Consider the following 57,671-nt stretch of genomic DNA (forward strand, 5'->3'; position numbering starts at 1 on the left):
CAGCAGCTAAACGCAAGGCATTATATCTGTTCCTTGATTATATAAAAGCGCTCTAAAATACTGTACCTTAAAATTTTTAATACCTAATTAAACCAAGTTAGTTTAAGCCAATCAAAACGATACCATTAATAAAATGGTTTACAATTGATTATGGCAAACAGGTTAAGAAGATATAGCACCAGCTTTAAGGTTATTATGATCTTAATAACGCTGATTTTTACCGGCTATATCTTCAAATTAACTACCGGTACCAAACAGGTTATACTTCCTGCCGTTGATAGTACCGCGGCAATCCATCCTCCTAAAAAGCGTAAAAGAAAACACCGGGTAAAAAATCGAACCGTAGCGATTGCCGTTGTAAAGCCGGTAACTGATTCAACTAAGATCATTCCTGTTAAAAAAATCGCCGCCGTTAAAGTAGTACCCCAAAAATCAGAACAGGCAGTGACCATGCCGCTGACAAAGCCTGTGCCGGCAAAACACCTGCCCGGGGTTGACAGTACAGCAAAAAGTTTTCTATACACAACATCTGTGCAGCCCAATGTAACCGGTATTGTAAAACTGCGCCAGCAGGCAAACTTTTATTCAGACGTCATAACAAACATCCCCGCTAACGCAAAAGTACAGGTGCTTGAAAAAGGGCCAACTTATTATCGTATTGCCTACAACAATAATATTGGCTTTGTGCCCAGGTGGGCGTTGCAGAACAAATAAGCCGGTTTATTTTAAGGGTATCCTAATGCCAGTTTTTTGTAGCTTTTTAAGGCCAAATTTGTGTAAAGGGCCTGTTACAATGCAAATAAGGCATTTTTTTGGCGATTTCAGGATTAGCATATTGTACAAAATACACTAAGTAATTTAAAATATTTTTAATTTAGTAGTTTATATCACCATTAATTATGAAATATTTATAAAAATTGAGATTTATTATAATTAATTGCAAATCGACCGTACTTTTGTTAATAATATTAAAAAACAAATACCATGAAAAAATTAATCTTTACCGCAGCAATCGCTACTATGCTTAGCGTAACTGCCTTTGCCGATGGTGGCAAAAAAGCTACTACCGAAACTGGTGAACAAAATGTATCATATGCCGTACTTACTCAATTTAAATCTGATTTTGAAAATGTAAGCAACGTTATCTGGACGGTTACAACCGGTTCACAAAAAGTAAGCTTTACTAAAAACAACGTTAACTATACAGCTTATTATGATTCGTTTAATGAATACTTCGGTTTAGCACAGGAAGTTTCATTCGCAACGGTAACCAATGCTATCAAAACAACTATAGCAAAAGATTACAGCAGCTATGCTATTAAAAGCGTAACCAGGTTTGAAGCACAGGATGGCGAAGAACCGGTTGTGTACTTTATTAACGTTAAAAATACTGCAAACAATGTTATTTTAACCATATCACCTAATGACGGTGAGGTAAAAAACATTGAGAAAATTAAGTAATTAACACCCTGATTATAAAGCCCTGTCAGCTAACCGCGGACGGGGCTTTTTTTATCGTCATGAATTATAATATGTAATGTCTATGTAAATAGTAGTTTATTTTTTATTTCGCTATTGATATTTAAAACAAAGCCAGTAACTTTAAAAAATAATTCTATTTAAAACATAAATATCATGAGTTTAAGATTAGGCGATAAAGCCCCGGATTTCACAGCACAAACCTCGATAGGAGAGATCAACCTTTATGAATACCTTGGCGACGGCTGGGGAGTATTGTTTTCGCACCCTGCAGATTATACACCGGTATGTACCACTGAGCTGGGCCGTACAGCAGCTTTAAAAGATGAGTTTGCCAAACGCAATGTTAAGGTGCTGGCGCTAAGTGTTGACTCGGCCGAGTCGCATAGAAGCTGGATCAAAGATATTAACGAAACGCAAGGCGTAGAGGTAGAGTTCCCGATCATTGCCGACGAGGACCGTAAAATTTCAGAAGCCTACGACATGATCCATCCAAACGCTTCTGTTAACGCAACGGTACGTTCATTATTTATTATCGGCCCGGATAAAACGATTAAGCTGATCATTACTTACCCGGCCTCAACCGGCAGGAATTTCGCCGAGATCTTACGGGTGATTGATTCACTGCAACTTACTGCCTATTACAGCGTTGCCACGCCTGCCGACTGGAAAGACGGTGAAGACGTAGTGGTTGTTCCTGCTATTAAAACAGAGGACATCCCGGCAAAATTTCCGAAGGGCTTCAGAGAGGTTAAACCATACTTACGGTTAACGCCACAACCTAATAAATAATTTATTTTGATATTAAATAATTTTATATATTTGGAAAAGGGAGTGTATTATTCCACTGATTATTAATACCATTTGTACTCAGGTCGGCGTAGCTCTATATTCTTAATAACAAATTATTAATACTATTATATTATTATGAAAACTGGAAAAGTAAAATGGTTTAACACACAAAAAGGTTACGGCTTTATTGTTACCGAAGACGGGAAAGATCTTTTTGTACACTTTAAGGATGTGCAAGGCGGCGTAAACGCTATTAAAGATAACGATAGCGTTGAGTATGATGTAGAGGATGGTAGAAAAGGATTACAGGCAGTAAATGTAAAGAAGATATAATTTACTTACCCCGGACTAAAAGGACCTCTGTAAACCCAGAGGTTTTTTTTTGGCAAAAAATTTAAAAAGCTGCTTAATTCGCTTACTTTAGGCCAACCAATTATTTTTCGATTATGACTGATGCCGTATCGGCCAAAGCCTCCAGGAATGTTGTTTTTTTAGTGCTTGTTGCCTCATTGGGCTATTTTGTTGATATCTATGACCTGGTAATTTTCTCTATCGTGCGGGTAAAAAGCCTGCAGGATATCGGGATACCGGCTGATAAAATAGCGGCCGAAGGTGTGTATGTGATCAATATGCAAATGTTTGGCCTTTTACTGGGCGGTATCATATGGGGCGTAATCGGCGACAAGCTGGGCCGCATAAAAGTATTGTTCGGATCAATATTTCTATACTCGGTCGCCAACTTTGTAAATGGTATGATCCATGATATTGACAGCTATGCCTTGATCCGCCTCGTGGCGGGTATCGGGCTGGCAGGCGAGCTTGGCGCCGGCATAACCCTGGTAAGTGAAACCCTGAGTAAAGAGCGTCGCGGTTATGGCACAACCATTGTCGCCATGATAGGCCTGTTAGGCGCCGTGGCCGCTGCTTATGTGGGTAAATATGACTGGCGCACGGCCTACTATGTAGGTGGCGGCCTGGGCATTGTTTTGTTGTTAATGCGGATGGGCACGTTTGAATCAGGCATGTTTAAAAACATCCATGATAAAGACGTATCCAAGGGCAATATTTTAATGTTGTTTAACAATCGTAAACGTTTCCTGAAATATCTGTACTGCATCTTGATTGGCGCGCCGCTTTGGTACGTGGTAGGGGTGCTGGTTACCCAGGCGCCCGAATTTGGCAAAGCGCTTGGCGCACCGGTGCCATTGAGCGCCGGCGACGGGATTATGTACACCTATGTGGGTATTTCTGTAGGCGGTATTTTTGCGGGTTTACTGGCCCAATACACCCGGTCGCGCAAAAACACCATGTTTATATTCTTACTGCTGTCGGTAATAAGCGTTATGTTTTACCTGAGTGCCAAAGGCATCACCACTTCGCAATTTAGATGGTTATGCTTTTTTATGGGATTTGCGGTTGGTTATTGGGCAACATTTGTTACCATAGCGTCCGAGCAGTTTGGCACCAATATCCGCTCGACCGTGACTACCACGGTACCCAACTTTGTTCGTGGCTCATTGATCCCCATCAACTTCGCCTTTAATGCCCTGATGCTGCATTTCGGCCGGATCTCCAGCGGCTATATTGTAATGATTGTGCTTACGCTAATTGCACTATTTGCTACCAGCCAGCTAAAAGAAACTTTTGATAAGGATCTGGATTATATTGAGGATGAAGGCGCTAATATGACGACTTAATTTATCGCGGTAATATTTGGAGGAGCTGATGCTTACGGCAAAACACTGAGCATTAATTGTGCTTGTTTAGATGTGGACGACAAGAAGTATAAATCTAAATGCCTGCTAATAACTGCCGTATAAGATTTCTCACTCGTACCTCGTATCGAAATGACAAGACGGTTATATGCCAAATCAACTAAAAATTGCATTTTTGCCCCGATGATTAGCAAAGAACAAATAGCCGCCGATTACCAGACCATCCAGGACGAGATCTGCCGGGCCCTGGAAGCCGTTGACGGTAAAGCCACGTTTGAAGAAGAAAAATGGGAGCGCGAAGGCGGCGGCGGTGGCCGTACCCGGGTTATACAAGACGGTAATATCTTTGAAAAAGGCGGCGTAAACTTCTCGGCTGTTGAGGGTGAATTGCCGGAGGTGATGAAAAAAGCCCTGAAGGTTGACAGCAATGATTTTTTTGCTACCGGGGTATCTATCGTTATCCATCCTAATCATCCGCTGGTGCCGATCATCCACATGAATATCCGGTATTTTGAGTTGCCGTCATCATTCGGAGACGGGCAGGAGCCCGTCCGCTGGTTTGGCGGGGGCATAGATTTGACACCGCATTATATTGATGATGAGGATGCCAGATTTTTCCACGGCAGCCTAAAGGCGGTCTGTGATCAATTTAATGCTGATTTTTATACCCGGTTTAAAAAGTGGGCCGATGATTACTTTTTCATCAAACACCGTAATGAAACCCGCGGAATTGGCGGCATATTTTACGACCGGATCACCGCCTCTGAAGATATGAGCTGGGATGATATATTCGGGTTCTCTAAAGCCCTGGGCCGGTCGTTTATCCCCATCTATACCGAACTGGTTAATTGCCATAAGCGGGAGAGTTTTACTGCAGATCAGCAACAATGGCAATACCAACGCCGCAGCCGGTATGCCGAGTTTAACCTGGTTTATGACGCGGGCACCAAATTCGGACTGGAAACCAACGGCCGCATCGAGTCGATCCTGATGAGCCTGCCGCCAACCGCCAGGTGGCTTTACAATTACCAGCCGCAGCCGGGCAGCGAAGAAGAAAGAACATTGTCTTTATTGAAAAAAGATATTAACTGGGTTTAGTATGAAGAAGCTGTTGGCACTGTTTATTGTTACTATCATTTTGTCTTTTAAAAGCGATGCCTCTTTACAAGGCACCTGGCAATATTGTGGCGGCAAATTCAATAACAAGTTATCGCCACCACCGGCAGGCTACCAACAACTGAGAAAATACACCGATAAAACGTTTGAAGCTTTTTTACTGGAAGACGGTGAAAAAGATGTAAAATATGAAAGCGGCACTTATGCCTTAACCGCAGATAGCTGTACAGAAACCCAAACTTACAGCCTGCAGGAGTCTAAACTATTGAACGTGCCCATGCATTACCGGTACACCATGCAGAACGATACGCTTATTTTGAAAGGTACATTACCGGGCGGCGCGTTAATTGAAGATTATTGGAAGAAGGTGAAATAAGGCTTATAAATAATTCATTTGGTGATCCGGATTATTGATCCAAAATCTCATTTTTCAATCAGCTGATAATCAACAATTAAGGCGTCAGTTACACCTAAAGTTACCGACTTAAAATGGTGATCCAAAGTGATCCGCTCAATTTATTAAATAGCTTATTATCAATTAGATAAGTCGTTTTGATGATCCGGATGATCCAACTGATCCACATTTATCCGGATCACCTGTGTTTAATTTGTGCCGCTAAGAATCAGCGTTAATCAATGCCGTAATCCATTAAAAAAAACACCTTAATGTGGAGTACCGGCGATATGTGGAAAAAAAGCCCAATAGCTGTACTTTTGGAACCAATTTGTTAGTAAAAAAGGACTATTAAATCAACTAAATTCTTAACTTCGCAGGTCGTATAAAAAATCTGTTTTTTACGATCAATTATAAAGCAAAATATCTACAAATAAATAAAAATGGCTGAAGGTACAGAGAACGATAACCCGAACAAAGAAGACAGAATTATTTCAATAAATATTGATGAAGAAATGCGATCGGCTTACATTGATTATTCAATGTCTGTTATTGTATCGCGTGCATTGCCTGACGTACGCGACGGCTTAAAACCCGTTCACAGGCGCGTGCTTTTTGGGATGCTTGACTTAGGTTTAAATAATAATAAGCCTTATAAAAAATCTGCCCGTATTGTGGGTGAGGTAATGGGTAAATATCACCCGCATGGTGATGCTTCTGTATACGATACCATGGTACGTATGGCGCAGGAGTGGAGCTTGCGTTATCCGTTGGTTGAAGGCCAGGGTAACTACGGCTCAATTGATGGTGATAACCCGGCGGCAATGCGTTATACTGAGGCAAGACTTGAAAAGATTGCTGAAGAGATGCTGGCCGATATCAATAAAGACACTATCGACTACCAGTTAAACTTTGACGACTCGTTACAGGAGCCAACAGTATTGCCGGCCAAGTTTCCTAATCTGCTGGTTAACGGTGCGTCGGGTATTGCGGTAGGTATGGCTACCAATATGGCGCCACACAACCTGTCGGAAGTTATTGATGCCACTATAGCATTAATTGATAACCGTGATATTGAGGTTGCCGAATTGATGAAACACGTTAAGGGGCCTGATTTCCCTACAGGCGGTATCATCTATGGCTTTGAAGGCCCGCGCGAAGCGTTAGAAACCGGTCGTGGCCGGGTAGTACTACGGGCCCGTGCGGAGATTGAAATGCATGGTAATGACCGCGAGCGCATCATTGTATCCGAAATACCATACCAGGTAAATAAAGGTTTAATGATTGAGCGTACCGCTGACCTGGTTAATGATAAAAAACTGGAGGGCATTTCGGCTATCAGGGACGAGTCAAACCGCGAGGGTATCCGTATCGTTTATGAGATAAAGCGCGAAGCCAATGCAGCGATCGTACTAAATAACCTTTTCAAATACACCGCATTACAAACTTCGTTCAGTGTAAATAACATTGCGCTGGTTCACGGTCGCCCGATGATGTTGAATCTTAGGGACCTGATCCATCATTTTGTTGAACACAGACATGAAGTTGTTGTACGCCGTACCAAATTTGAATTATCCGAAGCCCAAAAACGCGCGCACGTTTTAGAAGGGTTGTTAATTGCCCTGGATCACCTTGACGAAGTAATTAAACTGATCCGCGGATCACAAACCCCTGAAGAGGCCCGCGAAGGTTTAATCAGTCAGTTTGGTTTAAGTGACATACAGGCACGCGCTATTTTGGATATGACCCTGAGAAGGTTAACCGGATTGGAGCGCGACAAGATCAAAGACGAATACGAAGGTTTGATGAAGCTGATAGATTACTTAAACAGCATCCTGGCGGATGAAGGTTTAAGAATGCAGATCATCAAAGACGAGTTGTTAGAGATAAAAGAAAAATACGGCGATGAGCGTAAAACCGAAATGGTTCATTCATCAGCAGAAATGCAAACCGAAGACTTTATTGAGGATGAAGATGTGGTAATTACCATATCACGCGAAGGATATATCAAACGTACACCACTTACTGAGTACCGCAGACAGGGCAGAGGCGGTAAAGGATCAATCGGAAGCAATAGTCGCGATGAAGACTTTATTGAGCACCTGCTGATCGCGTCAAACCACAACTATATGTTGTTCTTTACAGAATCAGGTCAATGTTTCTGGTTAAGGGTGTTTGAAATTCCGGAAGGGTCACGTACCTCTAAAGGCCGGGCTATCCAGAATATCATCAATATCCCTAAAGAAGAAAATATAAAGGCATACATTAAGGTTATAAATTTAAAAGACCAGGATTACCTGGAGAATAACTTTATCATCATGTGTACCAAAAAAGGCGTGATCAAGAAAACTTCGTTAGAAGCTTATTCCCGTCCGCGTGCAAACGGTATCAATGCTATTAATGTTAATGAGGGGGATTCATTACTTGAAGCAAGCTTAACCAGCGGTACCAGCGAAATTGTAATGGCTTTAAAATCAGGCCGTGCTATCAGGTTCAATGAGGCAACGGTAAGGCCGATGGGGCGTACTGCCACAGGTGTAAGGGGTATTAGTTTAGCTGATGATAAAGATGAGGTTGTTGGTATGATAAGTATTGATAACCCTGAGACCACTGTACTGGTAGTATCAGAAAAAGGTTACGGTAAACGTACTGATATTGATGATTACCGCGTTACTAACAGAGGTGGGAAAGGTGTTAAAACACTTAATATAACTGAAAAAACCGGAAAACTTGTTGCTATAAAAGGTGTTACTGATAATGAAGACCTGATGATTATTAATAAATCAGGGGTAATTATACGGATTGCTGTCAGCGAATTAAGAGTAATGGGCCGTGCAACGCAAGGAGTGAGGCTGATTACTTTAAAGGGTAATGACGAGATAGCATCAGTAGCTAAAATTGAACACGACGATGAAGAGGAGGAAACTGAAACTGAAGGCGGAGATACACAATCAACATCTGATGCAGCTACAGATACCGAACCAACATCAGGCGAGATAACTGAATAAACTATGAATGTCCGTAAAATAATTTTGTCGGTTTTACTGGTACTGTTTACTTCACCGTTTGCATTCTGCCAGTCAGAATTGCTAAAGGGTGTAGTGAACAGTTTGGCCTTCTATAAGCAGAAAAAAGAGCTTAGGTTTTTGGTCAATGCAAAAAAATCGATTGACAGTCTGCTAAAATTAGCACCGGACACGAATGATCTGGAAAAAAATGTATATCGGGCCGTTGTCAACTCGGCTATTTTATATATAGATTCAACCAACACTACCGGCCAGCCCGAAAATTATTTCAGGAAAACGGTTGAACAGGTAGATATCTTAAATACCCGTAAAAAGATATATAAATACCAGCCTGAAATGGATTTTACCAGGGAGTGCCTTGCAAATGTTTATATACGTAAAGCATTTGCCTATGCACGCATTTCTGACTATCAGAACGCCGGTGTTATGTTTATGAAAGCGCATAAGTATGTACCTTCTTTTAAACCGCTTAACGCTTATATTGCTTACACCAATAATAAATTGGGCAATGTTACAACCGCAGAAAAATATTATGATAGCCTGGTAAAAACAGATAGTACCCGGACGGATTATATAGAAGCCGCCGCAAACGTCTACAAAGCCGTAGGGGATACCGCGAAAGCGCTCGAAATGCTAAAAAGAGGGCGGAAGCTGTTGCCTGCCGATAAATTCCTGCTGTTGGATGAGGCTAATATTTACAATAACAATAAAGATTATAAATCATTAGAACCATTATTGCCACAATTGCTTGACTTTAATGCAAATAACCCCGATATTGTATTTGTAGCTGCAAATTGTTATGATCATCTTTATCAATATGATAAAGCAGAGTCACTTTATTTGCAGGTGATAGATTTAAACAGTTCGGCATTTGAACCGATCTTTAATCTGGGGTTGCTTTATTTGAAGAAGAGCGCATTGAAACAGGGGAGTGAGGCGGACAAAAACCTGGCTTACGCCCAGAAATGGATGGAAAAAGCAAGCGAGATATCGCCAAATGATACAAATTGTTTAGAAGTTTTGCAGCTGATATACAAAAAGACAGGTAACAAAGACCAAACAGAAAAAATAAACAATAAACTAAAACAGTTAACCAATCAATAAAACTATGAGAGTTAAATTTTTGATAGCGGGCTTAATGGCCGTAGCCACTACTACTGCGTTTGCTCAAAAATACGAATTAAACAATGCTAAAGAAACGTATGATAAATACGTTACTTTAAACAAAGTAGCCGCAACTTATACCGAAGCCGATAAAAATCTTATCGCCTCAAAAGAATCTATTGATAAAGCTGCCGCTAATGCAAAAACAGCCAATTTGCCTTTAACTTATGCGGTAAAGGCGGCTGTATACGCTACCTATGCTTTACGTGATACTTCAAAAGCAAAAACTATCGGTTTTTTTAATACGGCTGATGAAGCGTTAAAAAAAGCTAAAGAGCTGGATGCAACCGGCGAAAACAAAGCTTTGATATTAGAGGCCGCCAACAACCTGGCACAATACCAGTTAAACAAAGGGGTAGCCGACTTCAAAGACAAGAACTTTGACCTGGCCTATAAAGATTTTGATTATTTCCACAATCTTTTTCCAGAAGATACCACAGCCTTATATTATTCAGGCCTGGCAGCAGTTGCGGGATCAAATTATCCGGCGGCGCTAACTGCTTATTCAAAGCTCTTGCCACTTAAATTCTCTAAAAAAGAAACCATTTATATGGATATGTCAAGTATCTATTTAACTACAAAGGACACTGTAAATGCGCTAAAGATTGCTAGTGAAGGAGTAGAGAAGTTTCCGAATAGTTCTGACCTGAGAAGAAGAGAAATTGAGGTGAGCCTGCAAGCGGGTAAAGCACATGAGATTCTGGGTAAAATTCAGGCTGCTATTGCAAATGATCCGAAGAACAAAAACCTATATTATTATGCTGGCTTAACTTATACTTCCTTCGGATCAAACACGGGGTCTGATATAGATAAGCTTAAAAAAGGTTCAAAAGATGCAGCTGCAATAGCGGCCCTTCAGGCAAAAAAAGATAATTATTTTGCTCAAGCTGTCGAAATGTATAAAAAAGCGCTCGAAATTGATCCGGATTATTATGAAGCTAATTTAAATATTGGCTATGCTTACCTTGCGCCGGCAATCGATTTATATAATGCCGCAAACCAGTTGCCGCCAAGCAAACAAAAGGAATATACAGCAGCCATCGCAAAGTCAACGGCACAATTTGAATTAGCTAAACCATATTTAATTAAAGCAACAGAATTAAATCCAAAATCAAAAGATGCCCTGATAAACTTAAAAAATTATTACCTGGGTACAAAAGACACCGCTAATGCTACCGCTATCCAAAAAAGGATAGAAGCCTTATAAGCTGCACGAGGAGTGACATAAATAAAGCCCGCCGGGAAGCGGGCTTTAAATTAAATACACTACTTAACATAATGTTAATTATGAGATAATAATAAAGGAACTAATTAGCAGTTGGTCATTGGTTCATTAAACATTCATTAATTACATTTTAGACGCCGACTTACCGGTATCATGCAATTGTGTTGGAATTACCGATTTACTTTCGGAATTATAGCCGATAAAGATTTGCGGTCATTGCCACGGCCAAGCGCAAAACGTAAACTGATAGAGAAATAAATATATTCATAAAGAAAATTTAACGAGTCATTAAATTCCGGTATCAGTTGTGGTTTTTAATTTTTATTACTGATATTTAGGCGCCATGGTAGTATCAGAAAGATTATCAAAATGGGGAATGCGCATCTACCCTCCTCTTTTTTTCCAGCGTATTTGGGTGGTTAAAATTGATAAGGGATTTAGAGGAGTCACCGTAAATATCAACAAGAGTATTTTAAATAGAAATTATAACAACTCTATTTTTGGCGGTACCATTTTTTCGGCCGCCGACCCGTTTTATCCATTGTTGTTTCACCAGCTATTTACGCATAAGGGCTACAACGTTATCGCGTGGTCAAAATCATCTGAGATTCAGTTTTTAAAGCCCGGGTTAACTAAACTACAGTTTAAGATCAGGATCAGTGATGAAGAAATTGCGGAAGCCGAGCACGTTTTAAACACCGGCGGCAAGTATATCAAAGCCCATCCGATTGATATATATAATACCAGCGGTGAAATTTGCGTGACGTTGATGAACGAGGTTTATTTACGTAATATTAACTTTATTGAAAACGTACAATGAAGATATTTATAAATGATAATGTATTTTTAGAGAAAGGATTTCTGATCTCGACAGATAAAAGCCTGCTTGATTTTGACGTGATCCATAACTACCTTAATCAGGATTCTTATTGGGCAAAAGGTATACCGCCTGAAAGGTTGAGATCTGCTATCAACAACTCTATTTGTTTTGGTATCTATCATCACCGGAAACAGGCGGGTTTTGCCCGCGTCATTACAGATAAAGCTACTTTTGCCTATATTGCAGATGTATTTGTTCTGCCTGAATTTAGAAACAAAGGTTTGTCGAAATGGCTGATGCAAACTATTATGACGCAACCGGACCTGCAGGGATTAAGGCGATGGTCATTAGCTACCGCCGATGCACACGGATTATACAGCCAGTTTGGTTTTACACAGATAACCCGTCCTGAACGATGGATGGAAATATTTACGCCCTATCAAGCGCTTAATAATAAAGAAGATGAACGTAAAGAAGCAAATTTTTGAGGGCGAAGGTGTTACACTTGATTTTAAAAAAACAATAACCAGTTGCGAGAAAATAGCGCGCACCATGGTATCATTCGCCAATAATAAGGGCGGGCGCCTGTTGATTGGGGTAGCTGATGATGGTACTATAAAAGGCGTTAAGTCTGAAGACGAAGAGCGTTATATGATAACAAAAGCCGCTCACCTTTTTTCAAAACCGGCGTTAGAGCCCAAATTTGAAGAAGTTTATGTTGATGACAAGCTGGTACTGGTAGTTGATACGCCCGAGAGTACCTTAAAACCGCATTATGCCCTGGCAGAAGACGGCAAATGGTGGGCATATGTACGTGTGAAGGATAAAAGCGTTTTGGCCAGCAAGGTCGTGGTTGATGTATTAAAAAGATCGGCAGAAAATACAGGTGTGCTGATTGAATATTCTTCAAAAGAAAAATCATTACTGGAGTACCTGGAGAAAGCCGCCCGTATAACGGTTAAAGAATATTGCGATTTAATAAAAGTAGGCCGTCGTGCTGCCCAGCGTATCCTGGTTAACATGATACTTTCGGGCCTTATACGCGTGCATACTACCGAAAAAGAAGAATACTATACGGCGGCTTAATAATATCTTGTAATGCCTTCTATCTTTAGCAAATACCGGTCGCATTACGGCGATAACCTTAAACTGGCCATCCCGGTTGTAATATCGCAATTAGGTCACACGCTGGTTCAAACATCTGATACAATAATAGTGGGCCACTTTGCCGGCACGGTTAGTTTAGCTGCCGTTGCACTGGCTTCAAGCATCTTTGTAGTCCCGCTTATTATTGGTATCGGCATATCCTATGGCTCTACCCCTTTAATTGCCCAGCATAACGGCCGTAAGGAATACAGGGAATGCGGGCAATTACTATCAAACAGCTTGCTGATTAATGTATTAACCGGTATCATCCTGTTTGCGATCGTTTGTTTAGGCTCAATATATCTCCTGGATCACTTGCATCAATCGCCGCCCGTATTGAAACAAGCCCGGCCTTTTTTAATGTTATTGGCTTTATCGGTTATCCCCATGTTGGTGTTTAATACATTTAAACAGTTTGCAGAGGGCCTGGGATTTACTAAACAGGCCATGATGATATCGATATGGGGTAATATCCTTAATATTTGCCTGGGGATAACCTTCGTGAAAGGATTGTTCGGGATCCATCCGATGGGTATTATGGGTGTTGGTTACAGTACATTGATAGACCGCTGCTTGATGGCGCTTATTATGGGTATATATGTGTTCAGATCTAAAAATTTTAAACAATACCTGAAGGGATTTGCGTTGAAAAATATCGATCGCGTCCGTTGTTTAAGGATTTTGAAAATTGGCGCCCCGGTAGCGTTGCAATATACTTTTGAAATCAGCGCGTTTAGCGCGGCTGCGGTTATGATCGGCACCATCGGTTTGGTGCAGCTGGCAGCACATCAAATAGCAATTAATTTAGCGTCCATGACCTATATGATGTCGAGCGGTTTATCAGCCGCTGCCGCCATCAAATCAGGAAACTATTTTGGCGCAAAAGATCACGGAGGGCTTCGGTTATCGGCAAATGCCAGTTATCATATTGTTTTGATTTTTATGAGTTTGACGGCCTTGATCTTCACTTTTGGCAACCATGTTTTGCCCTGGATCTATACTTCAGATGGCAGCGTAATACTTATTGCATCACAGCTACTTATACTGGCAGCAATCTTCCAGTTATTTGATGGCGCACAGGTAGTTGGCTTAGGGATATTAAGAGGTATGGGCGATGTAAATATCCCCACAGCCATTACATTTCTGGCTTACTGGATAGTAGGCCTGCCTATCGGCTATTATTGGGGCATCCATTTAAACTGGGGAATTAACGGAGTTTGGTACGGGCTGGTTTTAGGTTTGATGGTATCGGCCATACTCCTTTTCATCCGCTTTAAAATTATCAGTAAACATCATCGCGATAAGCAAATAATTATCATAGCCCGGGATTAAAATGAATAATTACTGGTGGCCTGTCGGTGATAAAACCGATTTAAGACCTTAAATCATCCGCTACAAAGCATTTTTATAGAACTGATGGTAAGACACGCCCGAGACACAACCCCCTGCTTAAATCGCCTCAAATAGCTTATTTATTGGGCTTGCTCACATACGGATTGCCTTTAAGATAAAACCGGTAAGGCAACAGGGCATCCTCCTTAGCATAGGCTACGCCAACCCTGGGTACCGCAACTATTTGTTCATCCGGTATAACCATACCCTTCTCCTCTATCCATAGCGTATCGCTTTGCAGGCTGATAGCGTTGATCTTGCGTGATATCCCCAACGCCTGCGCCACCGAACCGGGACCGGATGTTATTGTGGGTTTTACTACCGGCATGTTTCGGCGGAGCTGCATAATATCAAGGCCGTCAGTTGGTTGTATCGCTCTTATTAAGATAGCATGGGGTTGGCCCTCGACAGACGTTACCACATTAAACATCTCATGGATACCATAACATAAATAAACATAGGCTATGCCGCCCTGCTCGTACATGGTTTTAGTTCGGGGCGTTAAGCGGTTACCAAAACTGTGTGATGCGCGGTCAATAATACCATTATATGCTTCTGTTTCAACAATGTAACCGCCGGTAACCTCCCCATCAATACAGGTAAATAAATACTTGCCCAGCAGCTCGCGGCTTATCGCTACAACGTCATTACGTTCATAAAAAGACTGAGGAAGTTTCATTTTTTCTTTAAGATCCCTTTCAATAATTTATTGATCTGTTTAGCTTTATCAAATACCATGATATGCGTCCCACCTTTGATTATAGTTGCGTTTTTGATCTTTTTATAATTAAAAACCAGGTCTTTATCGCCAACTATATGGTAAACATTTGCAGGGATGATTTCATTATCCCATTTTAACACCGCCCCAATAGCCCATTTTATAAATTTTGGCGATGACTTCCTGAGCATGTCGTTAAATAGCCAGGCATCCCGGGACGACATGTTACCAAATACCGGCTTAATTAAAAATCCTAAGTTTGTCAATAGCCGCCCGGACAAAAGTTTATAAGCCGGCAAAACCTTAAACAGTTTGAAATACCAGGGAGCTTCGTTTACGGTCTTGATACTCGATATCAATATCACCTTATTAAGTTTAACCTGCCTGGCAATTTCAATAGCGATCATACCGCCTAATGACGTTCCGATAACAATAGAATTATCGTATATAAAATACTGATGGATAAGCTTTTGTGCATAGGTATTTAAAGTATCACATTCATTAGGCTCAATCCAGTCAACAGGCTCTACTTCATTATCCAGCAGATCAATGTTATTATAAAGGCGGGTATCGGCGCCAAGGCCGGCTATTAAAAATATTTTACTCATTAAAGTTGATCAGCTTTAAAACGCTTTCAAGATATTTAGCGTCAATTTCATCAAACTGAGCTAAATTTTCGCTGTCAACATCTAACACACCAATCACTTCATTGTTGTGAAATAATGGCAATACAATTTCAGACCGTGATGCCGAACTACAGGCGATATGGCCGGGGAATGCATCAACATCCGGGACAATCAAGGTTTTAGCCAGCTGCCAGGCGCTGCCGCATACACCTTTACCTTTGGCAATCCGGGTACAGGCCACCGGCCCCTGGAAAGGGCCCAATACCAGTTCTTCTTTCTTAACCAGATAAAATCCTACCCAAAGCCATTTAAACTGCTCCTTTAAAGCTGCGCATATATTGGCAAGGTTAGCAACCAGATCAGGCTCACCGTCCAGTAATGCTTCAATTTGCGGGAGTAGTGACCGGTATTGCTCCTCTTTGTCGGTTGATGTAATAATTGTCAGATCTTCTGCCATATCATCAAAGGTAAGTATGTAGTATTAAAAGTAAATAAGGCAAATCTCATTTTTAATCTTTTATTTAGTAGCGCAATGATAGCCAGTTTCACCATAGTCCGTTATAAAAAGTTATTAATACCTTTTGCCCTGCTGGCTATGGCTATACACCGGTTGCCGTTAGCGCTGCAAAAAGGCTGCGCCTTTTGGAAATTGTTAGGCAGCGGGCAAAACGGGACTTTTGATCTGCAACCCGACTGGCAGCAATGGGGGCTGTTAGCCGTTTGGCAAACCCGCGAAGATTTTGAACAGTTTCATAAACGCTCATTTATCGCTTCGTGGTGGAGGTTCTTTGGGGTCGAAAAGTGGACGATCCTCTTGTCGCCCCTGCAAAGCCACGGCAAATGGGACGGTAAAGAACCTTTTGGCCAGGCGGAGACAAATGACTACACCGGGCCGATAGCCGTTTTAACGCGCGCCACCATTCGGTTAAACAAACTAAAGCACTTCTGGGGTAGTGTAGACGAGGTTGCCGGTTTAATGATTGCAGCAAAGGGCTATATAGCATCCTTTGGCGTGGGCGAGGCGCCCCTATACCGGCAGGCCACGTTTTCTATTTGGGAAAGTGTGGAGGATGTTAAGGCATTTGCCTATCAGTCCAGGGAGCATAGCGAAGTGATCCGGAAAACGCGGACAGAGAATTGGTATAAAGAAGAACTTTTTGCACGCTTTAAACCCATTGCCACCTTTGGTACCATAAAGGGTAACGACCCTTTAAATAATCATATTAAATTATTTAACAATGAGAGTAATAGCAGAGTTACCGCACCCTGAATTTAAGATAACCATCTTTAACATGAACCAAAAGTTTATTGTAAAAATGGAGCGGGGTATTTTAGAGCAAAGCTATAAAATACCTGAAATGGATGTAACAGACGGGGTAAACAGCGTATTTGAATTGCTGGATGAGGAGTTTTTGAATACAGTTGCAACACGGTTTGCAGAGATGGGCAAAGATTTTAAAGCAAGCTATCATCGCTATAATTATTAGTATATATAAACTACATAAATAACTGATTTTTAATATTATATATATCGTTAAAATAACAAACAAAATTATATTTGGCATATAAAATCGGTAATATTTAGTCTATTACGCTGACGATCCAACTAAATAAACCCTGCCGACATCGATTGCGTAGAAAAATAAACAGGTTGGCTTTTGTTTCTGCGGGAAATTGTAAAATTGTCAATCATGTCCATTTCAAAAAACGTCCGTTATTCAGCTAATTTTATGAACATACACATCCGGTTAAAAACAGCAACCTGCTTCTCTGTTATATTGCTGTCTCTAATGGCAGCGATATTTGCGCTGGCCTCTTTTACTAAAAATGATAATCCTGCGGATATCACTATCAACTCGGTAAAAATCACCGGTGGTATCCAGGCACCGACGTCAATGGCTTTTCCTGAACCCAGCAAAATCTGGATCACTGAACAAACCGGAAAGATCCGCCTGGTAAAAGACGGCCGGTTAACCAACGTTGTTATATTGGATTTGAAAGACAAAATGATCAGGGTTAATTCCGGTTATGAAGAAAGGGGCCTGTTAAACATTGCCTTGCATCCCGAATTTAGCTCGAACGGCAAATTCTATGTTTTTTACAGCCGGCCGGCAACGACCCAAAATCCGGCCAACAACCATAAGTTTGATCATACAGATGTTGTGGCGGAGTATAAACTAATACCCGGCACAGACCAGGCCGACGAAAAGAGCGAACGCATTATCTTAACCCAGGACAAACCCGATGGCAACCACAACGGCGGCGGTATAGTATTTGGGGCGGATGGGTATTTATATGTAACCTTTGGTGATGGCGGCGGCCAGCATGACCAGCACGGCCCTATCGGTAACGGTCAAAACATGAATACCTGGCTGGGCAAGGTGTTGCGGATCAATATTGATGTTGATTCAACCTATTCTGTACCAAAAGATAACCCGTTTACAGGCAGGTTCGGTACAAAACCAGAGATCTGGGCATCAGGCTTCCGTAACCCCTACCGGATTTCATTGGATAAAGCTTCAAAACAATTATTTATTGGTGAAGTTGGCCAGGACACCTGGGAGGAAGTTGACATCCTGGAAAAAGGTGCCAACTACGGCTGGCGGCTGGTTGAAGGCAATCACTGTCATAACCCTGAAACCGGTTGCGACTTTACCGGGCTTACGCCACCAATAGCTGAATATCATCATAGCGAAGGTGTTTCTGTAATAGGTGGTTATGTTTATAACGGAAAACAGGTATCATCACTTAAAGGTAAATACCTGTTTGGCGACTGGACCGGCCCTGTTTGGTACCTGCAAAAAGCCGGAAACAAATGGCAGCGTGGTAAAGTCAGGGTTAAAAACTTCCCGGCAAGCGGTAAGATTACCGGCTGGGGCGAAGATCAGTCCGGTGAATTGTATTACCTGATTAATTCTGAAGCAGGCCCGGGTCCTGCGGGTTCAACTACCGGCAGTGTTTACAAGATCATAAAAAACCAATAAATGAGAAAGCGTTTTAGCAGTCGGTTAATAGTTGTCATTGCATTTGGGGGAGTTAGTGTTTTACTGCTCCCTTCTTACGTTTTTAACAAACCTAGGCCGGTAAGCGGCGGGTTAGCGCCGACGATAAGCCTCAAAGCGCAGCAATTGGTTACCGGTTTGCAGGCTCCGCTGGATATGGCTTTTACCGGCAACGGTGATATTTTGGTAGCCGAACAGGCGGGGAAGATCAGGCTGATTAAAAACGGCAAATTAACAGCAGCGCCGGTATTGGATATCAGCAGTAAACTGATCAGGACTATGCCGGTTGACGTGCGTGGCTTGCTTGGTTTTGCCCTGCATCCTAAGTTTAAGAGTAATCATAAAGTATATGTTTTTTATAGCGCGCCGACAACTACTGAAAACGCCGATCATAAAAATATAATAGCCGAATATACCTTATCAACCAATTCAACTCAGGTTGATCCGGATAGCGGCCGCATATTATTTACGGCGGACGAGCCGGGGCAGGGTGATAACGGCGGTTGCCTGAAATTTGGGCCGGATGGATATTTATATATAGCCATGGGCGATGGCGGCGGCGGTGGCGATAAACACGGCCCCATTGGCAATGGTCAAAATATGAATACCTTGTTAGGTAAGATACTGCGGATAGATGTCAACAGCGATTTAACCTATATCGTTCCTAAAGACAATCCGTTTGTAGGTAAAACAGATGTCAGGCCAGAGATATGGGCCTATGGTTTGCGCAACACCTGGAGATTCTCTTTTGATAAGGTAACCAGGCAACTGTTCACCAGCGACGTTGGCGAAGGTGCCTGGGAAGAACAGGATATTATTGAAAGAGGCGGTAACTATGGCTGGCGAATAACGGAAGGTAATCATTGTTTCAATCCTAAAGCCGATTGCGACTTTACGGGAACTATTAAACCCATTTCAGAATACGATCATAAAAGCGGCGTATGTGTTATAGGGGGTTACGTGTATCATGGCAGGCAATTGCCATCAGCCAACAAGGGCAAATATTTTTTTGCCGACTGGACTGGCCCCATTTATTATATTGAAAAAAATAGCACGGGATGGCAGCGCGGAAAAGTTGAGCTTCAAAACTATCCTCAAAACTTAAAGATAACCAGTTGGGGCGAAGATCCGTCCGGCGAGATTTATGTGATAACCAATGGCGGCACGCTGTTGAGTGACGTAAAAGGAGCTATTTATAAGATCGTGAAATAGTTTTGCTGCTGGTGATGACAAAGTAATCGCCACTGAAATTTAAAGCTTTCTTAGCTCAGGGGTGATCCAGCTTAAGTGATCCACTCAAAAACCACACAAACTTTAAAATAACGATAAGTAACTTATTTACAATGATTTAACTATATCTGCTTAAACAATTACTAGTGATCCAAAGTGATCCGCTTTATTTATTAATTATTTGATATACAATTAATTAACTAAATTAAGTGATCCGGGTGATCCACTTTTTAATATGGATCACCTGTCAATAATTCCTTCACTAACTTCGGTACACCGTCACTAGCCTTCTCTTCTATCCTGATAATATTTTTAATCCTGTTGATCTCCGGTATCTTAGGGTCGATGATGTATTTAGGTACATCATAATGCACATAGTTTACCAACCCCGCTGCCGGGTAAACCGCCAGCGATGAGCCGACCAGGATAAAAATATCCGCCTGCTGGCAGATCCTGGCCGCGGGAATGATCATAGGGACATCCTCACCAAACCAAACCACATGCGCCCGTAATTGCGAACCCAGCTCGCATACCTCTCCCATTTTTAGCTCCCATCCCGCTATCGGATAAGTTAACAAAGGGTTGATGCTTGATTGCGAACGGGTAATGACCCCATGCAGGTGCATTACATTGACAGACCCTGCCCTCTCATGCAGATCATCAATATTTTGCGTGATAATAGTAACGTCGTATTGGTTTTCCAGTTCGGCTAATGCATAATGAGCGGCGTTTGGTTTGGCGGCTAAAGCATCCCTTCTGCGCATGTTATAAAAGTCCTGCACTAATTGCGGGTTTTCCTGCCACGCCTCGGGTGTCGCAACTTTTTGCACATCGTAACCCTCCCAAAGGCCGTCGCTGTCTCTAAAGGTCTTTAAACCGCTTTCAGCGCTTATCCCCGCTCCGGTTAATACCACTATCTTTTTCATAAATAATAATCCATAAAAAAAGCGGCCGAGAACCGGCCGCTTTTTAATTATTTAATACTTTAGTTTAAAGGGCCAATTTTTGGTTTGCACGTAATATGGTAAATTTACTTTTAGCCAATTCAAACCCGCCGAACAATATAATACCGAATACAACATCGCCCAAAAACATATTTTTCTCAAATGGTATGGCAGCGACTAAAGCTTCCCAATATCCAAGTGGTGAATATGGATAAAGTGACGCGGCGCCGTTTATCCAGGGCAGGTCCATAATTAACCAATGGATCGTTACCGGAGCCAGTAAAACAACTATACCGTTTACTAAATTCAGTTTTTTTATCAGTGATCCAACAAATACAGTTATTGAAAAACATACGCAATTCCAAAATGTATCGCTGCTCCATAACGACCAGTGTGAGGTATAGGCATGGTTAATGATAACGTCACTTACAACAAAAGTAAGCAATACGGTAAGGTAAGCCTTCCATTTTTCCTGAAAATAAACTCCGCCAAAAATAGCGATAGCGCCTACCGGTGTAAAATTGCTCAATACCGGGTATTTTAGGGTTAACAAACGTACCCCCGCAGCAGCTATAATTACTAAAGCGAGTATGATGTTACGGGTATTTATTTTCTGTAATGCTGACATAGGGTAAAATTACGTAATTATCCTAAAATTACTAAACAATTAAACAAAAGCTATTTATTTGTTTATCAACGCCATTTTACCCGGATTGATACCAACGACTATAGAATATTCTTTTTTTCCGGTTTTATCAAAAGCCGTTAATGTTCCGTTTGATGAATAATCCTTGGCATCGGTAACAAATATTTCGCCGGTTTGTGAGTCGCCCGAGATAGCATATGGTGTGGTAATTACAGTACCATCCGTAATGAAATTGGCGGATGCTGCAGTTTGTGTCTTAGCATTATAAACAGCTATTTTATTATCAGCGGTTGGATAATAAACAAAATCACCTTGCGCGTAAATCGGCACATTATAACCCAAATTCAGATCTGATTTTGATTTAACAACATCTGTTGTATTATTGATGATAGTTATTCCGGGATTAACGCTTTTATCTTTAGTGTCGATTCCTAATGATAGTACATATATATTTCCAAATGTATCTGCCGTAACCGAAACAGGATCTTCGGTAACCGTTATTGATTTAACCACCGCCAGCGTAGCCAGATCAATTACCGATACTGTTGTTCCTACATTGGGATAATCCAGGCCTCCTGAATTGGCTACATATAATTTACCATTAACAACAGCCATTTGCTCGGGGCTGCTGCCTACATTGATAGTTTTTGTTATAGTCATGGTAGCTGTGTCAATTACAGATACCGTGTTATTGTAAGACGTGACAAAAGCATTGGTTTTGTAAAAAGCAACACTGCGTGGCTGATTTAACGTAATGGTTTTTAAAACTTTCGAAGTTTTAGCCGTACTAACATAAACCAGGTTTGATTTATTTACAACGATATACATTTTTGATCCGTAAATACCCAGGTCGTTACCGGTGTCGCCAAGCTTGGTAGTGTTGGCCGCTATAAAAAAGTCGGCAGTTAAAGCCTTAGTGGTATAATCGTAATACGTTAAGGTACTATTATTATTACCGTAAGTGCCCTGGTTTAATACATAAACGCCGGCACGTTCTGCAGTTGGTGTTTCTGTGTTTGGTGCTGTTTTGTCTTTATGGCATGATGCCAGTACTGTTACAAATGCTAACGCGATAAAGAGGTTGTGAAGTTTAATTTGTTTCATGATTTATGTTTTATATAGTGATTTGAAATGAAATTCTGAATGATCGTCCCGGCATAGGGTAACTTTGTACCACCATATAGTTGGTGTTAAACAAATTATTAACCTCGGCAGCTAAACTGACCGGAAAATGATTAACAGCTCCTTTATAAACTACCGACGCATCACTGATACCATAAGCCGGCATATAATCGAAGGAGTTGTTATCGTTACCATAATATCTTGATGATGATATTACCTGGTTGTAATACAGACCAAATGCACCCTTACTTATACCGGCGTTTATGGCTACTGTATGTTTAGGCGTATAAGGTAATTGATTAAGATATATGGTTTCTGCAGGGTCCGTCACATTTTGCACCTGCTGATAGGTATAATTTGCCGATAATGTTACTGTAAAGAGTTTAAGTTTTGCCTGCGTTTTTAAACCCGCATCAAGCCCCAGCACTTCAACTTTGCCTGTGTTGCGGGCATAACCGTTATAAAGGCTGGGTATGTTTATAATTTTATTGGTTATATTGTTGTAATAAGCATCGGCAGTAAAACCCAGGTAATCAAACAATCCGTTAAGGCTTTTCAGGTAACTAATGCCCAGGTCATATTGCTTTGTAAATTCGGGCCGCAGGTCGGGATTTACGGTGAAACCATAATACTGATCATTAAATGTTGGCGCCCTGAATATGTATTTATAGAAACCACGCAACTGTAAGTTTTTATCAGCAAAAGGTTTTACTGTGGCTATCAAGGTCGGTGCGTAAATGTTCCTGTCGGGTGTTGTGGTGCCCGTTCTTACGGTTTCGTGCAGATGGGTATTAAGCAAACTGCCCTGCAGGGTTAAATCACCCAATATTAAATTGCTTGCTAAAACATTAAGGATGGTGAGCCGGGTGGGGTAACGAAAAGCTGGCAGGTCGGCATTCATGTTATTTACAGCCAGGTCGGCAGCGTATGATAGCTGCCAGTTTGGTTTGATAGCATAAGTCAAAGCCGCCGATTGATAATATTCGCGCTGGCTAAAATGCTGATCGAGCACCCCTGCCGTGTTCGGGAACTGCGGATCAAAATACCGCAACTGGTTTTGTGAGAGCTTTGTGTTTATTAATAGTTGTAATCCACTGTTCCATTTATGCTGGTAACCACTCTGTAAAAACAGGTCGCGGTTATATAGTTTTTGTCCGCTTGGTGGCGGTGTATAAAGTATTACTGCACTGGGTAACCCCCGGTCAGAGTTATAATAGTTAATCCGCAGATTAAACTTGCTGTTGCTGTCGGTCCTGTATAAAGTGCCATCAACCTGCTGGATAGCGACCTCTGATCCTACCCTTTTTTGTTTGGTGTTGGTTGCGCCGTTAAAAAGCAAATAGTTGTAGCCGCCGTCGGCATTTATAGTATAACTATTGATGATAAATGCCCATTTACCACTGAGCCGCTGCTGCCATTGCAGATAAGGGTTGATTAAACCAAAACTGCCCGCTTTTATTCCGGCAGTTACCAGGTAAGGTTTTTCTGCGGATAAGCCGGGTTTTATGGTTTCGATAGACAAGACGCTGGCTGCTGCAAAAGCCCGTGCCGTTTGCAAAATGTCCGGTGGCTGCGCATTATATAAACTGATCCGCTGGATGCCGTTCACATTCAGCTTACTCAGGTCGATCTGTCCGTTCTCAGCATCGTTGATCTGAACGCCGTCATATAAAATCGAAGTATGGTTAGCACCAAGCCCCCTAACTGACATTGTTTTTAAGCCCCCTATGCCGCCGTAGTCCTTAATAATAACACCTGAGAAATCGCGGATAGCATCCGCTACGTTAAAAGCATTATAATGTATAAATTCATTTGCCGACAGAGATTGCGAAGGCACTATAACTTGAATTTGGGGTATAGCTGATGATTTGACTTTAACCTCTTTCAGTTTTTTTGTGGTGTCACTTTGCGCAAAAAGAGGATTAGACAGGAACAGGACAATCAATCCAATAAAGCATCCCGGAAAAAATCCTGGACAGTTAAAAGCATACAGTATTGGTTTTTTCATGCCTGATGTAAGTAATACTTACAGCATAACGGAATAACAATGGAATGAAAACACGCCGGTTTTACAGGAGAGCATCTCACATCCAAGCTTCAATCCCCGAAAGCTGTGAATAATATATAAGGCTCTGGCAGGTCTTCTGACTTACTCCCCTTCGTCCCGTCTTCCCTTTCGCAGTGCGATTAGTGACTAAATGAATAGACTATGGTTATGGAGCTTACAGCTGCGGGACAGTTACAGAATTACACTGTATTCCCTTTTAATCCCTGGTAATTTTAAAATCGCCAGGAAACCTAAAGCGCTGTAAAATTAGGATAAGAATTGGTAACGACAAAGCAAACGGCCGTATTTAATTTCATTAAAAGAAAACCTCGGCGCCTGTATGCTGTTAACTAACAATAACATAAAGCTAGATATTATGGCAACAAATACATTATCCCCTGCTACGCGGCACCAGACAATAACCGAACCGGCAGACATAAATTTAAACTGGCCCGAGCGTTACATTTCTATCGCGACAGGTGTAAAACTTACATTTTCGGGATTAGGCAACTTATTTTCGAGCCCGCTTTCAAGCATTTTAAAACTAGGCGCCGGAGGCTATTTATTAAATCGCGGCGTTACCGGCCATTGTGCTATTTATTCAAAAATCGGTAAAAACACGCAGGAACCTGTAGATATCAGCATCCGAACAGCTTTCACCATCAATAAACCACGCCACTTTGTTTATGATTTTTGGCGCAAGCTGGATAATTTACCCTTATTTATGAATCATTTGGAAAGTATTGAGGTGATTGATGATATCCGCTCGCATTGGGTGCTTAAACTACCTACCGGGGTTGGCACTGTAAGCTGGGATGCCGAGATCGTAAAAGATAAACCTGGTGAAATGATTGGATGGAGTTCATTACCAGATTCGATAATCGATAACGCCGGCAAGGTATTTTTCAGGGATTCTGCCGATGGCAAAGGAACTTTGGTGGACGTTGTGATTACTTACCAACCACCCGCCGGCGGTGTTGGCGCCAGCATTGCACATGTACTTAACCCGCTATTTAAAAATATAGTGGATAATGACGTGCGCAACTTTAAGCAATATATGGATTTGGAAAATTCATTAAAACCGATAGCTCATAATGGCAATGCGCATAAAACGGCAACGCGTAAATCTGTAGCAAATAAATAAACTCTCAATATTTAATAAAGCCCCGTCAATTTTGGCGGGGCTTTTGTTGTACTGCAAATCTAATCAGCCTTCTTGCCATACTTATCACTAAACTTCCTGTAAAGTTGTTTGTGTAAATTATCCAGGCTGATATTTCTGCCCTGTATAAATGCCGATGTCACGTTCAGTGTGATCATATCCAAAGCATCACCTTCTGAAATAAACAGGTTAGCATCCTTACCTGTTTCCAGGGTCCCCGTGGTTTTATCAATTCCCAGTATCCTGGCGTTATTAATAGTGATCATGCTTAGCGCCTGTTCTTTGGTTAAACCGTACCCAACCGCCTGTCCTGCCTCAAAAGGCAAATTGCGCTGGCGCCAGAAACCTATGCCTGTTAAACCGTATAACACTCCGGCGTCCTGCAATATTTTAGGTAGTTTATAAGGCAAATAAACATCGTCTTCATCGCGTGCCGGTAAGGTTTGCGTCTCTTTAATGATAACAGGAACGTTGTTTTGCCTAAGCAGATTAGTCACAAGGTATGATTCCTTACCTCCTACTATAACTGCCTGCATACCTAACTTATTGGCAAAGGTCACCGCTTCAATGATCTCCTTTGCACCGTCAACATTTACAAACAATTTCTTGGTGCCTTTAAACAGGCCTTTCATGGCTTCAAAACGCAAATTAATAACATCCGGTTTTGCTTCAGCGTAAGCCTTCGCCTCTGTAAATAAATTATTCAGGGCATCAAGCGCTTTTAATCTTGCCTCATCCGGTGATTCAGCTCCCGGAAGAGCTGCCACCGGCCCTCTTCTGCGTGCGGGCCTGATAACCGGCCAGTTTAGATGTACCGCAACATCGGTTTTATATGCGGCGTCCTCCCAGTTCCAGGCATCCAGTTGTACTACCGATGACTGGCCCGACAATAAACCCCCTTCGGGCGTTGGCTGTGCCAGTAATATCCCATTTGAGCGGACAGTCGGGATTACCTTCGAGTCGGTATTATAAGCGATCAATGAACGGACGTTGGGATTGAGTTCCCCGGTTTCCTCGGCATCAACCGTACCTTTAGCGCCTTCTTCTACCTCAATCAATCCAAGGGTGGTCACCGGGCATATAAACCCAGGGTACACCTGTTTTCCGGTTGCATCTATGATCTCTGCTCCGCTGGTATTTGGTGAATTGCCCTCGCCAATAGCCGTTATTTTTCCCTTTTCAAAGGTGATATAACCGTTGTTTATTACCCTTCCGTCGCCTATATGAATAGTGGCGCCTGTTATGGTTATCGGTTTTGATTGTGGTTTGGCAGGCGATATCGTAGCCTGTGCATAGGTAAGGACCGTGCTTAGCAATAATCCTCCAAAAATTAATATCTTTTTCATTCGGCTGGTCTATTTATGGTTAAGCATTCCGTTATAACTATCCGCAACTACATAGGCGTCATCTTCTATCGTATCACAATCATAGGCGGGGCGGCGTCCCCCGCCCGTTGGCCGTTGTGTCGCAGCGCCTTTGTTTTTTGCTTCCAGCATTTTTTGGATAATACGGCCCTCGTCAGCTTTTAATTCTTTTTGTTTGGCAGCATCTTTTTCGTAATCCCAATAAGGAATCCCGTCGACATATGTTTTTTCGGCAACGGCGTAAATTGATAACGGATCGGCCGACCAAAGCACTAAATCAGCGTCTTTACCCGGTTTAAGGCTACCTACTTTATTATCAACGTGCAGCATTTTTGCGGGATTAAGTGTTACCAGCTTTAGGGCCTCTTCTTCGCTCATATGGCCATAAGTAACAGCTTTGCCCGCTTCCTGGTTAAGCCTGCGTGCCATCTCCTCATCATCCGAGTTAAAGGCGGTCACAACGCCCATTTCATTCATGATCTTTCCATTGTAAGGGATGGCTTCCCCAACCTCACTTTTATAGGCCCACCAGTCAGAAAAAGTAGAGCCGGCTATGTTGTGCGCCTTCATTTTATCAGCCACTTTATAACCCTCCAGGATGTGTGTGAAAGTGTTAATATGAAAACCCATTGAATCGGCTACGTGTATCAGCATGTTTATTTCTGATTGTACATAAGAGTGGCAGGTGATGAATCTTTTATTATCCAATATCTCCACCAATGCATCTAACTCCAGATCACGACGAACATGATTGCCTTTTACAGCACGGGCTGCCTTATATTCTTTGGCGCGGGTAAAGGCGTCAACATAAACCTGCTCTACCCCCATCCTGCTTTGCGGAAACCGGGTATTTGGCCCGGGTTGTATATTGAAATTACTTTGTTTTACATTTTCCCCCAAGGCAAATTTGATAAAGCCGTCAGCACCTTCAAATTTCATTTGATCCGGCAATACGCCCCAGCGGTGTTTGATCAGCATCGTTTGCCCCCCTACCGGATTGGCCGAGCCATGCAGGATATGCGAGGTAGTAACCCCGCCCGCCAACTGGCGATACAGATTAATATCTTCCGAATCCAGCACATCACCGATCCTGACTTCTGATGTTACCGCCTGGGTACCTTCATTTATACCGCCGCTGGCAGCAATATGCGAGTGTTCATCAACAATACCTGCAGTAATGTGCTTGCCTGTTGCGTCAATAACTTTTGCATTGCCGGCAGCCAGGTTTTTACCTATTGCTTTGATCTTGCCGTTCTCAATTAAAACATCAGTATTTTTAAGTATGCCGTCCTTTTCGTTTGTCCAAACGGTAGCGTTTTTAAATAGCACAGTCTCGGCCTTCGGCAACTCTGTATTGCCAAAAGCAGTAAACGGATAAACTACCGGGCCTGCCGTTAAATTTGGTTTTGATTCATCAGGGCGGTTAGCCGCCGGAACCGGGCCTGAATAAACAGCCGACCAATTGGTTGACGTACCATCAGGCAGCACAGCGCTGCCACTTAAGGTTATTGGTGATGTGGCTGAGATATACCCGCTTAAACGGATTGTTCCGGCAGGATTATTTTTCAGGTCGAAATAAAGACTCACCCCATCGCCAGTGCGGGTAAATGTTCCGCGGGTGCGAACGCTGTCTGTACCGCTGCGCTGTACACTAAGTTCATAAGCTCCCGGGTTACCGCTAACACGTAAGGTGATACCGGCCAAACCATCGCCTGATAATTTATAGCTGCCGGCCAGGTTGATCGCGCTTACCCGGCTGACGATATATTGGCGCCCTTCAATCCAGTTCTCGTAGATTACATTTTCTTTTTTAAATAAGCCGCCGGAGGTAATTATGAAGTTGGCCATTTTACCCTTAGCTAACGTCCCCACTTTATCACTCACACCCAGTATTTGAGCGGGTATCTCTGTTAAAGACTGCAGCGCCTGCGCCTCGCTTAATCCATGATCAATAGCTATGCGCAGATTAGTCCAAAAATCGCGCGGGTTATTTAACCCATACGAGGTAATGGCAAAAGGGATACCTGCCTTTTCCATCATCGCCGGGTTATTTGGGGCAAGTTCCCAATCCTTTAATTGCTCATAAGTGATTTTGCGTGCCTGCAACGGGTCCTCTACATCAAAAGCATCCGGAAAAGTAAGCGGAATAATAAAGCTGCTTCCGGTTGCTTTCATCGCATCTATGCGGCGGTATTCATCGCCGTCTGTTTTGAAAATGTATTTCTTTCCAAATTCCTTAGCAATTTTATCGGCCCGTAATACACTTAAGGGATCGGTCGCCTCGAATATCTGTGGTAAGGATTGTGTCCGATTGAATTCGGCTAACGAGATGTTATATTCTTCCTTTTGCGAACTGTACCATTGCCCGTCTAAATAAGTTTGACGAAGCAAAGCTATACTACCCATCAGTGAGGACGGATAGTTGGTCGCCGCTGTACCCTTATTGAAAGAGTAATTAGCTGCTGCATCCTCGCTCAGTATTACCAGGTTATCGCGTTCATCGCCCAGCGTAGCAACTACTGATGTGCCGCGCGCGATGCCGTCATGTATTAGTGATTGCACACTACCAAAGCCATTCTTTTTAAAAGCTTCGGCTTTAGCGGCGTCAACGTGGAAAATTGATTTGACATTCATCTCCGGCCTGATGGCTTCGTTCCAGCCATAAGCACCCTGTTTGGTCGACAGCGGTGTCACCGTACGGGTAAAAGTTAAGGCCTGCCGCGGCGCATCTGGTAAACCATAGCTGGTGTAGGCATCTATCAGCCCGGGATAGATATATTTCCCTTCCAGATCTACCACTACATAGCCTTTGGGGACAGGCATGCCTGTCCCGACAGCTTCTATTACCCGGTCTTTAACTAATAAAGTACCATTACTGATAGTTTGCCGGGAGTTTACAACGATAGTTGCGTTGGTGAATGCATATAATCCGGGCCGGATATCCTGCACCCCGTTTACGGGGAAGGTTTGCTGCGCCCTGGCAAAATTGCAAAGGAGCGTGGCGAAACCATAAAGTAAGAGTCTCTTCATGTTTTCTAATTATGAGTCAGTTAGTTCTCCGAATATAATTGTAAAAAATCACGTTTTTATGAGGTAACAAAAATATTAGACAAAAAAAAGACCCTCTCCATACCGGAAAGGGTCCCTTTTATATCTGTAAAATACGATTATTTTACTGCGTCAACTATCGCTTTAAATGCATCAGGATGATTCATTGCTAAATCAGCCAATACTTTACGATTTAAACCAATTTCACTTTTGATTAATTTACCCATCAATTGTGAGTAAGAAATTCCGTGCTGACGGGCACCAGCGTTGATACGTTGGATCCATAAAGCTCTGAATTCTCTTTTCTTGGTTTTACGGTCACGGTAAGCGTATTGTAAACCTTTTTCTACTGTGTTTTTAGCAACGGTATAAACCTTGCTTCTTGAACCCCAATAACCTTTGGCGAGGTTCATGATCCTTTTTCTGCGTCTTCTCGACGCTACGGCGTTAACTGAACGTGGCATGTTGTTTGTTTTTTGGTAGTAGGTGCCTTTTTAAGGACTTTAATACACTAATACCTGGTTAAAAATTAATTAATTACTTACCGATGCAAAGCATACGTTTAACGTTACCCATATCAGCTTTTGAAACTAAACTGGTGTGAGTTAAGTTACGCTTGCGTTTGGTAGACATCTTGGTTAAGATGTGGCTTTTGAAAGCGTTCTTTCTTGCAATTTTACCGGTTCCAGTAAGCTTAAAACGCTTTTTTGCACTGGAATTGGTTTTCATTTTTGGCATAACTATTTATTTAGATTGAGATATGAGATTTGAGATGGGAGATTCATTTCCCGCCATCTGCCTCACGGCCCGTTTATTAATTCATTTTCGTTATCAGCTACTTCTTTGCTCCTTTTGAGGCAACGGTTAAAAACATCCGTTTTCCTTCCAGCTTTGGTAGTTGCTCTACCTTGCCTACTTCTTCCAAAGCTTGCGCAAACCGCAGTAACAATATTTCGCCCTGCTCTTTGTAAACAATTGCACGGCCCTTAAAGTGTACGTAAGCTCTAACCTTTTCTCCAGCTTCTAAAAACTTCGTGGCATGCTTTAATTTAAATTCAAAGTCATGGTCATCGGTATTAGGCCCAAAACGGATCTCTTTAATAACCGTTTGCTTGGCATTACTCTTAATCTCTTTCAGCTTCTTCTTTTGCTCGTAAATGAACTTGTTATAGTCCGTTACTTTACAAACCGGCGGAACCGCGTTCGGAGATATCTCAACCAGGTCTAATTCCTGCTCTTCGGCTATTGCCAAAGCATCTCTTAGAGAAAAAATACCCTGTTCTACATTGTCGCCTACTAAACGTACTTCTGTAGCCCTGATAAATTGATTAATGTTGTGTTCAGCTTCTTTTTTCTTGAAAGGAAGCCTTGGTCCTCTGTTGAAGGGTTTGTTTAATGCCAAGTTATACCGTTATTTCTTTAATTATTTGTTGTTTAAATTCTTCTATACTCATACTTCCCAAATCACCCTGACCATGTTTACGAACCGAAACTACATTTTCAGCTTCTTCTTTTTCGCCCACTATCAGCATGTACGGGATCTTTTTAACTTCAGCGTCGCGTATTTTGCGCCCGATCTTTTCATCCCTAAAGTCAATCAGCCCGCAAATATCGGAATTCTTTAACTCATCTGAAAGTTTTTTTGCATATTCTTCATATTTTTCAGAGATAGGCAGGATAATAAATTGCTCGGGCGACAACCATAACGGAAAATTACCGGCGCAATGTTCAATCAAAACCGCCACAAAGCGCTCTAACGAGCCAAACGGCGCACGGTGAATCATTACCGGGCGATGCTTCATATTATCACTTCCGGTGTATTCTAATTCAAAACGCTCAGGCAGGTTATAATCAACCTGTATGGTGCCCAGTTGCCATTTACGGCCCAGCGCATCTTTCACCATAAAGTCGAGCTTGGGGCCGTAAAATGCAGCTTCACCCAATTCAACTACAGTTTTTAAACCTTTTTCTTCTGCAGCTTCAATAATAGCCGATTCGGCAAGCGCCCAGTTTTCGTCGCTGCCAATGTATTTCGCTTTATTTTCCGGATCGCGAAGCGATACCTGCGCAGTATAATCTTCAAAGCCTAAGGCTTTAAAAACATAAAGCACCAGGTCAATCACCTTCATAAACTCTTCCTTCACCTGATCCGGGCGGCAAAACAGGTGGGCATCATCCTGCGTGAAGCCACGCACCCGGGTTAAGCCGTGCAGCTCGCCGCTTTGCTCATAACGGTACACGGTTCCAAACTCAGCTAACCTTACCGGAAGATCTTTGTATGAGCGTGGTTTGGTTTTATAGATCTCGCAATGGTGCGGGCAGTTCATCGGTTTTAAGAAGAACTCCTCTCCTTCCTGCGGCGTTTTTATCGGCTGGAAGGAATCGGCACCATATTTTTCATAGTGACCGGATGTTACATATAAATTTTTATGGCCGATATGCGGGGTAATTACCTGCTCATAGCCTGCTTTTTGCTGGGCCTTCTGCAAAAAATTAACCAGTTTTTCGCGCAGAGCGGTGCCCTTGGGTAACCATAGCGGCAGGCCCATCCCCACTTTTTCCGAGAAAGCAAACAACTCCAGTTCTTTACCCAGTTTGCGGTGATCCCGTTTTTTGGCTTCCTCGAGCAAGTGCAGATAGTCTGTTAACTCACTTGCTTTAGGGAAAGTGACGCCATAAATGCGGGTTAGCTGCTTACGGCTTTCGTCGCCGCGCCAGTAGGCACCCGCAACGCTCATCAGCTTAACTGCTTTTATAAAGCCGGTATTAGGAATATGCGGGCCACGGCAAAGATCAGTAAAGTTGCCCTGGGTGTAAAAAGTAATGGCGCCATCAGGCAGGTCTTTTAACAGGTCAAGCTTGTATTCATCATCCTTCTCGGTGAAATAGGCAATAGCATCCGCCTTTGAAACAGGTTTACGAACAAATTCTTCCTTTGTCTTAGCCAGTTCAATTATTTTATCTTCAATCTTTTTGAATTCTTCTGATGAAAATTCGCGGTCGCCAAAGTCAACATCATAATAAAAGCCTGTTTCAATAGCCGGGCCTATACCAAATTTGGTACCCGGATAAAGCGCTTCCAAAGCCTCGGCCATTAAGTGGGCGGATGAATGCCAAAAGGTTGATTTACCTTTAGCATCATTCCAGGTTAACAGTTTTACGCTTGAATCTTTTTCAATAGCGCGGCTTGCATCCCAAACTTCGCCGTCAACTTCGGCACCTAATACGTTACGGGCTAAACCTTCGGAGATAGACAATGCTATCTGCATGGCAGTGATCCCTTTGTCATACTGACGAACGGACCCATCGGGTAGTGTAATATTAATCATCTACAACTATGATTTTAAAGTTTATAAAATTACGTTTTTTGATCACCTACGTGCGTGATCTTTTATTTGAGGTGCGAAAATACGATAATTTTGGAACTATTGAAGGATAGAAATACTATTTCAACCTGGTCTGGTAATGATCCCTTACATGCTGGTTAATGTAAGTGGTTAGTCCCGTTCCTTTTTTAGCCAGGGTCTTCATTTCCGCGATAGCCGCCGGGCCGGCACTTTGGTTGGTGTAAATATATACTGATCCGTCTCTGAATTTTACGCGAATGTTATCCTCGCCGGTTTCATAAGCAACAACACCGGTATCATGACTGGCCGCCTGATATTTTTTCATAAATAAAGTGCAGCAAAATAGTTGCCAAATTACAACCCTACAGAAGAGCATTTTTAAAAACTTTAGCTATTTTAGCAATTTAACCAATCAACCACCTATTTAACTTATGAATTTAAGAAAGCTGCTAACCCTGCTGATCTGTGCAGGATTTTCATCGGCGACATTTGCGCAAAGCTGGGAACTTAAAAAGGCACCGCTAATGAGCAAATTTGCCAAAGATGTAAACCCAGCCAATGTATTGCCCGAATATCCGCGCCCGCAACTGGTACGTAAAGAATGGCTCAACCTGAACGGGTTATGGCAATATCAACCCGGAGCCGCCGGCGACGCATTACCTGCCGGTAAACTGGATAAGACCATCTTGGTACCTTTTCCTGTTGAGTCGGCGCTATCCGGGGTTAAGGAGCATCATGACCGCCTTTGGTACCGCCGCACTTTCACCGTACCGACAGCCTGGAAGGGCAAGCGTGTGGTCATTCACTTCGGCGCGGTTGATTTTGAATCGCAGGTATTTGTAAATGGTAAAAGTGTAGGTGTCCACAGAGGCGGCTATGATCCGTTTAGCTATGATATCACACCGGCCTTAACAGCAACCGGCAAGCAAGAACTTACGGTACGTGTCTGGGATCCTACAGACGAGGGCGGCTTTCCGCGTGGCAAGCAAACTTTAAAACCACAGGGCATTATGTACACCTCGGTTACCGGGATCTGGCAAACTGTTTGGCTGGAGCCAGTGGCAAAACTGGCTATCAGGGATATTAAGATCGTTCCGGATGTTGACAGGTCTTCGGTGAGGCTAACTGTGTTTTCATCGGGCAATGCCAGGGGTGCTACAGTTGCCGTAAAAGTAAAAGACGGTAATAACGTGGTAACCACTGTTTCTATAAAGCCAAACGTTGAAACCAGTATTAAAGTAGACAACGCCAAACTGTGGTCGCCTGACAGCCCGTTTCTTTATAATCTGGACATCGCCCTCAATAAAGACGGCGCAAATACCGATGCTGTAACCAGTTATTTCGGTATGCGCAAGATTTCTGTCGAAGATGAAGGCGGTTTCAAAAAACTTTACCTGAATAATAAGTTTCTGTTTCAGCTTGGCCCGCTTGATCAGGGATTCTGGCCGGATGGCGGCTACACCGCCCCTACTGATGAAGCCCTGAAGTATGATCTGGAAATGATCAAAAAATTTGGCTATAACATGGTGCGCAAACACATTAAATATGAGCCCTACCGCTGGTATTACTGGGCAGATAAACTGGGTATAATGGTTTGGCAGGATATGCCATCGCCTAACTCTTATACTGAGCATACGCCGCCGGTTGACACCGCAGAGTTCAGGTCCGAATTAAACCGGTTGATCAGAACACACTGGAACTCGCCAAGTATCGTGACCTGGGTGATATTTAACGAGGCACAGGCGCAGCATAATACAGCCGGACTGGTTAATATGGTTCATAAGCTTGATCCATCGCGTTTAATCAACCAGGCCAGCGGCGGCGACCATTTTGGTGTGGGCGATTTCCTGGATATCCACAGCTATCCGCCACCGGCGGTGCCGTTTAGCACCAAACAGGTTTTGGCCTGCGGCGAGTATGGCGGTATCGGTTATATCATTCCAAATCATACCTGGAAGGTTGGCGATACCTATATCATGATCAACAATAAAAAAGAGTATACCGACCTGTACGATAAATATGCTGATGACCTGACCCTTTACAAAACCAACATGGGCCTGAGCGCGGCGGTTTATACAGAAATAACCGATGTTGAAGTAGAGCTGAACGGCCTGATGACCTATGACCGCGAGGTGATTAAAGGCGGTGTTGATAAGATCTACGCCTCAAATTACAAGGTTATCCATGATAATGTTTATATCAGGGAGGTGTTGCCATCATCCCAAAAAGACGCGCGAACCTGGAAGTATACTACCGATGCCCCGCAGGATGGCTGGTTCCAGACCTCATTTAATGATGCATCATGGAAATCAGGACCGGCCGGTTTTGGTACCCGCGGCACGCCCGGCGGCAATATCAAAACTATCTGGAATACCGACGATATCTGGATGCGCCAGGAGTTTACCCTGGGCGACCTCCCGGCTGCCGAAAAAGACAAACTGGCTTTATACATCCATCATGATGAGGATTGCGAAGTTTACATCAACGGCGTTAAGGCCGCCACTATCAGCGGCTATTCATCTGCTTATACTATGGTTCCGATGAATGCCGAGGGCAAAGCCGCGATCAAAACGAACGGTAAAAACATCATCGCCATCCACTGTAAACAAACACGAGGCGGGCAATACATTGATGCCGGCTTATCTATATTGAGCAGCACCAAGTTATAATAAAATCTTTTTTAAAAGTAAAGCGGATGACCTGATGGTTATCCGCTTTTTTTATGTTCAGGTGATCCACAAAAATGTGGATCACTTGGATCACCTATTTTATTTAATTTATTGAAAATGAATATTTTAAGTAAAACGGTGGATCACTTTGGATCACCTGCAATGCTTTAGATAAAACCACTTAAATTGCTGTATATTAATAAGTTAAATACTTTTCACGCAAATCCTTTAAAACAGGGTGGATCATTTGGTAGTGCGATTTTTAGAGAACCGGATTACTTAGCCAGAAGGTTTTGGTTAACAGAATTTATCAGATCGGCGACCAGCTTATTTAAACTTACCAAAGCCTTTTTTGAAAGTTTTTTATTGAACGGCACCGGGTTTAAAGTTCCCCTTGGATATTTCTTGCCCAATACATGATTTACCAGATCTTCGGCAGTGAAATAAGTGCGTGGCAGTTCAGGTTCTTCCTGGTAGCCTATTATAATATCTGATATGTTAATGCTGTAAATGTCATTTGCTGAATTTATTTCAATGGTCTTACCTACCCTGCTGGTAACATCCATATGCAAAGGGCCTTTAAATGACAATACATCCCAGCCCGAGCCGGTTAAGCGGCCGTTAGACGCGTCCTGTACGTTTACGCTGTCAAGGTTGTTATACCGTTTTTCAAACCATTCCCGCGCGTTGGTAAAAAGTAAAGACCGCGATTTACCCGGTACTTTAAAGGTTTTTTGATAAACCACTTTGCCATTAGTAAAAGGGAGTTTTAGCCCGACAGTGTCTTTATTTTGAGCGTATGCGATGTTAGCGAACAATATGGTCGCCATAATGATCAGGTTCCTCATAATGAATAAAAGAGCTATATATAATATCGTGTTAGTTGTACGGCTGTTATATAATTGATTGGTAACTAAATATACTAAAATATAAAACACAATAACAACATGAAAATAATCAGCAGATCATCACGGTAGCAATATTAAAAATCATCGTTATCATTCATGGTTTCATTGATCGAGCCCATCAAATTATCAACCAATATATTTAAATTTTGAAGCGCCTTTTTTGATTGATTTTTATTGAAAGGGTTAAGACTGCTAACCGTGGCAACATTCTCTTTTTTCCCCAGTACCGCGTTCATTAACTGCTCCGCGGTTATAAAGTCTTCAGTTTATTAGCGTCTTCAATTTCTATAACAACATTAGATACGCGTGCGCGATATCTACCATCTCTGCTATCTATCTGGATAGTCATAGTTACATGGTAAGTTAATTCCATCCCCAACAATCCTCCTTTAAATGTCAATATGTCGGTGCCATTGCCAACTACACGGGCAATAACCTCATCCTGGATTTGAATGTTGTTGAAATTTTTAAAACGCTTAACAAACCATAACTCCGCGTAGCTGTAAAGAACTGCAGCGGGTCTACCCGGAGCGTTAAAAACTTTTTGATATACTACCTGGCCATTAATAAAGGGTGTGTTTAAGCCCACCGTATCTTTTTGTAAATACCAATACGATAAGATCTTTCATGGTGATAGTTTAGGTAAAAAAATAAAGCTAGTTGCGCCTGTTTGACAATCTGCGGCAGGCAAAGTTTAGAGCGATAAAAAATAATTACCGGCTATATTTCACACATTTCCCCAGCCATGCGCTAACACATCGGCTAAATGCATGCATTTTATGGGTAGTTTATTTTTGTCGATATAACCTTGCAAATGAAGCAAACACGATGCGTCTGTCGAGATGATGTACTCTGCACCTACCGACAAGGCGTTATCAACCTTCTGCTGCGCCATAGCGCTTGATATGGCGTCGAACTTAACAGCAAACGTTCCGCCAAATCCGCAGCAGGTATCGCCCTGCGGCAGATCAATTAATTCAAGACCCAATACTTTTGACAATAACTGGCGGGGCTCTGCCTTGATATGGCATTCGCGCAAACCGGCGCAACTATCGTGGTATACGGCACGGCCTTCCAACTCGGCCCCAAAATAATCAAACTGAAGGATGTTAACCAGGAAGTCTGACAGCTCATAGATATTACCCTGGATGGCCCTGCATTTGTTGTGCACTACGGTATTGGTAAACAGGTCATTATAATAATTTTTAACCATGCCTGTACAAGATGCCGACGGCGTTACAATTACGCTGTCTTCCGAAAATCCGTTTAAAAATTTACTTCCGACAACTTTGGCCTCATCCCAGAAACCTGCATTGAAAGCAGGCTGACCGCAACAGGTCTGTTCGGGGTTATAGTCAACCGTACAACCGGCCTTTTCTAAAATTTTTACAGTATTAAAAGCGGTATCGGGATATAGCTGATCTATAAAACAAGGAATAAACAGTTCGGTCTTCATGGGGCGCTAATTTCAGAAAAAGTAATGAGTTTTAGGTGATGAGTTTAACATTTAAGCGTGATTTTTTGAAAGAATCTTTACTTCCTGCCGGTGCAGGGAAAGTAACAGCGCCAGCCCGACTAAAAAGAAGATGCAAAGCATCAAAGCCGAATAACGCATGTTGCCCGTAAGCTCTTCAATAAAGCCAAAACTGAACATGCCGCCAACTATGGCCAGCTTTTCAGTAACGTCATAAAAGCTGAAGAAAGATGCCGTATCCGGGATGTCCTGCGGCAGATATTTAGAATAAGTTGATCTTGAAAGCGATTGTATCCCTCCCATTATCAGTCCGACAACCCCTGCTAAAATATAAAATTGAAATGCGGTAGTTGTAAAATAGGCGCCGATACAAGCCAGGATCCAAACAGATACCACCGCGGCCAATACCCTTACATTCCCGTAGCTTTCAGACAGTTTTGACATTAAGTTGGCGCCGGCAATGGCTACCAGTTGTATAATCAGGATGACGGTAATTAAGTTGGCGGTAGGTAAATTTAATATCTTGGCGCCAAAACTTGCTGCAACCAACATAATGGTTTGTACCCCCATCGAGTAAAAAAAGAATGCCGGCAGATAGCGCTTAAGCAGCGGCATTTTTTTAACCTGCTGCCAAACCTTGCCTAATTCAATAAAACCGCCTTTTATAATATTTTTATGATGGGTCTGCGCGTTTGGCGAGCCCTTGGGCAGCACCGTAAACGGAATGTAGGCAAAACCCAGCCACCACACCCCCACCAGTAAAAATGACAGCTGCGCGGCGCTTGCAGCCGTTAAGCCAAATACTTTTGGGAACAGCACAAATACAAAACAAATGATCTGCAGTATCACGCTGCCTATATAGCCGTAGGTAAACCCTTTGGCGCTCACTTTATCCTGCATATCAAGCGTGGCAATTTCAGGCAGGTAGGAATTATAGAACACAAAGCCGCCGGTATAGCCGATAGCCGCCAACCCGAAACAGATCATGCCGAATTCTAAACTGCTCAGCTTAAAAAAGAACAGGCAGGCGCATGATAATGCCCCCAGCCAGGTAAAGCACTTCATAAATATTTTTTTGTTGCCCTGGTAATCGGCTATGGATGTTAATATGGGTAAAAGCAGCGCGACGATCAGGTAAGCGGTGGCCAGCGCATAGTCTGACAATGCCGTGTTAACAAAGCTTTTACCAAAAAACATCACCCGGTCGCCGTTAGCTTTATTGGCGGTAATGGCCACGTAATAAGCCGGGAAAATGGTAGAGGTGATCACCAGGTTATAAGCCGAATTGGCCCAGTCAAACATGGCCCAGGCGCGGATGGTTTTCTGATTGTTTTTGATCTGCATTATGTAGTTTCCGTTATAGGGCCTATCGGCAAGTTTTTAACTTTCTTTTCAGCTGCGAATAATGCGATCAATAAAACCAATCCAACCACAAAGAAGCAATCCAATGCTAATGCCGAGTTGCGCATGGTACTGGTATGATCTTCCACATAGGCAAAAACAGCAAGGCCCACAACGATAGAAAGTTTTTCGGTAGCATCATAAAAGCTAAAATATGACGCGGTATCCGGTATGTTCTCGGGCAGTAATTTGGCATAGGTAGAACGTGATAAAGACTGCACGCCGCCCATTACTATCCCAACTGCAAAAGCAGCTACATAAAATTGATTTTGATTGGATATATAGTAAACACTCAAACAGGTTATAGTCCAAAAAATAACTAAAACAATTAGAGCCTTTGTATTGCCATATTTGTTTGATGCCAGGGACGTAAGCCACGCGCCTATTATAGCTACCACCTGTATAATAAGGATAATGGCAATTAAATCGTCATCCTTCATGTGCAATTCTTTTGCGGCAAATTCGGCAGCAACCAGCATAATAGTCTGCACACCTACTGAGTAAAAGAAAAACGCAGGCAAAAATCGTTTAACCAACGGCATAGTTTTGATTTTGCCGAACACTTTTGCCAACTCTTTAAACCCTCCGGTAATTACATTGAATTTATGAGATCCGGCATTCGGTTCACCTTTTGGCAGTATTTTAAAAGGAATTATAGCAAATCCTATCCACCATAAAAAAACAATGATAAACGAAATCCGTGCACCCATATCTTCGGTGATCCCAAATGAATCGTGGAACAATACCCCGACCAGACAAACCAATTGTACCACAATACTACCGGCAAATCCATAGATAAAACCCTTGGCGCTTACATCATTCTGCTTGTCTAATGTGGCTATTTGCGGCAGGTACGAGTTATAGAAAACAAATCCTCCGCAATACCCTATGGTAGCTAAACCAAAACAGATCATCCCAAACTCTATCGGCCCGCCTTCTTTCAAAAAAAATAAACCGGCACAGGCTAAAGCCCCCACCCAGGTAAATAGCTGCAAGTAAATTTTTTTAGCTCCGCGATAATCGGCTATAGACGTTAATATGGGCAATAAAAGCACGATGAGCAGGTAGGATGCCGCTAAAATGTAATTCTGCAATACGGTATTTACAAACTTATGCCCAAAAAAGCTAACTATGTTTTTACCATAAATGGTGTTGGCTGTAATACCTACATAATAAGCGGGAAAAATGGTGGAGGTGATCACCATGTTATAGGATTGGTTGGCCCAGTCGAACATGCACCATGCCCAAATGGTTTTCTTGTCGTTTTTTTCTTTCATTGCGATTGCTAAAAGTATATAATTTTTAGCAATCAGGAAAAAGCAGCGACCTGGTTATTTGTCTGCGTATAGCTACGTTAAGGTATTATTTTTGTTATAAATTAATGTAATTGCAGCTTAACCAATCAAACATGGACAGAAAAAGCAAGCTACCGAAACTCTCCGGCCCGGAAGGGCAAATCCGTGAAGCACTGAATGCGCACTGGCACGCGTCGGCAATCGGTGATATAAACGCGGAACATGATATTTATGATGACGATGCCATCTGTGATTACCCCCAGTCGGGCGAGCGGGTACTGGGGCGAAGCAATTTGCAGGCCTTACGGAGCCATCATCCGGGTAAACCATCAGGCTTCAATGTCAGGCGCATTCTGGGGGAAGGCGATCTCTGGATTACAGAATATATAATCACTTACCAGGGGCGGCCAGCATACACCGTAAGCATTATGGAGTTCCGCAACGCTAAGGTCGTACACGAAACACAGTATTTCGCCGATCCCTTCGGGGCGCCGGCCTGGCGAAGTCAATGGGTTCAGCAAATCGGGTGATGCCCCTTTCGTTATTTTAAACAAAAATCCCCTATAATGTTATACAGGGGATTTTTATATGTGTGAACGAAAAGTTAATTAACCTGGCGATACCGGCCGCTTACAAATAATCCTTTGAAACCATCCATTTTAAAATTCTTCCCAATGCGATTTCATTCCGGTCTGATGGTGTTGAAGCCAATATTATCTTCTCTTTTGTAGGGATACGCACTACCTGTCTTTGATTGTCTTTTACGGTATATACTTCAAAGTTCTGTGCATTGTTGCCGCCTGTAAAACTTATTTTTACCACGGTCAGGCCGTTGGGCAAGCTAAATTCATAGCTGTCAATATCAGCGTTTGCACTCACGTCCTTAAAACGTCCTATCAATTTTTGGTTCTGTTCAATCGACTTGTCTTCTTTCAACAATATCGGCCAGCCCCTGTCGCGACCTACCACCGTATAATCAGCAGCAACCGGAGGGTTCATGCTTTTGTAGGCAATAAATTCGGTTACCTTTCCGGCATCAAGGTCATCATTAGCTATGATGTTGGCAGCACCAATAAGCTTCACGAACGATTTTTCGGCACCTAACCTTGATATCGGGAAAACGGCCACCTGGTTCGCAGTCAAAAATGTAAAGCGATAATAAAAAAATGAATTGTCACCATTAGGCGGTACAAAATCTGTTGCCAGCACGGCAATGATCAGTTTTTTGCCTGATAGTGAATAAAGTTCAAAATTGCTGGTAAGGCCAAAATTTGTTTTGATCCTGTTAACCCTTGCCAGGTCATTGCCGTCCATGTTAATCACATTGTTTTTATATTCTATCTTTTGTGCAATAGCATGACCGACAATGATCACTGCAATAAACAGCATTGCTAATTTTTTCATTTGATTTGTTTGATTTTAGTTTGATAAAGGTATAAGGTTTCTAATTGCTTGATTTCAGGGAAATTAAGATCAGATTATATCCGTGGGTTAAACGTTTCCGGGATTTCCAGGTTACAATCTTTACACAATTATACGATTAAAACAGTAAATCACCTGCTTTAAAATTAGCATTTCAAATCCATTGGCTGATTTGTTTGGACATGTCATGCCCGCTAGCTCACTGCCGGCATAAAAATGTTCATTCGGACCGCAAACTATTCACGGGGTTTACTATCGCCGCCTTTACCGCGTGATAGCTGATCGTAATAACAGCCACCATAACGGCAAGCAGCCCTGCCCCGGCAAACATCCACCATTGAATAGAGATGCGGTATGCAAATCCCTGCAGCCAGTTATGCATCACGTACCAGGCTATGGGCGAAGCGATGAGAACGGAAAGGAATACCAGCTTCAGGAAATCTTTTGAAAGGAGACCGTTAATCGACGATATACTTGCTCCGAGTACTTTTCTTATACCTATTTCCCTGGTGCGTTGCTCAATAGTAAACGCTGCCAGGCCGAATAGTCCCATGCCTGCCAGTACGATAGTGATAACCGTAAAGATGCTGAATATGGAGGCCAGCCGGTCTTCAGCTTTGTACCGGGCATTAAAGGCATCGTCCATAAATGTGTAATCGAATGGCGTATCGGCGTCATGCTTTTTATAGATTTTTTGTATTGCCCCAAGCAATGTTGGCAAATTAGTATGGGGTTTTATTTTCGCAAAAAGGTATGATCCTCCCAGGGTTTTCCAATATTTCGCAGTGTCAGGAAGGATCCAAAGGCCTATAGGTTCAATCGGATCTTCAAGGGAGCTAAAGTTGAAATTTTTAACAACACCTGCCACCTCAATATTTTTGGGGCTTGATTTAATATAACTGCCAACCGGGTTCAACGGCAACTGCAGTTTTTCAACAGCAAGCTCATTGAGCACAACCTTATTTCCCGTGCTCAAATTGTCATGGGCCAACGGCGGATATTTCCATTTAAGCCCGAGTAACCGGAAAAAATCTTTGTCGACAACAAGCGAAGGAAGCAATACTGTTTCGTCTTTGGTTTTACCGGGTATCCCGAACCTGTCGATATAACTAAACATGCCGTATCGTGACGTTGCTGTGGTGCTGACAGCCGCTAATGACCTGATTTCACGGTTAAAACCAGCATAATTTTTAAAATTAGGGCCAACAGGGATCATTACAACATTCTCACGATCGACACCAATATCTGTGTGTCTGAAAAAGTAAAGCTGCCTGTCTATAATAATTCCGCAAATGATCAACGCAACGGATATCGTGAATTGCAGGGTCGTAAATATTTTTCGGATCATAACGCCGCCCGATTGTTTACCCATTTTACCTTTGAGTGTGACAACAGGTTTAAAAGCTGACAGCACCAGCGAAGGGTAGCTGCCAGAGATTACCACAGTAACCAGTAATAATAGGAATAGCAGGCACAGGATCAGGGGGCTGTAAAGGAATGAATCATCTATTTTTAGTTGAACGACATTAAAAAATAGCGGTTTAAATACGTAACACAGTATGTACCCTAACAGGAAAGATATAGCTGTTAAAACAGCCGATTCGATATAGAATTGCAGGGCAACGCTCTTGCGGCTCGCCCCAGATATTTTACGCACTCCTATCTCTTTCGCTCTCACCGTGGCTCTGGCGGTAGACAAACTCATGTAATTAACCAGGGCAAGCGATAAGATCAATAAGGCCACTAAGGGGAATATAGTGAGGTATTTCAAGTTAGCTTCGTCCCGCGATCTGCTATTCAAATGCTGATCAACAATGGGTAGCGCTGAATATATCGTTTTGGCATGATCCTTTTCGTGGATAAAAAGAGATTTAAGGCCCCGTGCCACTGCCACAGTATCAGAACGGTGTTTTAATAACAAGTAGACATCAAAATTACCACCGCCCAATTTTTGATCTCCTAAATAAGGTTTAGCCTCTTTTGTTGCTGCGAAACCTGATAGGGATGCTACAAACTTGTATTGAATGGACGAATTAGAGGGGCAATTCTCTGACACTCCTGTAATCAGGTAGGTATGCGCGCTATCGGTTTTAATAGTAAGCATTTGTCCTACCGGATCTTCATCACCAAAATATTTTTTAGCAATATCCTTTGATATTACCACCGAAAATGGTCTTGACAAAACCTGCGAGGACCGTCCGGAAAGCAGCTTAAACGAAAAGAAATTAAAAAAGCCCGCATCAGCAAATAATAGTTTGTCTTCGGTAAATTTCCTTTCAGGCAGTTTAGGGTTACTTATCACCACTGCCGGCCCGAAATAATTCATCGTACGCATGTAATCCTCCACAACCGGGAGCGATTGTTTTAGGATAGGACCGGATACGTAGGTCATTGGATTCAGGTCACTCGACGGACCATCCGTTATAACGCGCCCTTTTGGCTTAAATATCCTGTCGGCATTTTTATGAAAACGGTCATAGCTATGCTCATGTGATACATAGATCATGATCAGCATACAAACAGATAATCCGACGGCCAGGCCTGATATATTAATCAGGCTGAAAAGCCTTTGGCGTACCAAATTACGCCAGGCCATTTTGAAATAGTTTCTAAACATAATGCTGTGGTTTAATTTCTTAGAAAACCACTTCGGTGTGGTTTCATGATTCGAAATTACCGCCGAAAACCGGGCGCTGCGTCCCAGTTTATAAACTGGGAACTCTTTTTTCAGATCGTTTTTATATTCCGCCGGGCTTTTGCCGGTCATTTCTTTAAAAATACGGTTAAAGGTGCTTTTTGAATTGAAGCCGGAATCGTAAGCAATGCCCAGTAAAGTGATATGGTCATATCTGGCGTCCTGCATTTTCTCAATTACTGCGGCAACGCGATATTCGCTGATGAAATCAGGGAAGTTTTTTTTCAGCGCCGTGTTAATGATCCGGGATAGCTCATGAGGGGTCAGGTCAAGCTTGCCGGCCAGCGAGTTCAAATTGAGTTCCGGGTCATGGTAATACGGGTTGGCCTTCATGACTTGCTTCAGCCAGGTACCTTTTTGCCTCAGTTCGGTGGGGAGCAAGGGTTTTATAAATGCGGGCGTTTCAACCGGCGCGCCAGCCAATGCCCTTACATAAGCTGCGGCCGATATCCAGATCACCATCCCTGCCAAAAGGAGGTATAACGGATAATAAGCGTGTATGCCTAGCCGGTAATGATAACCAAAATAATCAATGGCTGTATAAGGTATCCATAATAGCCACAACAAACCGAAACTCCTCAGTAAGCGGTCTAGCCACACCAATTCGTATCGGTACCGGTCACCACCGCTAAATTTTAGTCGTTTGTAAAAGCGCTCAATCAAACTGTAAGACAGGCAGAGGTACGCGCATACCGAAATAAAGGTTAGCAACTGCAACACCGGGTTCAGTTGCTGAAAAATCGATGTATCATAAGTTGCTGCTCCCGTTTTTATGCTTTCTTCTATCTCCGGTACCAACGCGCCGGTTTGCAGTAGTAACGGACTGAAATGCACGAGGTGCAGGAACCTGAATTTCAGCTCCGGCCGGGTTATTTTAAGCACATAAAAATAAATCAACGGACCAAGCGCCAGCGAAAATTGCAGCGGCAGCCAGCTCCAATGGGCAAAATAAGCTCCAAGATCAATGTCCCTGCCCAGCACCCAAAGTAGCCATAGCACTATCGTAGCCAGGGCCAAACTCAAAAAGCGGTTTGCAGCGCGTTTGTCCCCTTTGGTAAATCCCAACTGCAAAGCAAAAGTCAGCCCGATAAATATCGCTCCCATGAATGCCAGGTCATAAACGTTGATATGTAATGTAAAGGCGTTCAAATCGGTTTTAGTACTTCAATCCTTGTTCCAAATCGGTATCTTACTGATATCAAGCAAACTTAAGTTTATTTGATATATTTTATGTAACAATAGCGGACAGTAGACGTACGGCTTTGAGTTGCGCATTTCATATACCCGGTTCAACGATTATCTTATCCCAAAATATTTTGACATATTTTAATAGAAACAAAATGGATACCCCAAAAAATTAAACTTTTTTATATACTGTCATTTTCATGGCTCATCATACATTTTATTCATAGGCGATCATACACATTCACTGTTCTGGCAATTAAACCAAAATCTTTGATAAGGGCGTATTTCGCATCTTTCCTAACACCGGGAGTGATAATAGTGTCACTCCGCACGATCTTAACACCAGGTAGAATTGACACTCCCTTTTGGCTACAATTATCAGACAATTGGCTACACCTGTTTTTGAAATTGTGCTGAACTTTGTATTAACAAAACCCAACGGCAAAAATGAAACTAATCGCGATCGAAGAACATTTTTTGACAAAAGAAGTCAGAAATGCATGGCAAAAAAATGCCGACAAAGACGACCCGACCCATAAACTCCACTTTGGTGAAATTGAAAATCGTCTGGAAGATATTGGGAATTCACGGCTTCAATTGATGGACGAAACGGGTATAGACGTGCAGGTGCTTTCGCTCACCAGTCCAAGCCTTCATAATTTAGGAAGTGAAAGCATTAGTCTTGCCATTCAAACCAACGATTATGTTGCGGAGATTATAAGGAAAACACCCGACAGGTTCCAGGGATTTGCAGCGTTGCCAATGTTTGCACCGAAAGAGGCCACAAAAGAATTGGAACGTTCTGTAAAAGATATCGGACTGAAAGGTGCAATGTTATGCGGGCGAACCCGGGAGAAAAATTTCGACCACAAAGACTTTTGGGAATTGTTTGAATGTGCGCAAGCACTTGGCGTTCCGTTATTCATTCACCCGCAAATTCCGCAAAAAGCGATCAGGGACATTTATTATTCAGGTTTTGACGAACTAACCGACCTTGCGTTTTCAACCTTTGGGCTGGGCTGGCATTATGAGGCAGGAGTACAATTTGTCCGGTTGGTCTTAGCCGGTGTTTTTGACCGTTTTCCAAATCTTCAGATAATTCTTGGCCATTGGGGCGAGGTGATTTTATTCTATACAGAAAGGTTGGCTTCATTGAACAGAGCCGCTAAACTTGACAAACCTTTTATTGATTATGTGCGCCAAAACCTCTATGTAACCGCAAGCGGAATGTTCAGCCAGGCTTACCTGCAACGTTCAGTTGAAACTATTGGAACAGACCGCATACTTTTTTCTGCCGACTATCCTTATCAATACCGGCAAGGACGAGATGCCCGCAACTTTTTAGAAGCAACAGCGTTAGGCAAGGAAGATAAAGAAAAATTTGCTTTTAAAAACTGGGAACGCTTGACCAATAAATTTGCATAATGGAACAAAGACCGACACGAAGAATAAAAACGATCAGCGAATTTCACCGGTTAAGAGGCTTATCACAACCCGCACACCCGCTGATCAGCGTTGTTGATTATGCGAAAATTCAACGTCCTGTTGATATCAGTGAAACCAATTGGGTATTTAATTTCTACCAGATCTCTATAAAAAGAGGAATGAATGCCAAACTGAGGTACGGACAACAGGAATATGATTTTGACGATGGTGTTGCCTTTTTCGCTTCGCCCAATCAGGTTTTCAGGATTGAACCGGATCCCCATCCTACGACAAAGCGTTCGGGTTGGATATTACTCGTCCACCCTGATTTCCTTTGGAACACATCGCTTGCAAAAACGATCAAACAATATGCGTTTTTTGAATATTCCGTAAATGAAGCTTTATGGCTTTCAAAGAAAGAAGAAGCAACGATCAATAGCATTATTCAAAACATTCAGGAAGAACATCTTTCCAATATAGATAAATTCAGCAAGCAAATTATCGTATCTCAAATTGAAAGTTTGCTTAGCTACTCGGAGCGTTTTTACAATCGTCAGTTCATCACCAGGGAAAAATCCAATCATCAGATTTTAGAACGTTTGGAGAAAGTATTGACTTCCTACTTTGACAGTGATGACCTCGTTTTAAAAGGTTTGCCGAGCGTTGAATACATCGCAGGCGCCCTAAATATATCGACAAAATATTTAAGTGGCCTACTGAAAGTACTGACGGGACAAAGCACACAACAACACATACATGACAAGTTGATTGAAAAAGCCAAGGAAAAATTATCTACCACAAATTTGTCAGTTAGCGAAATTGCTTACGAACTGGGTTTTGAACATTCACAGTCGTTCAGCAAGCTGTTTAAGGCAAAGGCTAAACTTTCGCCGTTGGAATTCAGGGCGTCGTTTAACTGATCAATGCTCACTGATTTTCTTCCTGTGGTTTTGACCCCATAAAATCATTTCTTTGATAACCGGCAATAGGGAATGCATGTAATCAGGCACTCTGTATTCAACTGCAAGCGGTTCTTGATAAACCGTTCTGATGACTAACTTGTTCTCTTCAAGATGTTTTAACTCTTTTGATAAAACTCTGGTTGTAATTAAAGGCAAACTTCGTTGTATATCACGAAAACGATAATTCCCGCTGTGTATTGCCCTCAATATGGGCAGCTTCCATTTACCGCCAACGACAAATAAGGTATCTTGTAAATACCTCATTGCCTGTTCCTCTGTCATTCCTTTCATAATCAAACCTCTTTGGTATCCTTTAGGATATTGATATCAAAAGTACACTGGATTTAGAAATACATTTGCATAAAACAATTATAATAATGGACGAGAACACAGAAATTATTACTGACATTGACGGTAATATTTATCACACAATAGCCATTGGAACCCAAGTATGGATGGCAGAAAACTTAAAGACCACAAAATACAATGATGGTAGTGATATCCCATTGATAACAGATACTGCCGAAGCCTGGTATGAACTGAATTCACCAGGCTATTGCTGGTATAATGATAATGAGGCGAATAAGCAAACTACAGGTGCTTTGTATAACTGGCACGCCGTAAATACTGGTAAACTTGCCCCTAAAGGCTGGCACATGCCAACGGATAAAGAATGGTCAATATTGGCAGAATTTCTTGGTGGCGAAACTGTAGCGGGTGGAAAAATGAAAACAACCGGTACGCAATCTTGGTCGAGCCCAAACACGGGTGCAACAAATTCAAGTGGATTTACGGCTCTATACAGCAGTTTTCGTGGCAAAGGCGGATTTATTCCTTCGAGCAATGGGACTTTATTACTTTGGAGTAGCACAGCGTATGACGATGTGGATGCCTGGGCTTGGTATTTGCGATCAGACAGCGAAGCTTTAGGTAGAAACCATGGTGGAAAGTATCACGGCTTTTCTGTCCGATGCCTGAAAGATTAACAGAGTATATGTATCAGATTAACAGACTCTTATAGCATTACCAAATTTATATAAAAGGCGCCATAAAACATGGTTAACCTTAGCCCGCCGATTACCGAATCATTTTAAAACAAAAAACCCGATCAAATTGACCGGGTTAATGCAGTGCGGAAGAAGGGACTCGAACCCCCACGCCGTGAAGCGCCAGATCCTAAGTCTGGTGCGGCTACCAATTACGCCACTTCCGCAGTTAGGATTTTTAGAGCTGCAAAGATAGATTAAATTGACAGAATATAAAATTACCGGGCAAACTTTTTGCTAAACCCTTTATTGTTTAGCACTTATATTTTCAATTAACTGTTTAAAGTATGCCGGAGCAAGCAATAACCGGCTGCCATACCATGAAAACAATTCGCCGTCCACCAATATTAGGGTTGATTTTGGCAGCAGTTGCTTAAGCTCTTCCAGGTGTTTTTGAGCGAAGGGATAGGGTTCTGATGATAACAGTACTACCGCGGGATCAGCAGCAATCAGCATCGCGGATGTTACTTCGGGATAACGGTCGCCGTCGAAGGCGTTAATCAAGCCACATTTCTGTAACAGATGGTCAATAAAGGTCTGCCTGCCCGCAACCATATAAGGTTTGCGCCAGATCAGGTAAGCAGCTTTTAAGTTAAGCGCCCTGGCCGTAAGCTGGCTAAATTGATATTTGATATCGGTAACCAACAATTGCGCCTGCCCTTCCCTGGCCACTAATGCCCCTACTTTCAGGATCATATCATACGCGCTGGCCAGATCGTTAATATCGCTCACCCAAACCGGGCAAAAACCCGCCAGCTCTTCTATCTGCGATTGGTCGTTTTCTTCTTTATTGGCGATAATAAGATCGGGCCTAAGCTCTTTTATCAATTCAATATTTAGCTGTTTGGTACCGCCCACTTTAACGGTTATATTGAACTTGCCGGCAGGATGAACGCAGAATTTAGTAATGCCGACAACCTCTTTATCCAATCCCAAATAAAATAACAATTCGGTTTGTGACGGCACTACGGAAACTATGCGTTGCGGAATCCCGGGCAATTCTATCTTTCGGTTTAGCTGATCATAGAAAACAGCCATTGCCTTTACCGGGTATAGATCTGGTAAACCCCAACTATCCTTCGTTCTTTGCCTACAAGTACGTTGGTTATCTTCTTTTCCATCATTAACAGCTCTACCTGGCTTGCAAACTCGTCGCCGTCAATGATGATGGGGTTTGCGGTCATCATTTCTTTAACCGAAAGCGCGGCAATATCCTGGTTTCTTAACAGCGCCCTGCGCAGGTCGCCATCAGTGATGATACCTTCTACATGATCCTTTGAACCCACAATTACCATCCCCAGCTTACCTTCTGACATGCGCAGCAACACATCGGTAAACGAAGCGTCAGTTTGAATAAATGGCAGGTTATCGGTCCGCATCAGGTCCTTTATGCGCGCAAGCAACTTGTGTCCCAGGCTGCCGCCGGGATGAAAGCGTGCAAAATCCTCTTCCTGGAAATTGCGCGATTCCATTAAAGCCACAGCCAGGGCATCGCCCATAACCAAAGCGGCGGTGGTAGACGATGTTGGCGCTAAAGCCAGCGGGCAGGCTTCGCGGGTAATATTGATATTTAAATGATGGTTGCTGTTTTTTGCAACGGTTGAGTTAGGGTTTCCGGTCAGGCTGATGATCAGGTTTTTATTCCATTTTAAAAACGGAATAACTTTTAGTACTTCATCTGTTTCGCCCGAATAGGAAATCAGGATCACGGCATCAGCTGCGCTGATGATCCCCAGGTCGCCATGAAAAGCATCACCCGGATGCAAAAACAAACCCGGCGTGCCGGTACTTGAAAACGTAGCGGCTATTTTTTTACCGATAAGCCCAGATTTACCTACGCCGATAACAATAACCTTACCTGTACAACTTAATATCGCCTCTACAATACGGGTAAATGAATCATCCAACAACCCCGCCACATGCTGCAGCGACTCTATCTCAACCTCAAATACTCTTTTGGCAATATCTTTCATTCTTTATGTTATACGTTTTGTTTTTATTGATATTACGTACAACGTATAACGTCACACGTACAACCTAACTATCCTATTAACGGTTTTATTACTTCTTCCAGCTGGTGTAGCTTAACCATGTTAGGGCCGTCGCTCCAGGCATTATCCGGGTCTGGGTGGGCTTCCATGAAATAGCCATCGGCACCAAATGCTTTGGCAGCAAGGGCCATCATGGGCACAAAGGTACGGTCGCCGCCCGTTTTGCCACCCGCCCCGCCCGGGCGCTGTACAGAGTGCGTACAATCCATACAGACAGGGTAACCAAACCCTTTCATATCATAGATATTCCTGAAATCAACAACCAGGTTATTATAGCCATACATGTTGCCACGTTCGGTTAGTATTACCTGGTTATTACCCGCTTCCACCACCTTTTGTGCCGGATAAAACATATCCTGGCCCGACAGGAACTGTGCTTTCTTAACATTAACGATCTTCCCGGTAACCGCCGCGGCTACCAACAGATCAGTCTGACGGCATAAGAACGCCGGGATCTGCAATATATCAACCACTTCCGCTGCAATAGCGGCTTGGTAAGGTTCGTGTATATCGGTAGTAACCGGAAGGTTAAACTTATCTTTTATCTTTTGCAGCATCTCCATGCCTTTTTCAATGCCTGGGCCGCGTTGCGCGTGTACGGATGTCCGGTTAGCTTTATCAAACGACGACTTAAATACCACTTGTATAGGATACTTCGCTCCCAGTTCGGCCACTTTATCAGCAACGGTATAGAGTAATTCCTGGCTCTCCATTACACATGGGCCCAATATAAAAAACGGCTTCTGCCGCATCTGTTCAAACAATGCCATGGTGCAAATATGAGAAATTTTATGTTAACACAAATTGTTCATCCGATGCTGTTAAACACATGGGTGATCCACTTTAAAATGTGGATCACTTGGATCGTTCTTTTTGTGTAACTAATTGTAAATAAATAGTTTAACTTTTTGAGCGGATCACCCTGGATCGCATGTAAAACTTTAGGTAGTTATTTTTAATATACTCTAAAACAATAACTTATGTATTTAAGTGTTTTCTGGGCTTTTCAGGGTGGATCGGTCAAAGTGGATCACGCCTAAGATGCTTAGGTATTGCTGTTTAAATAAAAAACATCTTTAACCAAGCGCTTTTAATAACCAATCCGTATTATGGGTAGTTAACGGCTTTATGGACGATCAAACACTTTCAATACTTATAAGCGGCTGCATGGCCAACAAACGAAAAGCACAGGAAGAACTGTACCTGATTTTTTATCCGGGCATGTACCGGCTTTGTATGCGTTACCTCCGATCGGACGATTTGGTACCCGAAGCGCTGAATACCGGTTTCCTGAAAGTTTTTACAAAGATTACAAGCTATCATGAAGCAAAGGGCAATTTGAAGGGATGGATAAGCGCGATAATGATACGCAGTTGTATAGACCTGCAACGCAGCGAACTCCGTTTTCAGCACTACGAAGATATTACTGAAGCAAACAATACGCCGCACTTATCGCCCGATGCCCTTGATCGCTTGTATGCTGCCGATCTGCTGGCATATGTCCGCGCGTTACCACCGGCCAGCCAGATGGTATTTAATTTATACGAGGTGGATGGTTTTGATCATGGCGAAATAGCCACCATACTTGGTATCAGCGCAAGCACTTCGCGCTGGCACCTGACATCGGCAAAACAGCAATTGCGACAATTAATCAATCAAAAAAATTAGCATTATGAAACAAGAAACATTGTTAACACAACATTTACAAAATAAATTTGATGAACTGCCGATAAATGGTAATGCAACAGCAGATTGGAAGAAACTGGAAATGGCCCTGCAAATAACAATGCCCATTGCTCTGTTCTGGAAACTATGGTTATCTAAGAAATTTTTATGGATTTCTATGATCGTGCTTGGCGGCAGTGGCATAACGGCGTTGGTAGTTTACCAAACCAAACAGGCAAACATAACTCAAACCGCTCAACCGGTAAAACCCATAAAAAATGTTGTACCCGGCCTCAATGCTGCATCGCCCCAGTCAAACCCGACTCCAAAAATTAGCCATTCCCCAACAGTTATTGTTTCCAAATCATACCAGGATACGCCTGCAGTTCAAATAGATACAGTACCTATGCATAAACACAAAACGTCTTTACCAACAAGGCTGGACACGGTCATTCATAGACATAAAACACCCTTACCAACAAGACTGGATACAACCATTCGTAAACATAAAACAGCGCCTTACGCCAGGCCAAATGGAACTCTTACTTATCACAATTAAAAGCTATTATTTAAAATCTATTCACATCATGAAAAAAATTTATCTGATCACATTCCTGATCTTACCGGTTGCGTTATGCGCACAAAACAATAAAAACTGGCTTATTAAAACTGGCAAACTGTTTGACAGCGAAACAGCGCAATTTAAAACCGGCCTGGATATATTGGTGAAAGACGGACGTATCGAGGACGTAAAGCCCGATGTCGATATAACCGCCGATCAGCGAAAGCAATATACACTTATTGACCTGTCAAACTCCACTGTTTTACCGGGGCTGATAGACGCGCACACCCATTTACTATACCGTGAAGGGAATTCGGGGAATGGCCCCAATACAAGTACCATCGCTTTAGAAAGACACTTAACGATGGATGGTGATGCCTACAGGGCATTGTATGGAGCCGCCCGTGCCAAAGGATATCTCGAGGCAGGTATTACATCGGTACAGGACCTCGGTAACTCAGGCATGTATGGCGATATTGCCCTACGCAAAGCCATCGCCGACCGCTTATTACCCGGGCCTAACATGAGTTGTGCCGGGCCGGGACTTGCTGCTGCCGGTGCGCAAATGCCGGGCTTGCTTGCCGGTGACCAACATCTTGTCGATGGTGAATACCGTATAGTTTCAGGAGTGGACGACGCGGTGCAGGCGGTACGCGAGCATGTTAACCAAACAGTTAATGTTATAAAAATCTATGCGGATAACCGCCCTAACCGCACCTTTCTGTCGGTTGAAGAAATGCGGGCCATCGTAAACGAAGCGCACCGGTATCATCTAAGGGTTACTGCCCACGCCACGGTAGATGAGTCTATCAAAAATGCTGTGCTGGCCGGGGTAGATTGTATTGAACATGGTTATAATGTCTCTGACAGTACGTTGATGCTCATGGCCAGCCACAAGGTAATGCTGGTACCTACCGATGGCGATAAATCCGGATTGGTAACTTTCTTTATGACGACAATGAAGGACACTACTGGTATGGATGCACGTGTAACCCGTAACAGGAAGTATTATATTGACAGGTTACAAAGGGCGCTGAAGTTTGGTGTTACCATTGCCTATGGGTCTGACGATTATGCCGAATCAAAACTACCTTTCGGCGAACCTTCAAAGCATAACCTGATAGGCTATACTGAAGCAGGCGTACCTATCCCGCAAGTCTTGCAGATCGCGACACGTAACTCGGCCCGGCAACTTAACTGGGGCAAATATCTTGGCATAATAAAAAAAGGCTACCTGCCTGATATTATTGCTGTAGATAATAGCATTGATAAAGATATCCACGCCATTATGGATGTTAAGTTTGTGATGAAAGGCGGCGTTGTTTATGTGAACAAATAAAGGCGGGTTATTCCCTGACAGCAAACCAAGAATACAGGATTATAGCCCCGATGGAAATACCGGGGCTATAGTCTATGCTTTGTTTGTATTTTTTAATCCTCTATTGCCTCGATCCCCTGTTCTTTAAGGCGTTGAATATTATCCTTCATTTCCTTCAACCGTTCCGGCGAGTGTCCCTCCCACTCAGTAAACTCGCCCATAACCAGCAGGGGTTCGCGGGTACGATAGGATTTGGTTGGATTTCCGGGGAATTTCTTGTCTGTTAAATTGGGATCATCCTCAATAGCACCTGTCGGCTTTATGATATAAATTCTACCCGGCCCGTCGCCTAAAGCCAGTTCGGCTCCCCAAATTGCAGCATCCAGTGTAGCTGTCAGGTAAACATATTTCGCCTGTTTCTGCTTGCCATAGTTTGAATTAAAGCCAGCCGAAATCAGATCCCCTTGTTTTAGCTGAGCCTTAGTGCCGTGAAAGAATTGTTGCGTGTTGGTATTAGTTGATTTGTCCATATTTTCCTTTCTAATTGATGATAACGCCAAAAATATCAGGTACAAAACACTAAAAAAATGCTTTTCGACTATATTTTTTTAAGCGCAATAGGATATATGGAAGGGCGTTATATTTACAACAAATGAAAGATTGCAGCGTAGTAATTCTAATTATTTAATACAATTGGTATGCATATCGCCTAACTTTGCAGCATGATCAATTATTTTGACTTTTACGCCATACCGCAATCTTTCAACCCTGATGCTGCACAGCTTAAAAAGAAATTTTATGAGTTAAGCAAGCAATACCATCCCGATTTTTACGCCAATGAGGATGACGCTAAACAACAGGAAATACTGGAACTATCAACGCTAAATAACAAAGCTTATCAAACACTTTCTGATCCCGCAAAGCGGTTAGAATATATTTTAAGGCTGCATGACCTGGTGTCAGACGGTGCCAAACCGCAGCTTCCTGCAGATTTTTTAATGGAGATGATGGACATTAACGAGCGGCTGATGGAAGTTGATAATGCTGCCGAATTAGGGAGCCTGACGGCGGAAGTACTTGCCATTGAGGGTGATATAAACGAAGAGCTGTCTAAGTTAACAGATGATTATGAGAGCCTGGACGATACCGCAAAAGAGAGCCGCTTAAATGATATTGCAAATATTTACTATCGGCAAAAATATCTGTTGCGAATTAAAGAGAGTTTAAATACATTTGCATCCCGCTTCTGAGAAGTTGAAAGACACTCTCAGTAAAGCATGCCCAGCTGGCGGAATTGGTAGACGCGCTGGTCTCAAACACCTGTGGGAAACCGTGCCGGTTCGACTCCGGCGCTGGGTACAAAGCCTTGATAGAAATATCAGGGCTTTGTTGTTTATTTCAATTATAAGTGGGTATACTGCTTATGAATTAAAACTCCCGCAAGTTATAAAACGAATTCATCAGTGTCCGGCCGGACGGGAAAATATTCGTATGTTCTTTATCTGATTTAATAAAAAGGCTCGGTACTTCAGATACCGGGCCTTTTTATTTGCTATAACTGCGGCTTTCTCCGCTCAGGCTTATGGGCGCTGTCTTTACTTGAAGTTTGGAAAGACTTTTGCCCGCCCGAATTACTAATGCCCCGTTCTTTCATTTTTTCATTCTGATCTGTAAAAGCACGGTCGGCAGTGGTGCTGCCCTGGCCATTGTTGTTGTTTTTAAAATCCTGAGTCTTCATAATATTTAGATTTAATTAATAAACCTGCTGCAACAACTATACCACACTTATCTATGCCGATTCCTTATTGCAGTGCAACTCGCGAAACTGAGCCGTATACATAAATCTTCCGCCAACATACATTGCACCGATAGCGCTTAATAGGCAGCCAAAAAAACAATGACTTCACCAGAAATCCTCTGTGTACCCGGGTATCAAGTTCGCCCCGTCCACATTTGCCACATCTCATCCTCTCTTTAATAATTTCATGTTTCATCACAAATAAATTTTAAAGAAACGTTAATAATAAATTCGATCAGGAACCAATAAATATCCTTTAAAATTAAATTA

Annotated in this window: 57 protein-coding genes, 2 tRNA genes and 1 riboswitch (1 of these 60 only partly in view); of the genes, 30 read left to right on the forward strand and 29 right to left on the reverse strand. The window is 42.6% G+C overall.

The genetic code is table 11. The annotated features are described in order from the left end of the window. From LJ658_RS13825 to LJ658_RS13895, 15 genes are all read left to right on the forward strand, one after another. Positions 1 to 56, forward strand: the 3' portion of a protein-coding gene (locus tag LJ658_RS13825; RefSeq protein WP_230547112.1) for a menaquinone biosynthesis protein. Its footprint begins 682 nt before the window's first position; only the last 56 of its 738 coding nucleotides appear in the window; the start codon falls outside the window, past its left edge; its stop codon occupies positions 54 to 56. A 94-nt stretch (positions 57 to 150) separates the two neighbouring features. Next, on the forward strand, positions 151 to 714 hold the full coding sequence (locus LJ658_RS13830) for an SH3 domain-containing protein (RefSeq protein WP_230547113.1): 564 nt from the start codon (positions 151 to 153) through the stop codon (positions 712 to 714). Between the two features lie 270 nt (positions 715 to 984). After that, positions 985 to 1,461 carry a hypothetical protein gene (locus LJ658_RS13835; RefSeq protein ID WP_230547114.1) on the forward strand — a complete coding sequence of 159 codons (477 nt, stop codon included), beginning with the start codon at positions 985 to 987 and terminating at the stop codon, positions 1,459 to 1,461. A 174-nt stretch (positions 1,462 to 1,635) separates the two neighbouring features. Continuing rightward, positions 1,636 to 2,271 carry a peroxiredoxin gene (locus tag LJ658_RS13840; protein WP_230547115.1) on the forward strand — a complete coding sequence of 212 codons (636 nt, stop codon included), beginning with the start codon at positions 1,636 to 1,638 and terminating at the stop codon, positions 2,269 to 2,271. Positions 2,272 to 2,406: 135 nt separating this feature from the next. Further along, positions 2,407 to 2,604, forward strand: a complete 198-nt coding sequence (locus LJ658_RS13845; RefSeq protein ID WP_144249222.1) for a cold-shock protein — start codon at positions 2,407 to 2,409, stop codon at positions 2,602 to 2,604. Between the two features lie 113 nt (positions 2,605 to 2,717). Next, entirely contained in the window at positions 2,718 to 3,968 is a 1,251-nt protein-coding gene (locus LJ658_RS13850; RefSeq protein WP_230547116.1) for an MFS transporter, read from the forward strand. Between the two features lie 201 nt (positions 3,969 to 4,169). After that, positions 4,170 to 5,084 (forward strand): oxygen-dependent coproporphyrinogen oxidase, encoded by a 915-nt coding sequence (gene hemF, locus LJ658_RS13855; RefSeq protein WP_230547184.1) that lies wholly within the window; start codon positions 4,170 to 4,172, stop codon positions 5,082 to 5,084. A gap of 1 nt (position 5,085) precedes the next feature. After that, the gene (locus LJ658_RS13860; RefSeq protein ID WP_230547117.1) at positions 5,086 to 5,478 is read left to right on the forward strand and encodes a hypothetical protein; all 393 of its coding nucleotides are present in this window, start codon (positions 5,086 to 5,088) and stop codon (positions 5,476 to 5,478) included. Between the two features lie 461 nt (positions 5,479 to 5,939). Then, entirely contained in the window at positions 5,940 to 8,504 is a 2,565-nt protein-coding gene (gene gyrA, locus LJ658_RS13865; RefSeq protein ID WP_230547118.1) for a DNA gyrase subunit A, read from the forward strand. Between the two features lie 3 nt (positions 8,505 to 8,507). Then, positions 8,508 to 9,626, forward strand: coding sequence for a lipopolysaccharide assembly protein LapB (locus LJ658_RS13870; RefSeq protein WP_230547119.1), 1,119 nt, complete (start codon positions 8,508 to 8,510; stop codon positions 9,624 to 9,626). Between the two features lie 4 nt (positions 9,627 to 9,630). Continuing rightward, entirely contained in the window at positions 9,631 to 10,893 is a 1,263-nt protein-coding gene (locus tag LJ658_RS13875; protein WP_230547120.1) for a lipopolysaccharide assembly protein LapB, read from the forward strand. A gap of 361 nt (positions 10,894 to 11,254) precedes the next feature. Continuing rightward, positions 11,255 to 11,731, forward strand: a complete 477-nt coding sequence (locus LJ658_RS13880; RefSeq protein ID WP_230547121.1) for a PaaI family thioesterase — start codon at positions 11,255 to 11,257, stop codon at positions 11,729 to 11,731. Continuing rightward, positions 11,728 to 12,219 carry a GNAT family N-acetyltransferase gene (locus LJ658_RS13885; protein ID WP_230547122.1) on the forward strand — a complete coding sequence of 164 codons (492 nt, stop codon included), beginning with the start codon at positions 11,728 to 11,730 and terminating at the stop codon, positions 12,217 to 12,219. Before LJ658_RS13880 ends, LJ658_RS13885 begins: the two co-directional genes overlap by 4 nt. Next, positions 12,194 to 12,817: a helix-turn-helix domain-containing protein gene (locus tag LJ658_RS13890; RefSeq protein WP_230547123.1), complete on the forward strand. Its 624-nt coding sequence runs from the start codon at positions 12,194 to 12,196 to the stop codon at positions 12,815 to 12,817. Before LJ658_RS13885 ends, LJ658_RS13890 begins: the two co-directional genes overlap by 26 nt. Before the next feature lie 12 nt (positions 12,818 to 12,829). Next, positions 12,830 to 14,209, forward strand: coding sequence for an MATE family efflux transporter (locus LJ658_RS13895; RefSeq protein ID WP_230547124.1), 1,380 nt, complete (start codon positions 12,830 to 12,832; stop codon positions 14,207 to 14,209). A 136-nt stretch (positions 14,210 to 14,345) separates the two neighbouring features. Here LJ658_RS13895 and LJ658_RS13900 read toward each other — a convergent pair whose 3' ends face one another. Genes LJ658_RS13900 through LJ658_RS13910 form a run of 3 tightly spaced genes read right to left on the reverse strand, consistent with a single transcriptional unit; the run spans position 14,346 to position 16,070 of the window. After that, complete coding sequence (locus LJ658_RS13900) at positions 14,346 to 14,948, reverse strand: DNA-3-methyladenine glycosylase (RefSeq protein ID WP_230547125.1); 603 nt, start codon at positions 14,946 to 14,948, stop codon at positions 14,346 to 14,348. Continuing rightward, positions 14,945 to 15,595 carry an alpha/beta hydrolase gene (locus tag LJ658_RS13905; protein WP_230547126.1) on the reverse strand — a complete coding sequence of 217 codons (651 nt, stop codon included), beginning with the start codon at positions 15,593 to 15,595 and terminating at the stop codon, positions 14,945 to 14,947. The genes LJ658_RS13900 and LJ658_RS13905 overlap by 4 nt, the downstream gene beginning before the upstream one ends. Beyond that, positions 15,588 to 16,070 (reverse strand): GAF domain-containing protein, encoded by a 483-nt coding sequence (locus LJ658_RS13910; RefSeq protein ID WP_230547127.1) that lies wholly within the window; start codon positions 16,068 to 16,070, stop codon positions 15,588 to 15,590. Before LJ658_RS13910 ends, LJ658_RS13905 begins: the two co-directional genes overlap by 8 nt. Before the next feature lie 75 nt (positions 16,071 to 16,145). On the opposite strand from LJ658_RS13910, the gene LJ658_RS13915 reads away from it, so the two are divergent. From LJ658_RS13915 to LJ658_RS13930, 4 genes are all read left to right on the forward strand, one after another. After that, positions 16,146 to 16,883 (forward strand): DUF3291 domain-containing protein, encoded by a 738-nt coding sequence (locus tag LJ658_RS13915; protein ID WP_230547128.1) that lies wholly within the window; start codon positions 16,146 to 16,148, stop codon positions 16,881 to 16,883. Further along, positions 16,852 to 17,100: a hypothetical protein gene (locus tag LJ658_RS13920; protein WP_230547129.1), complete on the forward strand. Its 249-nt coding sequence runs from the start codon at positions 16,852 to 16,854 to the stop codon at positions 17,098 to 17,100. The genes LJ658_RS13915 and LJ658_RS13920 overlap by 32 nt, the downstream gene beginning before the upstream one ends. Positions 17,101 to 17,343: 243 nt before the next feature. Beyond that, positions 17,344 to 18,597: a sorbosone dehydrogenase family protein gene (locus tag LJ658_RS13925; RefSeq protein ID WP_230547130.1), complete on the forward strand. Its 1,254-nt coding sequence runs from the start codon at positions 17,344 to 17,346 to the stop codon at positions 18,595 to 18,597. Then, a complete protein-coding gene (locus LJ658_RS13930) occupies positions 18,598 to 19,827 on the forward strand; it encodes a sorbosone dehydrogenase family protein (protein WP_230547131.1) in 1,230 nt (409 codons plus the stop codon). Between the two features lie 248 nt (positions 19,828 to 20,075). On the opposite strand, the gene LJ658_RS13935 is transcribed toward LJ658_RS13930, so the two are convergent. From LJ658_RS13935 to LJ658_RS13950, 4 genes are all read right to left on the reverse strand, one after another. Further along, positions 20,076 to 20,771, reverse strand: coding sequence for a Sir2 family NAD-dependent protein deacetylase (locus tag LJ658_RS13935; protein ID WP_230547132.1), 696 nt, complete (start codon positions 20,769 to 20,771; stop codon positions 20,076 to 20,078). Between the two features lie 64 nt (positions 20,772 to 20,835). Next, positions 20,836 to 21,417, reverse strand: coding sequence for a DUF6580 family putative transport protein (locus LJ658_RS13940; protein WP_230547133.1), 582 nt, complete (start codon positions 21,415 to 21,417; stop codon positions 20,836 to 20,838). Between the two features lie 54 nt (positions 21,418 to 21,471). Further along, complete coding sequence (locus LJ658_RS13945) at positions 21,472 to 22,539, reverse strand: YncE family protein (protein ID WP_230547134.1); 1,068 nt, start codon at positions 22,537 to 22,539, stop codon at positions 21,472 to 21,474. A gap of 10 nt (positions 22,540 to 22,549) precedes the next feature. After that, entirely contained in the window at positions 22,550 to 24,565 is a 2,016-nt protein-coding gene (locus LJ658_RS13950) for a TonB-dependent siderophore receptor (RefSeq protein WP_230547135.1), read from the reverse strand. 108 nt (positions 24,566 to 24,673) lie between these two features. Next, a riboswitch (cobalamin riboswitch) is annotated at positions 24,674 to 24,874 on the reverse strand. Between the two features lie 106 nt (positions 24,875 to 24,980). On the opposite strand from LJ658_RS13950, the gene LJ658_RS13955 reads away from it, so the two are divergent. Next, on the forward strand, positions 24,981 to 25,748 hold the full coding sequence (locus LJ658_RS13955) for an SRPBCC family protein (protein ID WP_230547136.1): 768 nt from the start codon (positions 24,981 to 24,983) through the stop codon (positions 25,746 to 25,748). A 59-nt stretch (positions 25,749 to 25,807) separates the two neighbouring features. On the opposite strand, the gene LJ658_RS13960 is transcribed toward LJ658_RS13955, so the two are convergent. The 7 genes from LJ658_RS13960 to LJ658_RS13990 form a co-directional block, all read right to left on the reverse strand. After that, positions 25,808 to 27,112: an amidohydrolase family protein gene (locus LJ658_RS13960; protein ID WP_230547137.1), complete on the reverse strand. Its 1,305-nt coding sequence runs from the start codon at positions 27,110 to 27,112 to the stop codon at positions 25,808 to 25,810. Positions 27,113 to 27,121: 9 nt separating this feature from the next. Further along, positions 27,122 to 30,160, reverse strand: coding sequence for an amidohydrolase family protein (locus LJ658_RS13965; protein ID WP_230547138.1), 3,039 nt, complete (start codon positions 30,158 to 30,160; stop codon positions 27,122 to 27,124). Positions 30,161 to 30,297: 137 nt separating this feature from the next. Beyond that, complete coding sequence (rplT, locus tag LJ658_RS13970; protein ID WP_230547139.1) at positions 30,298 to 30,642, reverse strand: 50S ribosomal protein L20; 345 nt, start codon at positions 30,640 to 30,642, stop codon at positions 30,298 to 30,300. A 73-nt stretch (positions 30,643 to 30,715) separates the two neighbouring features. Next, positions 30,716 to 30,916, reverse strand: coding sequence for a 50S ribosomal protein L35 (rpmI, locus tag LJ658_RS13975; RefSeq protein WP_230547140.1), 201 nt, complete (start codon positions 30,914 to 30,916; stop codon positions 30,716 to 30,718). A gap of 97 nt (positions 30,917 to 31,013) precedes the next feature. Beyond that, on the reverse strand, positions 31,014 to 31,580 hold the full coding sequence (gene infC / locus LJ658_RS13980; protein WP_230547141.1) for a translation initiation factor IF-3: 567 nt from the start codon (positions 31,578 to 31,580) through the stop codon (positions 31,014 to 31,016). A 1-nt stretch (position 31,581) separates the two neighbouring features. After that, on the reverse strand, positions 31,582 to 33,507 hold the full coding sequence (thrS, locus tag LJ658_RS13985; protein ID WP_230547142.1) for a threonine--tRNA ligase: 1,926 nt from the start codon (positions 33,505 to 33,507) through the stop codon (positions 31,582 to 31,584). A gap of 115 nt (positions 33,508 to 33,622) precedes the next feature. Then, positions 33,623 to 33,850, reverse strand: coding sequence for a hypothetical protein (locus LJ658_RS13990; RefSeq protein WP_230547143.1), 228 nt, complete (start codon positions 33,848 to 33,850; stop codon positions 33,623 to 33,625). 106 nt (positions 33,851 to 33,956) lie between these two features. Here LJ658_RS13990 and LJ658_RS13995 point away from each other — a divergent pair, with 106 nt between their 5' ends. Then, entirely contained in the window at positions 33,957 to 36,194 is a 2,238-nt protein-coding gene (locus tag LJ658_RS13995) for a glycoside hydrolase family 2 protein (RefSeq protein ID WP_230547144.1), read from the forward strand. Between the two features lie 275 nt (positions 36,195 to 36,469). On the opposite strand, the gene LJ658_RS14000 is transcribed toward LJ658_RS13995, so the two are convergent. The 6 genes from LJ658_RS14000 to LJ658_RS14025 all read right to left on the reverse strand — a co-directional run bounded on the left by LJ658_RS14000 (position 36,470) and on the right by LJ658_RS14025 (position 41,254). Then, positions 36,470 to 37,042 carry a DUF4468 domain-containing protein gene (locus LJ658_RS14000; RefSeq protein WP_230547145.1) on the reverse strand — a complete coding sequence of 191 codons (573 nt, stop codon included), beginning with the start codon at positions 37,040 to 37,042 and terminating at the stop codon, positions 36,470 to 36,472. Positions 37,043 to 37,176: 134 nt separating this feature from the next. After that, the gene (locus LJ658_RS14005; RefSeq protein ID WP_230547146.1) at positions 37,177 to 37,338 is read right to left on the reverse strand and encodes a hypothetical protein; all 162 of its coding nucleotides are present in this window, start codon (positions 37,336 to 37,338) and stop codon (positions 37,177 to 37,179) included. Between the two features lie 14 nt (positions 37,339 to 37,352). Beyond that, positions 37,353 to 37,691, reverse strand: a complete 339-nt coding sequence (locus LJ658_RS14010) for a DUF4468 domain-containing protein (protein WP_230547147.1) — start codon at positions 37,689 to 37,691, stop codon at positions 37,353 to 37,355. 138 nt (positions 37,692 to 37,829) lie between these two features. Continuing rightward, positions 37,830 to 38,558, reverse strand: a complete 729-nt coding sequence (locus LJ658_RS14015) for a (Fe-S)-binding protein (protein WP_230547148.1) — start codon at positions 38,556 to 38,558, stop codon at positions 37,830 to 37,832. Positions 38,559 to 38,609: 51 nt separating this feature from the next. After that, a complete protein-coding gene (locus LJ658_RS14020) occupies positions 38,610 to 39,920 on the reverse strand; it encodes an MFS transporter (RefSeq protein WP_230547149.1) in 1,311 nt (436 codons plus the stop codon). Then, entirely contained in the window at positions 39,920 to 41,254 is a 1,335-nt protein-coding gene (locus LJ658_RS14025; protein ID WP_230547150.1) for an MFS transporter, read from the reverse strand. Before LJ658_RS14025 ends, LJ658_RS14020 begins: the two co-directional genes overlap by 1 nt. A 131-nt stretch (positions 41,255 to 41,385) precedes the next feature. Here LJ658_RS14025 and LJ658_RS14030 point away from each other — a divergent pair, with 131 nt between their 5' ends. After that, positions 41,386 to 41,802: a nuclear transport factor 2 family protein gene (locus LJ658_RS14030; protein WP_230547151.1), complete on the forward strand. Its 417-nt coding sequence runs from the start codon at positions 41,386 to 41,388 to the stop codon at positions 41,800 to 41,802. 100 nt (positions 41,803 to 41,902) lie between these two features. On the opposite strand, the gene LJ658_RS14035 is transcribed toward LJ658_RS14030, so the two are convergent. Then, on the reverse strand, positions 41,903 to 42,676 hold the full coding sequence (locus LJ658_RS14035) for a hypothetical protein (protein WP_230547152.1): 774 nt from the start codon (positions 42,674 to 42,676) through the stop codon (positions 41,903 to 41,905). A gap of 238 nt (positions 42,677 to 42,914) precedes the next feature. Continuing rightward, on the reverse strand, positions 42,915 to 46,538 hold the full coding sequence (locus LJ658_RS14040; RefSeq protein ID WP_230547153.1) for an ABC transporter permease: 3,624 nt from the start codon (positions 46,536 to 46,538) through the stop codon (positions 42,915 to 42,917). Between the two features lie 483 nt (positions 46,539 to 47,021). On the opposite strand from LJ658_RS14040, the gene LJ658_RS14045 reads away from it, so the two are divergent. Both LJ658_RS14045 and LJ658_RS14050 read left to right on the forward strand, forming a co-directional pair. Beyond that, positions 47,022 to 47,999, forward strand: a complete 978-nt coding sequence (locus LJ658_RS14045) for an amidohydrolase family protein (RefSeq protein WP_230547154.1) — start codon at positions 47,022 to 47,024, stop codon at positions 47,997 to 47,999. Further along, on the forward strand, positions 47,999 to 48,919 hold the full coding sequence (locus LJ658_RS14050) for an AraC family transcriptional regulator (RefSeq protein WP_230547155.1): 921 nt from the start codon (positions 47,999 to 48,001) through the stop codon (positions 48,917 to 48,919). Before LJ658_RS14045 ends, LJ658_RS14050 begins: the two co-directional genes overlap by 1 nt. Here the strand turns inward: LJ658_RS14050 and LJ658_RS14055 are convergent, their stop codons facing one another. Beyond that, positions 48,920 to 49,252, reverse strand: coding sequence for a helix-turn-helix domain-containing protein (locus LJ658_RS14055; protein ID WP_230547156.1), 333 nt, complete (start codon positions 49,250 to 49,252; stop codon positions 48,920 to 48,922). Positions 49,253 to 49,338: 86 nt separating this feature from the next. On the opposite strand from LJ658_RS14055, the gene LJ658_RS14060 reads away from it, so the two are divergent. Continuing rightward, positions 49,339 to 49,947 carry a fibrobacter succinogenes major paralogous domain-containing protein gene (locus LJ658_RS14060; protein WP_230547157.1) on the forward strand — a complete coding sequence of 203 codons (609 nt, stop codon included), beginning with the start codon at positions 49,339 to 49,341 and terminating at the stop codon, positions 49,945 to 49,947. Between the two features lie 145 nt (positions 49,948 to 50,092). On the opposite strand, the gene LJ658_RS14065 is transcribed toward LJ658_RS14060, so the two are convergent. The 4 genes from LJ658_RS14065 to kdsA all read right to left on the reverse strand — a co-directional run bounded on the left by LJ658_RS14065 (position 50,093) and on the right by kdsA (position 52,828). After that, a tRNA-Leu gene (locus tag LJ658_RS14065) sits at positions 50,093 to 50,174 on the reverse strand. Positions 50,175 to 50,253: 79 nt separating this feature from the next. Continuing rightward, the gene (locus LJ658_RS14070; RefSeq protein WP_230547158.1) at positions 50,254 to 51,045 is read right to left on the reverse strand and encodes a helical backbone metal receptor; all 792 of its coding nucleotides are present in this window, start codon (positions 51,043 to 51,045) and stop codon (positions 50,254 to 50,256) included. Positions 51,046 to 51,050: 5 nt separating this feature from the next. Then, positions 51,051 to 51,980, reverse strand: coding sequence for an SIS domain-containing protein (locus tag LJ658_RS14075; RefSeq protein ID WP_230547159.1), 930 nt, complete (start codon positions 51,978 to 51,980; stop codon positions 51,051 to 51,053). 68 nt (positions 51,981 to 52,048) lie between these two features. Continuing rightward, complete coding sequence (gene kdsA / locus LJ658_RS14080; RefSeq protein ID WP_230547160.1) at positions 52,049 to 52,828, reverse strand: 3-deoxy-8-phosphooctulonate synthase; 780 nt, start codon at positions 52,826 to 52,828, stop codon at positions 52,049 to 52,051. Between the two features lie 358 nt (positions 52,829 to 53,186). Between kdsA and LJ658_RS14085 the strand changes: the two genes are divergently transcribed. Genes LJ658_RS14085 through LJ658_RS14095 form a run of 3 tightly spaced genes read left to right on the forward strand, consistent with a single transcriptional unit; the run spans position 53,187 to position 55,624 of the window. After that, the gene (locus tag LJ658_RS14085) at positions 53,187 to 53,726 is read left to right on the forward strand and encodes an RNA polymerase sigma factor (protein ID WP_230547161.1); all 540 of its coding nucleotides are present in this window, start codon (positions 53,187 to 53,189) and stop codon (positions 53,724 to 53,726) included. Positions 53,727 to 53,730: 4 nt separating this feature from the next. Next, positions 53,731 to 54,282: a hypothetical protein gene (locus tag LJ658_RS14090; RefSeq protein ID WP_230547162.1), complete on the forward strand. Its 552-nt coding sequence runs from the start codon at positions 53,731 to 53,733 to the stop codon at positions 54,280 to 54,282. Between the two features lie 28 nt (positions 54,283 to 54,310). After that, a complete protein-coding gene (locus LJ658_RS14095; protein WP_230547163.1) occupies positions 54,311 to 55,624 on the forward strand; it encodes an amidohydrolase family protein in 1,314 nt (437 codons plus the stop codon). Positions 55,625 to 55,716: 92 nt separating this feature from the next. On the opposite strand, the gene arr is transcribed toward LJ658_RS14095, so the two are convergent. Next, positions 55,717 to 56,133, reverse strand: coding sequence for an NAD(+)--rifampin ADP-ribosyltransferase (gene arr / locus LJ658_RS14100; RefSeq protein WP_230547164.1), 417 nt, complete (start codon positions 56,131 to 56,133; stop codon positions 55,717 to 55,719). A gap of 192 nt (positions 56,134 to 56,325) precedes the next feature. On the opposite strand from arr, the gene hscB reads away from it, so the two are divergent. Continuing rightward, a complete protein-coding gene (hscB, locus tag LJ658_RS14105; RefSeq protein ID WP_230547165.1) occupies positions 56,326 to 56,853 on the forward strand; it encodes a Fe-S protein assembly co-chaperone HscB in 528 nt (175 codons plus the stop codon). Positions 56,854 to 56,882: 29 nt separating this feature from the next. Next, a tRNA-Leu gene (locus LJ658_RS14110) sits at positions 56,883 to 56,962 on the forward strand. Positions 56,963 to 57,155: 193 nt separating this feature from the next. Here the strand turns inward: LJ658_RS14110 and LJ658_RS14115 are convergent. Further along, positions 57,156 to 57,341, reverse strand: coding sequence for a hypothetical protein (locus LJ658_RS14115; RefSeq protein WP_230547166.1), 186 nt, complete (start codon positions 57,339 to 57,341; stop codon positions 57,156 to 57,158). Positions 57,342 to 57,671: the final 330 nt, after the last annotated feature.

The organism is Mucilaginibacter sp. UR6-11, assembly GCF_020880695.1.
In the GTDB taxonomy this organism is placed as follows: Bacteria; Bacteroidota; Bacteroidia; order Sphingobacteriales; family Sphingobacteriaceae; genus Mucilaginibacter.

What these genes read in the sequence shown, in the direction of transcription:
- rplT (WP_230547139.1), bottom strand. Translation starts at nt 30,642, where the DNA reads ATGCCACGTTCAGTTAACGCCGTAGCGTCGAGAAGACGCAGAAAAAGG.
- thrS (WP_230547142.1), bottom strand. Translation starts at nt 33,507, where the DNA reads ATGATTAATATTACACTACCCGATGGGTCCGTTCGTCAGTATGACAAA.
- LJ658_RS13920 (WP_230547129.1), top strand. Translation starts at nt 16,852, where the DNA reads ATGAGAGTAATAGCAGAGTTACCGCACCCTGAATTTAAGATAACCATC.
- LJ658_RS13910 (WP_230547127.1), bottom strand. Translation starts at nt 16,070, where the DNA reads ATGGCAGAAGATCTGACAATTATTACATCAACCGACAAAGAGGAGCAA.
- LJ658_RS13840 (WP_230547115.1), top strand. Translation starts at nt 1,636, where the DNA reads ATGAGTTTAAGATTAGGCGATAAAGCCCCGGATTTCACAGCACAAACC.
- LJ658_RS13895 (WP_230547124.1), top strand. Translation starts at nt 12,830, where the DNA reads ATGCCTTCTATCTTTAGCAAATACCGGTCGCATTACGGCGATAACCTT.
- LJ658_RS13915 (WP_230547128.1), top strand. Translation starts at nt 16,146, where the DNA reads ATGATAGCCAGTTTCACCATAGTCCGTTATAAAAAGTTATTAATACCT.
- arr (WP_230547164.1), bottom strand. Translation starts at nt 56,133, where the DNA reads ATGGACAAATCAACTAATACCAACACGCAACAATTCTTTCACGGCACT.
- LJ658_RS13870 (WP_230547119.1), top strand. Translation starts at nt 8,508, where the DNA reads ATGAATGTCCGTAAAATAATTTTGTCGGTTTTACTGGTACTGTTTACT.
- LJ658_RS14055 (WP_230547156.1), bottom strand. Translation starts at nt 49,252, where the DNA reads ATGAAAGGAATGACAGAGGAACAGGCAATGAGGTATTTACAAGATACC.
- gyrA (WP_230547118.1), top strand. Translation starts at nt 5,940, where the DNA reads ATGGCTGAAGGTACAGAGAACGATAACCCGAACAAAGAAGACAGAATT.
- LJ658_RS13885 (WP_230547122.1), top strand. Translation starts at nt 11,728, where the DNA reads ATGAAGATATTTATAAATGATAATGTATTTTTAGAGAAAGGATTTCTG.
- LJ658_RS13835 (WP_230547114.1), top strand. Translation starts at nt 985, where the DNA reads ATGAAAAAATTAATCTTTACCGCAGCAATCGCTACTATGCTTAGCGTA.
- LJ658_RS13960 (WP_230547137.1), bottom strand. Translation starts at nt 27,112, where the DNA reads ATGAAAAAGATATTAATTTTTGGAGGATTATTGCTAAGCACGGTCCTT.
- LJ658_RS14115 (WP_230547166.1), bottom strand. Translation starts at nt 57,341, where the DNA reads ATGAAGACTCAGGATTTTAAAAACAACAACAATGGCCAGGGCAGCACC.
- LJ658_RS14050 (WP_230547155.1), top strand. Translation starts at nt 47,999, where the DNA reads ATGGAACAAAGACCGACACGAAGAATAAAAACGATCAGCGAATTTCAC.
- LJ658_RS13925 (WP_230547130.1), top strand. Translation starts at nt 17,344, where the DNA reads ATGAACATACACATCCGGTTAAAAACAGCAACCTGCTTCTCTGTTATA.
- LJ658_RS13940 (WP_230547133.1), bottom strand. Translation starts at nt 21,417, where the DNA reads ATGTCAGCATTACAGAAAATAAATACCCGTAACATCATACTCGCTTTA.
- LJ658_RS13890 (WP_230547123.1), top strand. Translation starts at nt 12,194, where the DNA reads ATGAACGTAAAGAAGCAAATTTTTGAGGGCGAAGGTGTTACACTTGAT.
- LJ658_RS14000 (WP_230547145.1), bottom strand. Translation starts at nt 37,042, where the DNA reads ATGAGGAACCTGATCATTATGGCGACCATATTGTTCGCTAACATCGCA.
- LJ658_RS13995 (WP_230547144.1), top strand. Translation starts at nt 33,957, where the DNA reads ATGAATTTAAGAAAGCTGCTAACCCTGCTGATCTGTGCAGGATTTTCA.
- hemF (WP_230547184.1), top strand. Translation starts at nt 4,170, where the DNA reads ATGATTAGCAAAGAACAAATAGCCGCCGATTACCAGACCATCCAGGAC.
- rpmI (WP_230547140.1), bottom strand. Translation starts at nt 30,916, where the DNA reads ATGCCAAAAATGAAAACCAATTCCAGTGCAAAAAAGCGTTTTAAGCTT.
- LJ658_RS14090 (WP_230547162.1), top strand. Translation starts at nt 53,731, where the DNA reads ATGAAACAAGAAACATTGTTAACACAACATTTACAAAATAAATTTGAT.
- LJ658_RS13950 (WP_230547135.1), bottom strand. Translation starts at nt 24,565, where the DNA reads ATGAAAAAACCAATACTGTATGCTTTTAACTGTCCAGGATTTTTTCCG.
- LJ658_RS14020 (WP_230547149.1), bottom strand. Translation starts at nt 39,920, where the DNA reads ATGCAGATCAAAAACAATCAGAAAACCATCCGCGCCTGGGCCATGTTT.
- LJ658_RS14015 (WP_230547148.1), bottom strand. Translation starts at nt 38,558, where the DNA reads ATGAAGACCGAACTGTTTATTCCTTGTTTTATAGATCAGCTATATCCC.
- LJ658_RS13830 (WP_230547113.1), top strand. Translation starts at nt 151, where the DNA reads ATGGCAAACAGGTTAAGAAGATATAGCACCAGCTTTAAGGTTATTATG.
- LJ658_RS14005 (WP_230547146.1), bottom strand. Translation starts at nt 37,338, where the DNA reads ATGAACGCGGTACTGGGGAAAAAAGAGAATGTTGCCACGGTTAGCAGT.
- LJ658_RS13850 (WP_230547116.1), top strand. Translation starts at nt 2,718, where the DNA reads ATGACTGATGCCGTATCGGCCAAAGCCTCCAGGAATGTTGTTTTTTTA.
- LJ658_RS14030 (WP_230547151.1), top strand. Translation starts at nt 41,386, where the DNA reads ATGGACAGAAAAAGCAAGCTACCGAAACTCTCCGGCCCGGAAGGGCAA.
- LJ658_RS13880 (WP_230547121.1), top strand. Translation starts at nt 11,255, where the DNA reads ATGGTAGTATCAGAAAGATTATCAAAATGGGGAATGCGCATCTACCCT.
- LJ658_RS13900 (WP_230547125.1), bottom strand. Translation starts at nt 14,948, where the DNA reads ATGAAACTTCCTCAGTCTTTTTATGAACGTAATGACGTTGTAGCGATA.
- LJ658_RS13965 (WP_230547138.1), bottom strand. Translation starts at nt 30,160, where the DNA reads ATGAAGAGACTCTTACTTTATGGTTTCGCCACGCTCCTTTGCAATTTT.
- LJ658_RS14045 (WP_230547154.1), top strand. Translation starts at nt 47,022, where the DNA reads ATGAAACTAATCGCGATCGAAGAACATTTTTTGACAAAAGAAGTCAGA.
- LJ658_RS13935 (WP_230547132.1), bottom strand. Translation starts at nt 20,771, where the DNA reads ATGAAAAAGATAGTGGTATTAACCGGAGCGGGGATAAGCGCTGAAAGC.
- LJ658_RS13845 (WP_144249222.1), top strand. Translation starts at nt 2,407, where the DNA reads ATGAAAACTGGAAAAGTAAAATGGTTTAACACACAAAAAGGTTACGGC.
- LJ658_RS13945 (WP_230547134.1), bottom strand. Translation starts at nt 22,539, where the DNA reads ATGAAACAAATTAAACTTCACAACCTCTTTATCGCGTTAGCATTTGTA.
- LJ658_RS13905 (WP_230547126.1), bottom strand. Translation starts at nt 15,595, where the DNA reads ATGAGTAAAATATTTTTAATAGCCGGCCTTGGCGCCGATACCCGCCTT.
- kdsA (WP_230547160.1), bottom strand. Translation starts at nt 52,828, where the DNA reads ATGGCATTGTTTGAACAGATGCGGCAGAAGCCGTTTTTTATATTGGGC.
- LJ658_RS14085 (WP_230547161.1), top strand. Translation starts at nt 53,187, where the DNA reads ATGGACGATCAAACACTTTCAATACTTATAAGCGGCTGCATGGCCAAC.
- LJ658_RS14035 (WP_230547152.1), bottom strand. Translation starts at nt 42,676, where the DNA reads ATGAAAAAATTAGCAATGCTGTTTATTGCAGTGATCATTGTCGGTCAT.
- hscB (WP_230547165.1), top strand. Translation starts at nt 56,326, where the DNA reads ATGATCAATTATTTTGACTTTTACGCCATACCGCAATCTTTCAACCCT.
- LJ658_RS14060 (WP_230547157.1), top strand. Translation starts at nt 49,339, where the DNA reads ATGGACGAGAACACAGAAATTATTACTGACATTGACGGTAATATTTAT.
- LJ658_RS13930 (WP_230547131.1), top strand. Translation starts at nt 18,598, where the DNA reads ATGAGAAAGCGTTTTAGCAGTCGGTTAATAGTTGTCATTGCATTTGGG.
- LJ658_RS13990 (WP_230547143.1), bottom strand. Translation starts at nt 33,850, where the DNA reads ATGAAAAAATATCAGGCGGCCAGTCATGATACCGGTGTTGTTGCTTAT.
- LJ658_RS14095 (WP_230547163.1), top strand. Translation starts at nt 54,311, where the DNA reads ATGAAAAAAATTTATCTGATCACATTCCTGATCTTACCGGTTGCGTTA.
- LJ658_RS13860 (WP_230547117.1), top strand. Translation starts at nt 5,086, where the DNA reads ATGAAGAAGCTGTTGGCACTGTTTATTGTTACTATCATTTTGTCTTTT.
- LJ658_RS14070 (WP_230547158.1), bottom strand. Translation starts at nt 51,045, where the DNA reads ATGGCTGTTTTCTATGATCAGCTAAACCGAAAGATAGAATTGCCCGGG.
- LJ658_RS14025 (WP_230547150.1), bottom strand. Translation starts at nt 41,254, where the DNA reads ATGAAAGAAAAAAACGACAAGAAAACCATTTGGGCATGGTGCATGTTC.
- LJ658_RS14075 (WP_230547159.1), bottom strand. Translation starts at nt 51,980, where the DNA reads ATGAAAGATATTGCCAAAAGAGTATTTGAGGTTGAGATAGAGTCGCTG.
- LJ658_RS13955 (WP_230547136.1), top strand. Translation starts at nt 24,981, where the DNA reads ATGGCAACAAATACATTATCCCCTGCTACGCGGCACCAGACAATAACC.
- LJ658_RS13875 (WP_230547120.1), top strand. Translation starts at nt 9,631, where the DNA reads ATGAGAGTTAAATTTTTGATAGCGGGCTTAATGGCCGTAGCCACTACT.